At 46.5% G+C, this 57,671-nt stretch carries 57 protein-coding genes (1 of these 57 running past the window's edge); 37 read left to right on the plus strand and 20 right to left on the minus strand.

The window, feature by feature from the left end; genetic code table 11:
* Positions 1-326 precede the first annotated feature (326 nt).
* Positions 327-875: a gamma carbonic anhydrase family protein gene (locus DD616_RS04810; protein ID WP_013855523.1), complete on the plus strand. Its 549-nt coding sequence runs from the start codon at positions 327-329 to the stop codon at positions 873-875.
* Here DD616_RS04810 and DD616_RS04815 read toward each other — a convergent pair whose 3' ends face one another.
* The 4 genes from DD616_RS04815 to tsaC form a co-directional block, all read right to left on the minus strand.
* Positions 876-1,142 carry a DUF1488 family protein gene (locus DD616_RS04815; RefSeq protein ID WP_010319906.1) on the minus strand — a complete coding sequence of 89 codons (267 nt, stop codon included), beginning with the start codon at positions 1,140-1,142 and terminating at the stop codon, positions 876-878. It abuts the gene before it with no gap.
* A gap of 2 nt (positions 1,143-1,144) precedes the next feature.
* Complete coding sequence (gene aroE, locus DD616_RS04820; RefSeq protein ID WP_013855524.1) at positions 1,145-1,975, minus strand: shikimate dehydrogenase; 831 nt, start codon at positions 1,973-1,975, stop codon at positions 1,145-1,147.
* A 64-nt stretch (positions 1,976-2,039) separates the two neighbouring features.
* Complete coding sequence (gene hemF, locus DD616_RS04825; protein ID WP_010319908.1) at positions 2,040-2,954, minus strand: oxygen-dependent coproporphyrinogen oxidase; 915 nt, start codon at positions 2,952-2,954, stop codon at positions 2,040-2,042.
* A 20-nt stretch (positions 2,955-2,974) separates the two neighbouring features.
* The gene (tsaC, locus tag DD616_RS04830; RefSeq protein WP_017043689.1) at positions 2,975-3,532 is read right to left on the minus strand and encodes an L-threonylcarbamoyladenylate synthase type 1 TsaC; all 558 of its coding nucleotides are present in this window, start codon (positions 3,530-3,532) and stop codon (positions 2,975-2,977) included.
* Between the two features lie 200 nt (positions 3,533-3,732).
* Here tsaC and purE point away from each other — a divergent pair, with 200 nt between their 5' ends.
* Positions 3,733-4,218 carry a 5-(carboxyamino)imidazole ribonucleotide mutase gene (gene purE, locus DD616_RS04835; RefSeq protein ID WP_010319910.1) on the plus strand — a complete coding sequence of 162 codons (486 nt, stop codon included), beginning with the start codon at positions 3,733-3,735 and terminating at the stop codon, positions 4,216-4,218.
* A gap of 4 nt (positions 4,219-4,222) precedes the next feature.
* Entirely contained in the window at positions 4,223-5,362 is a 1,140-nt protein-coding gene (locus DD616_RS04840; protein ID WP_047688091.1) for a 5-(carboxyamino)imidazole ribonucleotide synthase, read from the plus strand.
* Positions 5,363-5,434: 72 nt separating this feature from the next.
* Here the strand turns inward: DD616_RS04840 and DD616_RS04845 are convergent, their stop codons facing one another.
* Genes DD616_RS04845 through DD616_RS04860 form a run of 4 tightly spaced genes read right to left on the minus strand, consistent with a single transcriptional unit; the run spans position 5,435 to position 8,753 of the window.
* Positions 5,435-6,007 (minus strand): DNA topoisomerase family protein, encoded by a 573-nt coding sequence (locus tag DD616_RS04845; RefSeq protein WP_208872014.1) that lies wholly within the window; start codon positions 6,005-6,007, stop codon positions 5,435-5,437.
* 27 nt (positions 6,008-6,034) lie between these two features.
* Positions 6,035-6,511, minus strand: coding sequence for a DUF494 family protein (locus DD616_RS04850; protein ID WP_013855530.1), 477 nt, complete (start codon positions 6,509-6,511; stop codon positions 6,035-6,037).
* 2 nt (positions 6,512-6,513) lie between these two features.
* On the minus strand, positions 6,514-7,623 hold the full coding sequence (gene dprA / locus DD616_RS04855) for a DNA-processing protein DprA (RefSeq protein WP_208872015.1): 1,110 nt from the start codon (positions 7,621-7,623) through the stop codon (positions 6,514-6,516).
* Positions 7,623-8,753, minus strand: a complete 1,131-nt coding sequence (locus DD616_RS04860; protein ID WP_013855533.1) for a LysM peptidoglycan-binding domain-containing protein — start codon at positions 8,751-8,753, stop codon at positions 7,623-7,625. The genes dprA and DD616_RS04860 overlap by 1 nt, the downstream gene beginning before the upstream one ends.
* 140 nt (positions 8,754-8,893) lie before the next feature.
* On the opposite strand from DD616_RS04860, the gene def reads away from it, so the two are divergent.
* The 6 genes from def to DD616_RS04890 all read left to right on the plus strand — a co-directional run bounded on the left by def (position 8,894) and on the right by DD616_RS04890 (position 15,163).
* Entirely contained in the window at positions 8,894-9,403 is a 510-nt protein-coding gene (gene def / locus DD616_RS04865) for a peptide deformylase (RefSeq protein ID WP_038148727.1), read from the plus strand.
* A gap of 16 nt (positions 9,404-9,419) precedes the next feature.
* On the plus strand, positions 9,420-10,367 hold the full coding sequence (gene fmt / locus DD616_RS04870) for a methionyl-tRNA formyltransferase (protein WP_208872016.1): 948 nt from the start codon (positions 9,420-9,422) through the stop codon (positions 10,365-10,367).
* A 59-nt stretch (positions 10,368-10,426) separates the two neighbouring features.
* On the plus strand, positions 10,427-11,707 hold the full coding sequence (gene rsmB, locus DD616_RS04875; RefSeq protein ID WP_047688083.1) for a 16S rRNA (cytosine(967)-C(5))-methyltransferase RsmB: 1,281 nt from the start codon (positions 10,427-10,429) through the stop codon (positions 11,705-11,707).
* A 74-nt stretch (positions 11,708-11,781) separates the two neighbouring features.
* Entirely contained in the window at positions 11,782-13,158 is a 1,377-nt protein-coding gene (gene trkA, locus DD616_RS04880; protein ID WP_026027554.1) for a Trk system potassium transporter TrkA, read from the plus strand.
* Positions 13,159-13,170: 12 nt separating this feature from the next.
* The gene (locus tag DD616_RS04885) at positions 13,171-14,616 is read left to right on the plus strand and encodes a TrkH family potassium uptake protein (protein ID WP_017043680.1); all 1,446 of its coding nucleotides are present in this window, start codon (positions 13,171-13,173) and stop codon (positions 14,614-14,616) included.
* Between the two features lies 1 nt (position 14,617).
* Positions 14,618-15,163 (plus strand): DUF3157 family protein, encoded by a 546-nt coding sequence (locus DD616_RS04890; protein WP_208872017.1) that lies wholly within the window; start codon positions 14,618-14,620, stop codon positions 15,161-15,163.
* On the opposite strand, the gene trhA is transcribed toward DD616_RS04890, so the two are convergent.
* Entirely contained in the window at positions 15,160-15,819 is a 660-nt protein-coding gene (trhA, locus tag DD616_RS04895) for a PAQR family membrane homeostasis protein TrhA (protein ID WP_413251486.1), read from the minus strand. The genes DD616_RS04890 and trhA overlap by 4 nt on opposite strands.
* A gap of 709 nt (positions 15,820-16,528) precedes the next feature.
* Between trhA and DD616_RS04900 the strand changes: the two genes are divergently transcribed.
* From DD616_RS04900 to DD616_RS04920, 5 genes are all read left to right on the plus strand, one after another.
* Positions 16,529-16,795, plus strand: coding sequence for a YihD family protein (locus DD616_RS04900; protein WP_029189868.1), 267 nt, complete (start codon positions 16,529-16,531; stop codon positions 16,793-16,795).
* Positions 16,796-17,064: 269 nt separating this feature from the next.
* Positions 17,065-18,483, plus strand: a complete 1,419-nt coding sequence (gene ccoG, locus DD616_RS04905; RefSeq protein ID WP_017049619.1) for a cytochrome c oxidase accessory protein CcoG — start codon at positions 17,065-17,067, stop codon at positions 18,481-18,483.
* Positions 18,484-18,529: 46 nt separating this feature from the next.
* Positions 18,530-19,516, plus strand: coding sequence for a serine/threonine protein kinase (locus DD616_RS04910; RefSeq protein ID WP_026028515.1), 987 nt, complete (start codon positions 18,530-18,532; stop codon positions 19,514-19,516).
* Between the two features lie 30 nt (positions 19,517-19,546).
* Positions 19,547-20,146 (plus strand): thiol:disulfide interchange protein DsbA/DsbL, encoded by a 600-nt coding sequence (locus tag DD616_RS04915; protein ID WP_026028316.1) that lies wholly within the window; start codon positions 19,547-19,549, stop codon positions 20,144-20,146.
* 234 nt (positions 20,147-20,380) lie between these two features.
* On the plus strand, positions 20,381-21,340 hold the full coding sequence (locus DD616_RS04920; protein ID WP_017048695.1) for a DUF2860 domain-containing protein: 960 nt from the start codon (positions 20,381-20,383) through the stop codon (positions 21,338-21,340).
* A gap of 5 nt (positions 21,341-21,345) precedes the next feature.
* Here DD616_RS04920 and DD616_RS04925 read toward each other — a convergent pair whose 3' ends face one another.
* Positions 21,346-22,869: a YifB family Mg chelatase-like AAA ATPase gene (locus DD616_RS04925; protein WP_094123863.1), complete on the minus strand. Its 1,524-nt coding sequence runs from the start codon at positions 22,867-22,869 to the stop codon at positions 21,346-21,348.
* Positions 22,870-23,346: 477 nt separating this feature from the next.
* Between DD616_RS04925 and ilvG the strand changes: the two genes are divergently transcribed.
* The 6 genes from ilvG to acuI all read left to right on the plus strand — a co-directional run bounded on the left by ilvG (position 23,347) and on the right by acuI (position 30,755).
* Positions 23,347-24,993, plus strand: coding sequence for an acetolactate synthase 2 catalytic subunit (gene ilvG, locus DD616_RS04930; protein ID WP_017044151.1), 1,647 nt, complete (start codon positions 23,347-23,349; stop codon positions 24,991-24,993).
* Positions 24,993-25,277, plus strand: coding sequence for an acetolactate synthase 2 small subunit (gene ilvM, locus DD616_RS04935; RefSeq protein ID WP_010319930.1), 285 nt, complete (start codon positions 24,993-24,995; stop codon positions 25,275-25,277). The genes ilvG and ilvM overlap by 1 nt, the downstream gene beginning before the upstream one ends.
* A gap of 12 nt (positions 25,278-25,289) precedes the next feature.
* Positions 25,290-26,228 carry a branched-chain-amino-acid transaminase gene (ilvE, locus tag DD616_RS04940; RefSeq protein WP_208872019.1) on the plus strand — a complete coding sequence of 313 codons (939 nt, stop codon included), beginning with the start codon at positions 25,290-25,292 and terminating at the stop codon, positions 26,226-26,228.
* Between the two features lie 16 nt (positions 26,229-26,244).
* Complete coding sequence (gene ilvD, locus DD616_RS04945) at positions 26,245-28,086, plus strand: dihydroxy-acid dehydratase (protein ID WP_208872020.1); 1,842 nt, start codon at positions 26,245-26,247, stop codon at positions 28,084-28,086.
* A gap of 3 nt (positions 28,087-28,089) precedes the next feature.
* Positions 28,090-29,628, plus strand: coding sequence for a threonine ammonia-lyase, biosynthetic (ilvA, locus tag DD616_RS04950; protein ID WP_208872021.1), 1,539 nt, complete (start codon positions 28,090-28,092; stop codon positions 29,626-29,628).
* A 146-nt stretch (positions 29,629-29,774) separates the two neighbouring features.
* The gene (acuI, locus tag DD616_RS04955) at positions 29,775-30,755 is read left to right on the plus strand and encodes an acrylyl-CoA reductase (NADPH) (RefSeq protein WP_208872022.1); all 981 of its coding nucleotides are present in this window, start codon (positions 29,775-29,777) and stop codon (positions 30,753-30,755) included.
* Between the two features lie 46 nt (positions 30,756-30,801).
* Here acuI and DD616_RS04960 read toward each other — a convergent pair whose 3' ends face one another.
* Both DD616_RS04960 and DD616_RS04965 read right to left on the minus strand, forming a co-directional pair.
* Complete coding sequence (locus tag DD616_RS04960; protein ID WP_088728511.1) at positions 30,802-31,746, minus strand: LysR family transcriptional regulator; 945 nt, start codon at positions 31,744-31,746, stop codon at positions 30,802-30,804.
* Positions 31,747-31,902: 156 nt separating this feature from the next.
* Positions 31,903-32,088, minus strand: coding sequence for a hypothetical protein (locus DD616_RS04965; protein WP_010319936.1), 186 nt, complete (start codon positions 32,086-32,088; stop codon positions 31,903-31,905).
* Positions 32,089-32,221: 133 nt separating this feature from the next.
* Here DD616_RS04965 and tusA point away from each other — a divergent pair, with 133 nt between their 5' ends.
* Complete coding sequence (gene tusA, locus DD616_RS04970) at positions 32,222-32,470, plus strand: sulfurtransferase TusA (RefSeq protein ID WP_020977692.1); 249 nt, start codon at positions 32,222-32,224, stop codon at positions 32,468-32,470.
* Between the two features lie 99 nt (positions 32,471-32,569).
* Here the strand turns inward: tusA and DD616_RS04975 are convergent, their stop codons facing one another.
* Both DD616_RS04975 and DD616_RS04980 read right to left on the minus strand, forming a co-directional pair.
* Positions 32,570-32,830, minus strand: coding sequence for a hypothetical protein (locus tag DD616_RS04975; RefSeq protein WP_010319938.1), 261 nt, complete (start codon positions 32,828-32,830; stop codon positions 32,570-32,572).
* 155 nt (positions 32,831-32,985) lie between these two features.
* Positions 32,986-33,540, minus strand: a complete 555-nt coding sequence (locus DD616_RS04980; protein ID WP_017046363.1) for a TMEM165/GDT1 family protein — start codon at positions 33,538-33,540, stop codon at positions 32,986-32,988.
* 414 nt (positions 33,541-33,954) lie between these two features.
* Between DD616_RS04980 and glyQ the strand changes: the two genes are divergently transcribed.
* The 3 genes from glyQ (at position 33,955) to DD616_RS04995 (ending at position 38,416) form a co-directional block, all read left to right on the plus strand.
* The gene (gene glyQ, locus DD616_RS04985; protein WP_013855568.1) at positions 33,955-34,872 is read left to right on the plus strand and encodes a glycine--tRNA ligase subunit alpha; all 918 of its coding nucleotides are present in this window, start codon (positions 33,955-33,957) and stop codon (positions 34,870-34,872) included.
* A gap of 1 nt (position 34,873) precedes the next feature.
* Positions 34,874-36,955 (plus strand): glycine--tRNA ligase subunit beta, encoded by a 2,082-nt coding sequence (gene glyS / locus DD616_RS04990; protein ID WP_208872023.1) that lies wholly within the window; start codon positions 34,874-34,876, stop codon positions 36,953-36,955.
* A 213-nt stretch (positions 36,956-37,168) separates the two neighbouring features.
* Positions 37,169-38,416 (plus strand): valine--pyruvate transaminase, encoded by a 1,248-nt coding sequence (locus DD616_RS04995; RefSeq protein WP_010319942.1) that lies wholly within the window; start codon positions 37,169-37,171, stop codon positions 38,414-38,416.
* A gap of 68 nt (positions 38,417-38,484) precedes the next feature.
* On the opposite strand, the gene DD616_RS05000 is transcribed toward DD616_RS04995, so the two are convergent.
* From DD616_RS05000 to dnaA, 6 genes are all read right to left on the minus strand, one after another.
* On the minus strand, positions 38,485-38,922 hold the full coding sequence (locus DD616_RS05000) for an Hsp20 family protein (protein ID WP_010319943.1): 438 nt from the start codon (positions 38,920-38,922) through the stop codon (positions 38,485-38,487).
* Positions 38,923-39,458: 536 nt separating this feature from the next.
* Positions 39,459-39,731, minus strand: a complete 273-nt coding sequence (locus DD616_RS05005; RefSeq protein ID WP_017046366.1) for a GreA/GreB family elongation factor — start codon at positions 39,729-39,731, stop codon at positions 39,459-39,461.
* Between the two features lie 506 nt (positions 39,732-40,237).
* Complete coding sequence (gene gyrB / locus DD616_RS05010) at positions 40,238-42,655, minus strand: DNA topoisomerase (ATP-hydrolyzing) subunit B (protein WP_013855574.1); 2,418 nt, start codon at positions 42,653-42,655, stop codon at positions 40,238-40,240.
* A 19-nt stretch (positions 42,656-42,674) separates the two neighbouring features.
* The gene (recF, locus tag DD616_RS05015) at positions 42,675-43,754 is read right to left on the minus strand and encodes a DNA replication/repair protein RecF (RefSeq protein ID WP_013855575.1); all 1,080 of its coding nucleotides are present in this window, start codon (positions 43,752-43,754) and stop codon (positions 42,675-42,677) included.
* Positions 43,755-43,763: 9 nt separating this feature from the next.
* Complete coding sequence (gene dnaN, locus DD616_RS05020) at positions 43,764-44,864, minus strand: DNA polymerase III subunit beta (RefSeq protein WP_017046368.1); 1,101 nt, start codon at positions 44,862-44,864, stop codon at positions 43,764-43,766.
* A 73-nt stretch (positions 44,865-44,937) separates the two neighbouring features.
* The gene (gene dnaA / locus DD616_RS05025) at positions 44,938-46,341 is read right to left on the minus strand and encodes a chromosomal replication initiator protein DnaA (protein WP_010319947.1); all 1,404 of its coding nucleotides are present in this window, start codon (positions 46,339-46,341) and stop codon (positions 44,938-44,940) included.
* A 309-nt stretch (positions 46,342-46,650) separates the two neighbouring features.
* On the opposite strand from dnaA, the gene DD616_RS05030 reads away from it, so the two are divergent.
* The 13 genes from DD616_RS05030 to DD616_RS05090 all read left to right on the plus strand — a co-directional run.
* Positions 46,651-47,400 (plus strand): amino acid ABC transporter substrate-binding protein, encoded by a 750-nt coding sequence (locus tag DD616_RS05030; protein WP_208872024.1) that lies wholly within the window; start codon positions 46,651-46,653, stop codon positions 47,398-47,400.
* A gap of 75 nt (positions 47,401-47,475) precedes the next feature.
* Positions 47,476-48,147, plus strand: coding sequence for an amino acid ABC transporter permease (locus DD616_RS05035; RefSeq protein ID WP_010319949.1), 672 nt, complete (start codon positions 47,476-47,478; stop codon positions 48,145-48,147).
* Positions 48,144-48,893 (plus strand): amino acid ABC transporter ATP-binding protein, encoded by a 750-nt coding sequence (locus DD616_RS05040; RefSeq protein ID WP_013855580.1) that lies wholly within the window; start codon positions 48,144-48,146, stop codon positions 48,891-48,893. The genes DD616_RS05035 and DD616_RS05040 overlap by 4 nt, the downstream gene beginning before the upstream one ends.
* A gap of 196 nt (positions 48,894-49,089) precedes the next feature.
* Complete coding sequence (rpmH, locus tag DD616_RS05045) at positions 49,090-49,227, plus strand: 50S ribosomal protein L34 (protein ID WP_010319951.1); 138 nt, start codon at positions 49,090-49,092, stop codon at positions 49,225-49,227.
* Between the two features lie 12 nt (positions 49,228-49,239).
* A complete protein-coding gene (gene rnpA / locus DD616_RS05050) occupies positions 49,240-49,596 on the plus strand; it encodes a ribonuclease P protein component (protein ID WP_026027667.1) in 357 nt (118 codons plus the stop codon).
* On the plus strand, positions 49,563-49,823 hold the full coding sequence (yidD, locus tag DD616_RS05055; RefSeq protein ID WP_017047818.1) for a membrane protein insertion efficiency factor YidD: 261 nt from the start codon (positions 49,563-49,565) through the stop codon (positions 49,821-49,823). The genes rnpA and yidD overlap by 34 nt, the downstream gene beginning before the upstream one ends.
* 2 nt (positions 49,824-49,825) lie before the next feature.
* Positions 49,826-51,448 carry a membrane protein insertase YidC gene (yidC, locus tag DD616_RS05060; RefSeq protein ID WP_017046370.1) on the plus strand — a complete coding sequence of 541 codons (1,623 nt, stop codon included), beginning with the start codon at positions 49,826-49,828 and terminating at the stop codon, positions 51,446-51,448.
* 112 nt (positions 51,449-51,560) lie between these two features.
* Positions 51,561-52,922 carry a tRNA uridine-5-carboxymethylaminomethyl(34) synthesis GTPase MnmE gene (mnmE, locus tag DD616_RS05065; RefSeq protein WP_029189865.1) on the plus strand — a complete coding sequence of 454 codons (1,362 nt, stop codon included), beginning with the start codon at positions 51,561-51,563 and terminating at the stop codon, positions 52,920-52,922.
* A gap of 43 nt (positions 52,923-52,965) precedes the next feature.
* The gene (gene mioC, locus DD616_RS05070; RefSeq protein WP_064626107.1) at positions 52,966-53,400 is read left to right on the plus strand and encodes an FMN-binding protein MioC; all 435 of its coding nucleotides are present in this window, start codon (positions 52,966-52,968) and stop codon (positions 53,398-53,400) included.
* 481 nt (positions 53,401-53,881) lie between these two features.
* Positions 53,882-55,780, plus strand: coding sequence for a tRNA uridine-5-carboxymethylaminomethyl(34) synthesis enzyme MnmG (gene mnmG / locus DD616_RS05075; RefSeq protein ID WP_094123439.1), 1,899 nt, complete (start codon positions 53,882-53,884; stop codon positions 55,778-55,780).
* On the plus strand, positions 55,777-56,409 hold the full coding sequence (gene rsmG / locus DD616_RS05080) for a 16S rRNA (guanine(527)-N(7))-methyltransferase RsmG (protein WP_208872025.1): 633 nt from the start codon (positions 55,777-55,779) through the stop codon (positions 56,407-56,409). Before mnmG ends, rsmG begins: the two co-directional genes overlap by 4 nt.
* 14 nt (positions 56,410-56,423) lie before the next feature.
* Positions 56,424-57,197, plus strand: a complete 774-nt coding sequence (locus DD616_RS05085; RefSeq protein WP_013855586.1) for a ParA family protein — start codon at positions 56,424-56,426, stop codon at positions 57,195-57,197.
* A 24-nt stretch (positions 57,198-57,221) separates the two neighbouring features.
* Positions 57,222-57,671: the 5' portion of a ParB/RepB/Spo0J family partition protein gene (locus tag DD616_RS05090; RefSeq protein WP_017044113.1), read on the plus strand. The gene runs 432 nt beyond the window's last position; the window shows 450 of its 882 coding nt (coding positions 1-450); its start codon is at positions 57,222-57,224; its stop codon lies beyond the right edge, outside the window.

Below are 57,671 nucleotides of genomic sequence, written 5' to 3' on the forward strand. Positions count from 1 at the left end.
TTAAAGAGCGTTCTTCTCTGGGTTGCCGAGGCTTCCTTTGAAGAGGCGGCCATTCTAGCGAGATAATGGAAAGTGTCAAACACTTTATTAAATTATTTCGTCTTACCGATTTGACCTACTGATTGGCTGCTGGTTGGGCTTGAACCCTTACTGGCTGTGCCGTGTCAGTGAGGCGGCATTATAGAGATCGCCGTCACGTTGGCAACCCCTTTTTGCTGTTTTTTTTGATTTTCTGTTCGTTGGGATAATTTTTATTCAAAAAGAGTTGTTTTGACGCTATTTCTGTTTAATTTATCTTATGGCGTCAGTTATTAAAGGAGACGAGCATGTCATCAATTCGTAGTTATAAAGGAATATCCCCACAAATCGGACAGCGCGTCTATATAGATAGTAGCTCGGTGTTGGTTGGCGATATTGTTTTAGGCGATGATTCCAGCATATGGCCATTGGTTGCAGCCAGAGGCGATGTAAACCATATTCACATTGGCCAACGTAGCAACATTCAAGATGGCAGCGTACTGCACGTGACTCATAAAAACACCGAAAACCCGGATGGTTTTCCACTTATTATTGGCGATGACGTCACAATTGGCCATAAAGTGATGCTGCATGGTTGCGTAATCCATGATCGAGTCTTAATTGGCATGGGAGCAATTGTGCTCGATGGCGTAGTCGTTGAGTCGGAGGTGATGGTTGGAGCTGGCAGTTTAGTGCCACCAAACAAGGTATTGGTTAGCGGCTATCTTTATGTAGGATCCCCAGTGAAACAGATCCGCCCGCTAACAGATAAAGAGCGAGCTTTTTTGCTTAAATCTTCCGACAACTATGTGCAGAACAAAAATGACTATCTTACGAGTGTCAAAGAAAGCCATTAACTAAGCTTTAATCTCTATTTGTCCATCTAAATTGAACGCTTCATCTTCAATCAAGCTTTCAGCAAGCTCTTCAAGGTCAAATCGCCATTGTTCAAAAACTTGAATAGCTTGCTCACCGTTAGTAATCATTTCACCAGACAGATGGCTCAGTACTGACTTGTGTACCGTACACTCGAGCAAAGCTCCCGCGTGTTGAGCAGGAAAAAGTACGCTTTGGCTTGCCGAGTGCCACGTTTGTCGGTCAGGAAATAAAATCGCTTGATTCATGATTAGCCTTCTAGATTTTTTCTCAGTTCTCTCAATATTTGTCGAGAACCCGGCCTGAGTCCGCGCCATAGCATAAAGCTCTCCGCAGCTTGCCCAACCAACATCCCCAAACCATCATAAGCATGAGCGCAATGATGACTTAATGCCCACTGATTGAATGTTGTTAATCCTTTGCCATACATCATGTCATAGGCAACACTGCTCTTACTGAAGATCGTCGGAGCGATATTTGGCAATTCACCATCTAAACTAGCCGAGGTCGAGTTAATGATGAGGTCAAAATGCTGATTAATCTCTTCCAGCGCGATTGCTTTTACCGCGCCAAAGGGACTAAAAAGCGTGGCGAGCTGCTCGGCTTTTGCAAAGGTGCGGTTGGTAATCACGATACTTGTAGGGTGCTGATCGAGTAAGGGCTTAATCACGCCGCGCGCCGCGCCGCCAGCACCAATCACTAAAATGGAAGCGTCTCGTAGTGGCACTTGGTACTGAAGCAGATCTTGAACCAGCCCTTCACCATCAGTGTTATCACCGATGATTTCGCCATCATCTAATTTTTTCAGTGTATTGACCGCGCCTGCAAGTTGAGCTCGCTCGGTTAATCGATCCGCAAACTGATACGCTTCTTCTTTAAAAGGCACGGTAATGTTGCACCCTCGGCCACCGGAGGCAAAAAAGGTTTCAGCCGCTTGTTTAAAGCCATCTAGAGCCGCGAGTTGAGCGGTATAGTGCATTTCCTGACTGGTTTGCCGTGCAAAAAGTGTGTGGATCATCGGCGACTTACTGTGCCCAATCGGATTACCAAATACTGCATATTGATCAATGTGCTGAGCCATATCCTTGCCTCTCGATAATTAACAGGGCCACCTCGGCGCCCCTATCATTGAAAATGTACCGCTGTCACCACTCCCTCGGCAGCAAGAAGGTGTTTAATTTCGCCTCTGCGCTGCCCTCTTCCGCTTGATAACGATATTGCCAACGAGCTAATGGCGGCATCGACATTAAAATCGATTCCGTTCGACCGCCACTTTGCAAACCAAACAATGTGCCGCGATCATACACTAAGTTGAACTCTACATAGCGACCACGGCGATAAAGTTGAAACTGGCGCTCTCTGTCACCGTACTCCATCGCTTGACGACGTTCAACAATCGGCAAATACGCAGCGGTGTATCCTTTACCGACAGCTTGCATATAAGCAAAACAGCGCTCAAATCCCCAAGCGTTTAAATCATCGAAAAATAGGCCACCAATACCGCGCGTTTCATTGCGATGAGGGAGGAAGAAATACTCATCGCACCACGATTTATGTTCGGCATACACTTTTTCACCAAAAGGAACACACAGTGCTTTCGCCGTGGCATGCCATGATTGAGCATCTTCTTCAAACGGATAGAAAGGCGTTAAGTCAAATCCTCCGCCAAACCACCAGATAGGATCTTCGCCTTCTTTTTCAGCGATGAAGAAACGAACATTGGCATGAGAAGTTGGAACATAGGGATTGTTTGGATGCATCACCAAAGAAACCCCCATCGCCTCAAAATGACGCCCAGCTAATTCAGGGCGATGCGCGGTCGCTGAAGCGGGCATTTGCTGCCCTTGCACATGTGAGAAATTCACGCCGCCTTGTTCAAAAACACGGCCTTCTTTCATCACTCGAGTTCGCCCACCGCCTCCCAAACGCTCACTCGGTTCGCGATGCCATGCATCTTCTTCAAACAGTGCTTGGCCATCCGCTTGTTCAAGTTGCTGGCAAATGGAATCTTGCAGCTCAAGCAAAAATTGTTTGACGGCTTGCTTATCAATGGTTGGCATCGCTTGCTTCCTTAGCAGGGTTAACCCTGTCTTAATACTTGTGAGGTTTTCGCGTCACGAATTTCACTGGGCTTATTTCGACCACCGGTTTGACCATCTAAAATCGCAACCAGTTGCTCACCCAGTTGCGATTCAACTTCTTCCGTTGTCAGGCAAGGTGCAAGACCACTTAAATTCGCACTGGTCGAGGTTAATGGTTTTCCAAACGCATTGCATAGCTTTTGCACTAAAGGATGATCTGTCACACGTACGGCTATTGAATCAAATTGCCCACTCACCCAAGTAGAGACTTTATCACTGGTCGGCATTATCCATGTCACAGGGCCAGGCCAGGTGGCATGTACTCGTGCAAGCTGCTCTGATGTCAACTGGCTCTCATCAATATAAGGAAGCAATTGTTCGTAAGAGGCCGCAATTAAAATCAACCCCTTTTCCACAGGACGCTGCTTGAGCGCTAAGAGCTTCTGAATGGCTTGCGGGTTATCTGGGTCACACCCAACCCCAAACACGCCTTCCGTTGGGTAGGCAATTACTTCACCGTCACGTAGAGCCTGCAAAGTGTGTTCAAAGTTATTCACAAAAACTGTCCATCGGTTTCTTTAATACAGTGCGGCTAAGTGTACAAACTTCGTTGAAAACTGGCTAAAGCTATTTGTTTATAAAATGTATCAATTGCACAATTAAGCTGACGCAAACGTTTTCCTAAGGAAAAAATACTCGTATAATGCGCGCAAATTATCCCGCTCACCCCATTTTTAGAAGTATTAAGGAGTTTGAGATGAAAGTCGGAATTATCATGGGTTCAAAATCCGATTGGCCCACAATGAAGCTAGCTGCTGACATGTTGGATCAATTTGGTGTGGCATACGAAACCAAAGTTGTCTCTGCTCACCGCACACCTCAACTTCTTGCCGATTACGCCACCAGCGCAAGAGAACGCGGCCTTAAAGTCATCATAGCTGGCGCAGGCGGAGCCGCACACCTGCCGGGCATGACGGCAGCGTTTACTAGCTTACCGGTACTTGGCGTTCCCGTTCAGTCAAAGGCACTCAAAGGGATGGACTCTTTACTCTCGATTGTGCAAATGCCAAAAGGGATTGCGGTGGGCACCTTAGCTATTGGAGAAGCAGGCGCGGCCAATGCTGGGTTGCTTGCCGCGCAAATCATCGGCACCAGTGATGAGGCCGTCATGGCAAAAGTGGAAGCATTTCGTTTAGCACAAACTGAAGCGGTGTTGAGCCACCCTAACCCTGCAGAGGATTGATACTATGCACGTTTTAGTCTTGGGCGCTGGGCAACTGGCACGCATGATGGCGCTGGCTGGCGCTCCTCTGAACATTCAAATCTCCGCTTTTGATGTGGGCAGCGGTAACATCGTCCATCCTTTGACATTACACATCACTGGTCATGGTTTAGACAATGCGATCAAACAAGCGGATGTCATTACCGCTGAATTTGAGCATATTCCCCATGAAATTCTCACCGTTTGTGAGCAAAGTGGTAAGTTTCTTCCTAGCGTCGAAGCCATTAAAGCCGGAGGCGATCGCCGTCTTGAAAAAGCGCTACTCGATGAAGCCAACGCAAAAAATGCCCAATACTTTGTGATTAATACTCGTGAAGATTTAGATACCGCGATAACCAGCGTCGGCCTGCCCATGGTTCTAAAAAGTGCACTGGGTGGCTATGACGGAAAGGGTCAATGGCGTTTAAAAGAAGCTTCACAAGCAGAGCTCATTTGGCCAGAAATGGAAGCCTGTATCCAAGTCACTCCGACTCAAGCGATAGTGGCAGAGCAGTTTGTCCCCTTTGATCGTGAAGTCTCGTTAGTCGGCGCGCGTGCCAAAGATGGCAGCATCGCGGTTTACCCGCTGGCAGAAAATGTGCACATTAACGGTGTACTGAGTTTATCAACAGCGATAGATGACCCAGCCTTGCAAGAGCAAGCACTGTCGATGTTTACCTCGGTTGCCGCTCGTCTCAATTATGTCGGTGTGCTAGCGCTCGAGTTTTTTGATGTGCAGGGAACATTGTTGGTGAATGAAATTGCACCACGAGTCCATAACTCTGGTCACTGGACACAGCAAGGCGCAGAAACCTGTCAATTTGAGAATCACCTTCGCGCAGTATGTGGCTTACCTTTAGGCAGCACGAAGTTACTTCGCCCAACCGCGATGATTAATATTTTGGGTGAGGACAATTTACCAGAAGCCGTGATGGCGATTGAAGGCTGCCACATTCATTGGTATGGCAAAGAGAAACGTGCTGGGCGCAAAATGGGCCATATTAATGTCAGTGCAGATTACAACGCGCAGTTGCAACGAACGCTCTGTCGCTTGGCTGAAGTACTTGATGCGACAACGTATCCAGCCTTGCACCATTTTGTTCAAGCGATCAAGCCGACGCTCTAAAACAAACCTAATTGACGATAAATACGGATAAAAAATGGCACGTTCAATGTGCCATTTTCATATGCCGTCACTTTACTCTGTGGCGGATTGAATATGACCACATTTTCGATCAGCACATTGCAGCTTAATACCACTGGCGAGTTTTTTCTCTATCAATAATCCGAACCCACATTTTTCGCATTTACCGGCAACAGGTTGCTGATTAACGGCAAACTTGCATTTAGGGTAATTATCGCAAGCATTAAAAGTTTTACCATGGCGCGTTTTTCGCTCCACTAAATGGCCTTTCAAACATTCAGGGCAAAGCTGTTTTGACTGAGAAACATTGTCTGCAGGGGAATCTGTATCTTGGATATGGTGGCAATGCGGATAATGGCTACACCCGATAAACATGCCATAACGACCTTGGCGTAACACTAATTCATGGCCACACTCTGGGCATGGCACACCCAACTCCTTAACGATATGACCATCATTTTGCTGCAGCGGTTTAATATAGTCACAATTGGGATAATGGTTACAGCCTAAAAACAGCCCATGCTTACCCTGGCGAAGCTGTAATTGGCCACCACATTGCGGACAAGGCTCATGCTGCAGCGCTTGTCCATGCGCAGAAAAAAGGGGGGACTCGGTTTTACGACTCATAATGCTCAACTAAACGAACGGCTGCAATCAATGCAAAATACCTTGATCTTTGGTGTATAGCAGCTCTTCCATAAGCGTGTAAGCATTTTCATTTCCCGGTACATTAAATAGCACCATCAAAATGATCCACTTTAAGTCATCCAATTCAAATTCATTGGTTTCTAAACCCATCACTCGATCAATCACCATTTCACGAATTTCAGGAGTTAATACTTTCACTTGTTCAAGGAACAATAAAAAACCTCGGCTTTCAAGATCCAGCCTGTCCATCTCTTGTGCTGTGTACATCCGCATCGAAGTCGCAGCACTGGTTGCCATCGCTGAATGAGCATCGGTTTGTTGCAATGCCGCAAGCTCTTCTAACCAATTCAGGGCCTTATAGATATCTTTCTGGTGAAAACCGGCTCGAAGCAATTCATCTTCAAGCTCATCTTGATCGACTTGCAAATCTACATCGCTATGGACGTAGGTTTCAAATAGATACATCAATATATCCATCATCATAGCTAACCCTTCCCCTTACGAATATAGCCGCCAGAAACGGCAACAACATGACCTGAAAGCTCAAGTTCTAAAAGCTGCATCATGACTTCATGGACAGGTATATGGGTCCTGCTCGCAAGAATATCAACAGGCGTAGCCTCTACTCCTACGTTAGCTAACAGTTCAGCAAATGGCAATTGCTGATCGCTCTGTACAGAAAATAAATCAGGTTGAGGCTGCTTTTGGCGCAATGACCAGTCTACTAAGGTGCCAATTTCAGATAATACTTGTTCACTGTTTTGCACCAAGCACGCCCCACAACGAATAAGTTGATTACTACCGTGGCAATTTGGGTTAGCAATGGAGCCCGGAATAACAAACACATCTCGCCCTTGCTCAGCCGCATAGCGCGCCGTGATCAACGAGCCACTTTTCTCCGCCGCCTCCACCACTAAAACACCAACCGCTAACCCACTGATAATGCGATTTCGCCGCGGAAAGTTATCTGGCCTTGGTTTGGCTTTGGGACGAAATTCCGAGACTAATGCTCCGCTTTCCATCACCCGTTGCGCTAATTTTTTATGTCGCGCTGGGTAAATAGATTCAAGGCCCGAACCGAGCACGGCTATCGTCTCACCACCCGCTTGCAACGCACCGTCATGAGCATGTCCATCAATACCTAATGCCAAACCACTGGTAACAAGCAAGCCCTGTTGCACAAATTCTCGCGCAAACTGATGAGCAACTCGTTGGCCATCAGGGCTCGCATTACGACTGCCGACGATCGCTATTTGCGGATCAGAGAGTGCTGTTATTCGTCCTTTGACAAATAAAACCGGAGGTGCGGTAGCAATTTCTTTTAGTAAAGAAGGATAACCATCGCAAAATGGAGTAAGGATATGATGAGACTCATTAGCTTGCTGCCAACTTAGGCACTCTTCAACTTCTTGAGGGGCCGTCTCGCGCAGATAACGGATTTGATCTTGAACTAGACCCAACGCGGCTAACTCCCGCTCGGAATAGTCAATTAAATGAGCAAGAGAAGCGACGCTAGCAAGACGAGAAAGTTTCTTGCCACCCAATTTTGGCACAAAGCTGAATGCTAGCCACGCCGCTAATTCGTTCTGCTCCATCAGCTTGCGGTATCATCCTTAACCACCGAGTCCGTATCGGCTTGTTCATTTGGCTCGATTGTTAGCTCTGGTTTGAGCGGCGAAACCGCGATTACACTTTTACCAATCGGCACGAGGCTATCGGTAATCAAAGCCAAACTAAAATGTTCATAAGGTCGAATGACCATCAAACTGCCCACCAAGCTGCTTGGTAATTGCAGGGTTTCATCAAGGTTCTGTTGGTGCTGTCCTTTCTTTCCAGACACTTTAGAACCGGCTTGAATCAAATCAAACATCGTCCCTTGACGCAGTTGATCTGCAAGGCCTTTATCGATCACAACTACCTGATTCTGCGCCGAATACTCACTACCCTCCAACGATCCGAGGATATGCGTTTCAGCTTGTAGTCGCGATGGCGATGGGAAAAAAGTGGTTGAAAGCGTTAAGGTTTCGACGCCCACTTCAGGTAGGGCAATATCATTGACTCTTATCTCTTGTTGCTGTGCGGTGATGGTTAGCCCGCTAAAAGCCTCATCGGCGGAGACCAATTCACCAGAAGCAATCAAACGCAAAGCAACCATAGTTTTATTTTTCGCGGCAGCATCATGACGAGAAAACTCAGCGATTTCACGATAAATACCCCATTTGGGATGAGTCTGTTGCCCGCTTATGTAGAGCGTATCTTGCGCCGTCAGGTATTGTTTACCGTCGCTGGCACCGAGCACACGCTGGCTTTCTTGTAATGTTTGCTTATCCAGTAAGCGATCCGTATACAGATACGGCAACACTAATCCCTCTTGCACCGTCGGAACCGCTTTTTTCTCAAGCACACGCACTTTCGGACTCAACTTGACCATAGGTTTTAAACTCAACACCGGCTGTCCGTTACGCCAGACTAAGGTCAGCTTATCGCCGGGATAAATCAAATGCGGGTTATCGATCTCTGGGTTAATTTGCCATAAACGTGGCCACAACCACGGGTTATCAAGATAGAGCGCAGAAATATCCCACAAGGTATCTCCTTTGACGACCGTGTATGTCTGCGGGGCATTTGCTTTGACGGTGAGCGCCATATCCTCCGCCGCCAACGCATTAACGACCAATGACAACGGTAAAAAAACACACACTAAATAACGAATAAATCGTGACATGACCTCTGTTCCTTGGCCGAAATAAGTAAGGATGAATCAGATTATTAACATTTGGATGCTGTCATTTGGGTCATAAAATGTCTAGAATTGAGCCAACAAGCTTTAAGCTGTTTCGGCACAGTTCAATATTTCGAGTGTATATGTCTGTATTACAAGTATTAACATTCCCAGATGATCGTCTTCGTACCGTTGCAAAACCGGTAGAGAAAGTAACACCTGAGATCCAAAAAATCGTCGATGACATGATTGAGACTATGTACGACGAGGACGGTATCGGCCTTGCCGCAACGCAAGTCGATATTCACCAACGCATCGTTGTGATCGATATTTCAGAGAGTCGCGACCAGCCAATGGTTCTGATTAACCCTGAAATTTTAGAGAAACGCGGTGAAGATGGCATTGAAGAAGGCTGTCTGTCGGTCCCGGGCTCACGCGCCCTTGTTCCTCGCGCAGCAGAAGTCACAGTCAAAGCGTTAGATCGTGATGGCAACGAATTCTCATTTGAAGCGGATGACCTTTTAGCCATTTGTGTTCAACACGAGCTTGATCACTTACAAGGCAAACTGTTTGTGGATTACCTTTCGCCATTAAAGCGTAAGCGTATTAGAGATAAGCTAGAGAAAATCAAACGCTATAACGAAAAAAACTAACTTAAGTGAGGTTACCTTGAGCCAATCATTACGCATTGTGTTTGCAGGTACTCCGGACTTCGCCGCCCGTCATTTGGCGGCGTTGTTGTCTTCGGAGCATAAGGTTATCGCGGTGTACACTAAACCAGATAGCCCGGCAGGGCGCGGTAAAAAACTGACCGCCAGCCCAGTGAAACAGATGGCCGTTGAGCACAATATTGCTGTGTATCAACCAGAGAACTTTAAGAGCGACGAAGCCAAGCAAGCGCTCGCCGATCTCAACGCGGATTTAATGGTAGTAGTCGCCTACGGATTACTGCTACCAAAGGCCGTACTTGATATGCCAAGGCTTGGCTGTATTAACGTACACGGTTCCATTCTGCCACGGTGGCGTGGTGCCGCACCGATCCAACGCTCGATCTGGGCGGGAGACAGTGAAACGGGTGTAACCATCATGCAAATGGATGTCGGCCTAGATACGGGCGATATGCTCAAAATTGCTAAGCTGCCGATTGAGACAACAGACACCAGCGCTTCTATGTATGACAAACTGGCCGAGTTAGGCCCACAAGCGTTGGTAGAATGCATCGCCGATATCGCCAGTGGCAAAGCGATTGCCACTCAACAAGATGATACATTGGCTAACTACGCACAAAAACTTAGCAAAGAAGAAGCCAAAATCGATTGGTCAGCGGATGCTGCTTTTATTGAACGCTGCGTGCGTGCTTTTAATCCATGGCCAATGAGCCATTTTGATGTGGCTGAGAACAGCATTAAAGTGTGGCAAAGTCGCGTTGAAGCACAAACCAGCGACCACCCTGCAGGCACGATTGTTCAAGCCGATAAATCGGGTATTTATGTGGCAACCGGCAACGGCTTACTGGTGCTTGAGCAGTTGCAAGTGCCGGGCAAAAAAGCGATGTCAGTGCAAGACATTCTCAATTCGCGCGCAAGCTGGTTTGAAGTCGGCACACAGCTTAGCTAAACCTTAACGAGGGCAGAGATGCCCTCATTGATTTTCATTTATTTAAAATCGGTACTTCTATGAATGTTCGCGCAGCTGCGGCTAACGTGTTGTTTCAAGTGGTTGATAAAGGCCACTCACTTTCTCACGCACTTCCTGCGGCGCAAAAAACCATCCGCCCAAGAGACCACGCTCTGTTGCAAGAGATCTGCTATGGGGCTTTGCGTTATTTGCCTCGTTTGGAATCAATTGCCAATGAGCTAATGGACAACCCACTGAAAGGGAAAAAGCGGGTTTTTCACCATCTTATTTTAGTTGGTATCTACCAATTGAGCTTTATGCGCATTCCCGCTCACGCCGCAGTAGCCGAGACGGTTGAAGGCACCAAAACATTGCGCGGTGAAAATTTAGGTGGGCTAATCAACGCCGTATTGCGCAGCTACTTGCGCGATCAAGAAGCACTGGACGCTATCGCCGTTAGCCACAACGCAGGCAAATATGGCCACCCAAGTTGGCTACTTAAACTGTTACAACAAGCGTACCCAGAACAGTGGGAAACGGTTGTGCAAGCCAACAATCAAAAAGCGCCAATGTGGTTGCGCGTCAACCGTCAGCACCACACTCGTGATGAATATCTTGCACTATTAGCTAGCGAAAATATCGAGTGCAGCGTGCACTCTCACGCCGCCGACGCAATAAAACTCGCTGCACCTTGCGATGTAACGCTTTTACCCGGTTTTGACCGTGGTTGGGTATCGGTGCAAGATGCCGCTGCGCAGCTAGCGATTGACTACCTTCAACCTAAAGCAGGCGAGCTGATTTTAGATTGCTGCGCCGCCCCAGGGGGTAAAACCGCGCACATCCTGGAACACACACACGATACTGAAGTGGTTGCGATTGACAGCGATGCAACCCGCCTTGAACGCGTCTATGACAACTTAGAACGCCTGCAACTTCGCGCTGATGTGATCTGCGGTGATGCTCGTTATCCTGAAGAATGGTGGCATGGCGAACAATTTGACCGAATTTTATTAGATGCACCTTGCTCTGCCACTGGGGTTATTCGCCGTCATCCAGACATCAAATGGCTACGTCGTGGTAGCGATATTGAGGCATTGGCTCAATTACAAAGCGAAATACTGGACGCAATGTGGAAGCAATTAAAAGTCGGTGGCACTATGGTTTACGCAACCTGCTCGATCACTCCACAAGAAAACAGCTTGCAGGTCAAAGCCTTCTTAGAACGAACTCATAACGCTCAATTAGTGGGTTCCGATCGTGAGCAGCCGGGGCGTCAGATACTCCCCGGAGAAGAAGATATGGACGGTTTTTACTACGCAGTATTAACCAAACAAGCGTAAATTCGACGCACATTGGCAGCATTATTGCTGCCTTTTCAGTGGCCGATATTCGGCAGGTAGAAAGAGAACAGAGTATGAAAATCATTATTCTTGGTGCAGGTCAGGTCGGTGGCACACTGGCCGAAAACTTGGTCGGCGAGAACAATGACATCACCATTGTCGACAAAAATAGTGACCGCTTGCGCGAGCTGCAAGACAAGTACGATTTGCGGGTGATTCATGGCCACGCCAGCCACCCTGATGTACTGCGTGAAGCGGGCGCACAGGACGCGGACATGCTGGTTGCGGTCACTAATACCGACGAAACCAACATGGCGGCATGCCAGGTGGCGTTCTCTTTGTTTAATACGCCCAACCGAATTGCGCGTATTCGTTCTCCTGAATATCTGCTTGAAAAAGAGACTTTGTTTCAGTCAGGCGCGATCCCGGTGGATCACCTCATCGCTCCTGAAGAGCTAGTGACGAGCTATATTGAACGGTTGATCCAATACCCCGGCGCACTGCAAGTAGTGAGTTTTGCCGAAGAGAAAGTGAGCCTAGTGGCTGTGAAAGCTTACTACGGCGGGCCATTGGTGGGTAATGCTCTTTCAGCGCTACGTGAACACATGCCGCACATTGATACCCGCGTCGCGGCAATTTTCCGCCAAGGTCGGCCGATTCGCCCGCAAGGCACCACCATTATTGAAGCTGACGATGAAGTGTTCTTCGTGGCCGCCAGTAATCATATTCGCTCGGTCATGAGTGAGTTACAGCGGCTGGAAAAAACCTATCGTCGTATCATGATTGTTGGCGGGGGTAACATTGGGGCAAGCTTAGCCAAACGTTTAGAGCACAGCTACAGCGTTAAACTGATTGAGCGTAATTACCCACGTGCAGAGCAGTTATCGGAAGAGTTAGAAAACACCATAGTATTTTGTGGTGATGCGGCGGACCAAGAGCTGCTAGCCGAAGAGAACATCGACCAAGTTGATGTATTTATTGCGCTCACCAACGAAGATGAAACCAACATCATGTCCGCCATGCTCGCCAAGCGTATGGGTGCGAAAAAAGTGATGGTGCTTATCCAGCGTGGCGCGTATGTCGACCTCGTACAAGGCGGCGTGATTGATGTCGCGATTTCACCCCAACAAGCCACCATTTCCGCACTGCTGACTCACGTACGTCGTGCCGATATCGTTAACGTCTCTTCGCTACGCCGTGGCGCGGCAGAAGCGATTGAAGCAATTGCACATGGCGACCAAAACACCTCTAAAGTGGTGGGACGCGCAGTGGGTGATATTAAACTGCCACCGGGCACAACCATTGGCGCGATTGTGCGTGGTGAAGAAGTGTTAATCGCCCATGACCGCACTATTATCGAGCAAGATGATCACGTGGTGATGTTCTTAGTGGATAAAAAATACGTGCCCGATGTGGAAGCCTTGTTCCAACCTAGCCCATTTTTCCTATAGGTCATTGGCGTCATGCTGAATTTACGCCCCATTTCATTCGTTATAGGACTCGTGCTGTCTAAGCTCGCCCTATTTATGTATGTGCCGACACTGGTCGCTTTTTTTACCGGTACGGGTGGCTTCCTTGATTTTGCTCAAGCGGTCATCATCACTCATATTGTCGCCTTTATCTGCTTAAGCTTGGGGCGTACCGCACACTTTAAGCTCAGCGTGCGCGATATGTTTCTCATCACCAGCTTAGTGTGGACGGTTGCCAGCGCTTTCGCGGCGCTCCCTTTCGTCTTTATCAACCACATCAGCTTTACCGACGCCTATTTTGAAACCATGTCAGGGTTAACCACTACAGGTTCAACCGTGCTCAGTGGCCTTGATAATATGCCGCCCAGCATCTTGTTGTGGCGTTCTATTCTGCAATGGCTTGGTGGGGTTGGGTTTATCGTAATGGCGGTAGCGGTATTACCAATGCTCAATGTGGGTGGGATGAAATTGTTCCAAACCGAATCGTCTGATTGGTCCGATAAAAGTAGCCCACGCGCCAAAACTGTCGCGAAAAATATTGTGCTGGTCTATTTGGTACTGACCTTACTGTGCTTGATTGGCTATATCCTCACTGGCATGACGCTTTTTGAAGCGATCAACCACTCATTCACCACCTTGTCGACTGGTGGATATTCCACCTCCGACGGTTCGATGAACCACTTCTCAAACGGTGCACATTGGGTAGCAACGCTGTTTATGTTTTTGGGGGGCTTGCCCTTTCTACTGTTTGTCGCTGCGGCCCGAAAACAAAATATCAAAGTGATCATAAAAGACGCACAAGTTCGCGGATTTGCTTATCTTTTCCTAATTGCCAGTCTCATCATTGCGTTGTGGCTGAATCTCAAACTAGGCTACTACTGGTTGGACGCCCTGCGAGTGGCGATGTTTAATATCGTTTCAGTGGTCACGACTACTGGTTTTGGTTTGGAAGATTTCACCGCCTGGGGCGCACTGCCAAGCACACTGTTTATCTTCTTAATGGCAGCAGGAGCTTGTTCCGGCTCAACCTCTGGTGGGATTAAAGTGTTCCGCTTCCAAATTGCGATGACGCTGCTCAATAAACAAATTATGAAGTTGGTCCATCCATCAGGCATCTTCGTACAGCGCTATAATCATCGTCCAGTTAATGATGATATTGTCCGCTCAGTCGTCGCTTTTGGTTTGACCTTTTTTATCACTGTCATTGCTATCGCAGGCGCGCTCAGTGCTATGGGCCTTGACCCTGTCACCAGCATTTCAGGTTCCATCACAGCAGTGGCCAACGTTGGTCCCGGAATGGGCTCGGTGATTGGTCCAACGGGCAACTTCGCACCACTGCCTGACGCAGCAAAGTGGGTTCTGAGCTTAGGGATGTTGATGGGGCGTTTAGAAATTTTGACGATTATCGTTCTGTTTTTCCCTGCATTTTGGCGACGTTAAGATGAAGACAATACCTGTGATAATGATACTGTTAAGCATGACAGCAAGCGCCGTATCTTGCGCGCAAGTTCTGACCTTAGAAGATGGCCGCCAGGTGAAACTCAATGATGATTTCACATGGCAATATGTTGAACCGCAATCAATGTCGCCGGAAACCGTCATTCACGCGGCCCCTATTGCTCAAAAAGCCCGAGCAACCACCTTTGAGATGGAGAGTGGAAAACCGATTTTACAACTGTCAGATTCTGGAGTGGAAGTGGTACTCGGCGCGGCTTACTACCAAGGAGATACACTCGTTATCCCAACAGCCATCACCAATCAAAGCTCGCAATCTGTCATTGCGGTAGTGCTCAGCATCATTCTTTATAACGAGCAAGGTCAACCACTGCTCACTCAGCAGTTACCCATTTGGCAATCCATTAAACGGATGGCTGATAGCTATTTACGCCCACAAACTCAAGCGCAAGGAAAGCCGATTACCCTTCAGGTTGATCGCCAGCAAGGCTATCAAATTTCGGCCAACATTGAGCGGGTCGAAATGCGTTAAGCACTTACTGGGTGAACAAAAAGGTAAACCGCAAAAAAGTGACAAGCACTGCCACCTAGCACGAATAAATGCCAAATCGCATGGTTATAGGGAATGCGTTTCGCTACATAAAAAATCACCCCGAGCGAATAGACCAAACCACCAACAGCAAGTAGCACCAAACCACCGACCTCGATATTGATGGCCAGTTGGTAGATCACAACCAAGGATAACCACCCCATCGCCAAATAAGTCACCAGTGAGAACTTTTTAAAACGGTAGACAAAGGCAATTTTCATGATGATACCGAGCAGCGCCAGCAGCCAGATCACCACCATAAGACCTATCGCCAAAGGAGTGCGAAGGCTAACCAACAAAAAGGGGGTGTAACTTCCGGCAATCAGTAGATAAATGGCACAGTGGTCGAACGTTTTTAGCCAGCGTTTGGCTTTCGGTGTCGCAACGGAGTGATACAGCGTTGAAGCAAGGAATAACGCTATCATGCTGCCACCATAGAGACTCATGCTGATATAAGTCAATGCATCGGCCTGCGCACTTGTTGCCTTGATCAGCAGCAAGACTAAACCAACAAAACTAAGCAATAGCCCCAAACCATGACTCAGTGCATTCGCCCGTTCTTCACCAGCACCATAGCCGTCATTGTCAACAGCAGACATAAACACCATACCAAAAGCAACAAAATGTGGGCTTAGTATTGCACACCTCAGCTTACAGTTGTAAGCCTAAATACAAATTTCGTAACGAAACGGGTATCAAGGAGAGCGATAAATCGCGAGTTTTTTGTAAACGACATAGGTACCTCCTATTTAACAAAACGCGATGTAATGCCGATCAGATGACAAACTCAACCAAGCATCTCACACAATTTTAAGCTTTATTTACAAGAATATTCATCTCAACAATCGTTCAACTATCGATCAATTCAAAACTTGGTGCTAATCTAACTACGATATGAAAGCATATCGTTATTCCTGAATCATTATTTGGATTGGCGAGAGCCAGAAGAGCCACCCTTCAATTATGAAGCTCAACTCATGGTGATTCAGGCCATTAGATTGGCAATGGATGTGCCTGACCGTTAGGTTAATGAATGCGCCCAACAGCTGTCAGGTTTTCGCACACAAACCGTAGTGCAATGCGTCGTCGTAGTGGTTTTGCTGCTGCTCCGACTGCAAAAAAAGTCGCTCCAGCAATGACTTTAGTTGAAAAAAATGCCCTTACTGCATCGAGCACAACTAATGTTGTTCAGGCAGCATAATTAAAAAGCGCAGCTAAACCCTGCGCTTTTTCTTTGCGCTCAATTGGACTTCAATCCGCAATTTGATACCTTTACTCAAAATACTTATAAAAATTGGGGAAAAGAGAATGCAATGTCATCGAATTGAAGAGCTAATTGAACTACTTGCGCCTGAATGGCAAAAAGATCAGCAGCTCAACTTAATGCAATTCATCACCAAACTGGCTCAAGAAGCGGGTTATAAAGGACCTTTAGAAGCACTCACGGATGATGTATTGATCTACCATCTAAAAATGCGCAACAGCGCCAAAGACGAAATGATTCCTGGCCTGAAGAAAGATCAGGAAGATGATTTTAAAACAGCCATTTTACGCGCGCGTGGCATCATAAAATGATGTAGCCCCTGTGATAATGATCAAGATAGCGGCCTTATTAGGTCGCTTTTTTATTATTAGCGATAAGCCTCACGAGTTGAGGCTTTATTGTTAAAGGTTGATAGTGTTAAAGAAATAAAATTGTTATTGGCGTTATACTTGCCGCTTAATAAGTAAAGATTGAACAATGATAATTTCTCATCTTGGTATTGCACCCAAAGAGAAAACAGCAATGTCGCAGAGTGTGAACTAAAAGAAATCACACCTTACAGCCCAACAAGGATCATTTCATGAGTCAGGACAAAATCGATATAAAGGATGTGACTCCTAAAATATTCAACCCCAAAACTCACAAAGGCAACGGTGACCGTTTTAACCCCAGCAACCGTATTTATGTGCGCGAAAGTAAAGGTACTTATCAACAACTCCGCCGCTATGGTGGCTGGTTTTTACTGCTGCTTTTTACTTTAGTACCGTGGATCTCTTATGGTGATCGCCAAGCGATTTTGCTCGATATCGGCCATCAGCAATTTAACTTTTTCGGCACCACACTTTACCCACAAGACCTAACTCTACTGGCCCTGTTGTTTATGATTGCGGCATTCGGCCTGTTTTTTATTACCACTTTTCTTGGCCGTATCTGGTGTGGCTATCTGTGCCCGCAAACTGTGTGGACATTTATCTACATTTGGTTTGAAGAAAAACTCGAAGGCGCCGCCAATAAACGCCGCAAGCAGGACTCAGGAAAACTCACAGCTAATCTTGCTATAAGAAAAGCCATCAAACACATTGCTTGGCTGGCGATTGCACTCGGTACTGGTTTTACTTTTGTCGGCTATTTCGTCCCGGTACGCGAACTCGTGGTGAACTTTTTCACACTCGATGAAAGCTTCTGGCCCGTCTTCTGGGTACTCTTTTTCACCCTTTGTACTTACGGAAATGCAGGCTGGATGCGTTCGATCGTCTGCATCCATATGTGTCCTTATGCTCGCTTTCAGTCTGCGATGTTTGATAAAGATACCTTTATTGTTGGCTATGACAGCAAACGCGGTGAAACTCGCGGGCCACGCGCTCGTAAAGCCGATCACAAAGCACTCGGTTTAGGTGACTGCATTGATTGTGATTTGTGCGTACAAGTGTGTCCGACTGGCATCGATATTCGTGATGGCTTGCAGTACGAATGCATTAACTGCGGCGCTTGTATTGATGCGTGCGATACCACGATGGAACGTATGGGCTATGAAAAAGGGCTCATCAGCTATACCACGGAGCACCGCCTCTCCGGCCACCACACCAAAATACTCAGGCCTAAATTGCTCGGTTATGGCACGGTACTGCTGGTGATGTTTGGCTTATTCATCGCTCAAGTGGCCAGCGTTGATCCGGTCGGCTTAAGTGTATTGCGTGATAGAAACCAGCTATTTAAAACCAACAGCAATGGTGAAATTGAGAACACTTACACCTTGAAAGTCATCAACAAAACTCAGCAAACGCAAGAGTATAAGCTTGACGTGAAAGGGCTATCGGACGTCTCTTGGTATGGTAAACAAACCATCCAAGTCAAACCAGGAGAGGTATTGAACCTACCAACCAGCCTTGGCGTCGCTCCTGACAAACTCAGCTCTCCTATAGCGACGATTCAGTTTATACTCACGGACAGTAACCAATTCACGATAGAAGTTGAGAGCCGGTTTATTAATAAACTCTAACTTCGTAACGAATGGAAAAGGGCTCAGTAATGGGCCCTTTTTAATCATGACCAAAGCTTCTTTCCATTTTGATGCACTCACCCCTGATACCATGTGGTATGCCTTAGAAAGCATCGGCATTCGTGCTGAATCAGGATTTCTGGCACTCAACAGTTACGAAAACCGCGTTTATCAATTCATCGATGAAGAACGCCAACGCTATGTGGTGAAATTCTATCGACCTCAGCGCTGGAGTGTTGAGCAAATTCAAGAGGAGCACGATTTCACACGCGAGCTGTACGCGGCGGAAATTCCGATTGCTGAGCCATTACTCATCAACGGTGCAACCTTACATCACTATCAGGGCTATCATTTCGCGCTGTTTAACAGTGTGGGTGGGCGGCAGTTTGAAGTGGACAATATGGACCAATTAGAAGGCGTGGGCCGATTTCTTGGACGCATTCATCACATCAGTGCCACTCGTACATTTGTTCATCGCCCGACCATCAGCTTAGATGAGTATCTTTATCAACCCAAACAGCTATTGGAAAATGCGTCCTTTATACCTCAGCACTTGCAAAATACCTTTTTCAGTGACTTATCGTTATTGATCAACAAAATTGAACAGCAATGGCCAGCAAAATCCGCGGCCATCCGCTTGCATGGTGATTGCCATCCAGGCAATATTTTGTGGCGAGATGGGCCTATGTTTGTCGATTTAGACGATGCTCGCAATGGACCAGCAGTACAGGATTTGTGGATGCTACTCAATGGCGAATTGCAAGATAAGCGAATGCAGTTGGACATTATCTTAGAGTCGTATCAAGAGTTTCACGATTTTAATCCAGCCGAATTGAAACTAATTGAACCGTTACGCGGTCTACGAATGGTGCATTACATGGCATGGTTGGCCAAACGATGGCAGGACCCTGCTTTTCCACTCGCCTTCCCTTGGTTTAATGACCCTAAATATTGGGAAAGCCAAGTGCTTGCGTTTAAAGAACAAATAGCAGCATTAGACGAGCCTACACTCTCACTAATGCCACAATGGTAAGTCACCTTGAAGCAATAAATGGAGTATACAATGAAGAAGCTTTTTGCACTGGTTGCAACCTTACTGCTGAGCTTATCGGCTCATGCAGCCCAATTTAAAGAAGGTGAGCATTACAAAGTGCTTGATCTTGAACCCTCTAAAAATCCAACCGTGACGGAGTTTTTCTCCTTTTACTGCCCACACTGCAATACCTTTGAGCCGATCATCGCCCAACTGAAAAAGCAGCTCCCACAAGGGGTTACCCTGCAGAAAAACCATGTTTCTTTTATGGGTGGCTCTATGGGTAAATCAATGAGTAAAGCTTACGCCACCATGCTTGCCCTCAAAGTTGAAGACAAAATGGTGCCCGTGATGTTTAACCGCATCCACACGATGCGTAAACCACCAAGAGATGATGCGGATCTACGCCAAATCTTCCTAGACGAAGGTATTGATGCAGCAAAATTTGATGCCGCCTTTAATGGTTTTGCCGTCGATTCAATGGTGCGCCGCTTTGATAAACAGTTCCAAGAAAGCGGCCTTTCAGGTGTGCCTGCTGTCGTGGTTAACAATCATTATTTGGTGCAGGGACAAGGTGTTAAATCGACCAATGAATACTTCGAACTGGTCAATTACCTACTGACCAAGTAATCATTCCCAAATGAGGAGCACAACGGCTCCTCATTTTTACTTAATCAAGTTCAACCTTGCAGCGCTTTCTCATACAACCAATCTTGAAACACAAGCCATCGCAGCACAAAACTGTGTATGCCTAAGACAAAGCTCACCCTTCATTCATAAAACGGTCAGATTAGTTTTATCGTGTCGTCATCCAAGTTTATTCATATACTTAACCACTATTGAATCAAAGTATGGAAACTCCTAATGAATAAATACCTGTCCATGACGCTTGTTAGCGCTCTGGCTTTTCATGTATCTGCCGAACTGGCTCCAGAAACAGGTTTAAGTGGTGAGATTGCCATTAATACTATTTTTGCATCTTCCCAATCATCGTTTGATACGGGTGGAGATGAGCGTATTACATCACTCGAAACAAAGAGTAGCCGGCAGTCAAACTTTGCCGTTGGGCCTTTGGGTAACCTTGCTTACACCTTCGGGGACAAACGTCAACAACAGGTTTATCTAGGCACCTCACGTGATGATATTGCCGTCGGCACTTTAGCGCTTCAGCTGGGGTATCAATATGAGATGGAGACAGGTACCGTGGTTGATGTGGCTTTTTTACCGACCGTGATGTCTGGAAAAACCTGGGCTAACCCTTACCAACTAAACAGTCAGCGCCAAGAAACCGATGAGTCAGGAAATGCCTACCGATTAACATTCAATAGTATTCAAGGCAGCCCATGGACTATCGATGTCGCTTACGCGACCAAAGAGATCGACAACGATCAGTTTCCAAGCCCTGAACTGGCTCGTGATGGTAAAAGTTACTACCTAAAAGGCCAATACCGTTACTCTCTGAGCCCAACCAGTTTGTTACAGCCCTCCATCACTTATATCAACCACCAAGCGGATGGCGACGCCAATACTCATCACTCTTACGCCGCCGATCTCTCCTACTTCACGTTTATCAATCGCCATAAACTGGCGCTGACCGCTGGTTATACCAAGCGCGACTATCAAGGTGGAAATTCACTGTTTAATCACACTGTGCGTAATGACGATGAACTGAGCCTATTCTTCGCGTACGAATACAGCCAATTTATGGATTGGGATGATTGGTCATTAATCGCTTTAGCCGGTTATAACCAATCGAGCTCAAACCTCTCGTTTTACGACGAATCGTCTCTCTTTACAGCGCTAGGGTTAAATTACCAATTTTAAGTTCATTACACCGCTTGTGCGGTCAGTTGTTTCAACAAGCGGTCCATCGCTCGATAGCCGAGTGCTTCCGCTAGATGGGGCTTAGCAATCTGCTCGGCCCCTTCTAAATCAGCAATCGTACGCGCCACTTTGATAATGCGATGATACGCGCGGATGGAGAGCCCTAGGCGGTGCAGTGCATTTTCCAAAAATTCGGCGTCAGCCTTAGTTAAAGGGCAATACTGTTCAATTTCTCGGCTCCCCAACAAAGCATTAACCTTGCCATTACGAATCACCATCCGTTCACGAGCAATCAACACTCTTTCTTTAACCACAGCCGTTGCTTCACCTCTTTCGCCGCCATTTGCCAGCATTCCTTTGGGAAGCGAGGGGATTTCTATCGACATGTCAAAGCGATCAAGCAGTGGCCCCGATAAGCGTCCCAAATAGCGCAAAATACTCTGCGGGTTGGCTCTGGCTTGCGTGCCTTCGTAATAACCGGTTGGGCTGGGGTTCAACGCACCCACTAATTGAAAGCGAGCTGGAAAACGCGTTTTGCCTTGCGCTCTTGAAATAATAATTTCACCTGACTCTAATGGCTCACGCAATGAGTCGAGCACTTTTCGTTCAAATTCCGGCATTTCATCAAGAAACAATAACCCATTGTGTGCCAAAGAAATTTCCCCCGGCCTCGGAATAGAACCGCCACCGACCAGCGCCGCCATTGAACTGGAATGATGAGGCGAGCGAAATGGCCTTTGCTTCCAGTTGTGCTGGTTAATGTCTTGTGGAGTCAGAGAAGCAACCGAAGCGGTTTCCATCGCTTCATCCTCATTCATTTCTGGTAATAAATCACACAACCGAGAGGCAAGCATGGTTTTACCCGTTCCGGGTGGACCGAGAAAAAGCAGGTTATGGTTGCCCGCGGCTGCGATTTCTAACGCTCGCTTTCCTTGCTGTTGACCAATGATATCTTGCAGATCGCGAGTACTTTTCGCTTGGCACGGTTTAGGTTCGGTTTGAAAAAGAGAGAGGGTTTGCTGGCCACACAAATCAGCACACACCTCAAGCAGCGTTTGCGCCGATTTATGCTGATCCTTTGCCACTAACGCGGCTTGATCACCATTACCATGAGGCACCACCAAACAGCGCTTGGCTCGATTCGCAGCTAAAGCGGCGGGTAATACACCTTTAACAGGACGCAACTCACCAGATAAGGCTAATTCACCAATAAACTCATACCCATCTAACTTCGTTAGCGCTATCTGCTGTGAGGCCGCCAAAATACCCAACGCGATCGGTAAATCAAATCGACCACCCTCTTTGGGGAGATCCGCAGGGGCTAGATTGACCGTAATACGCTTGGCGGGAAACTCAAAACGGGAATTAATGATAGCGCTGCGCACGCGATCACGAGACTCTTTGACCGTCGTTTCTGGCAAGCCGACCAACGTAAAACCGGGCATACCATTGCTAATATGTACTTCAACTGTCACTGTCGGTGCTTGCACGCCAACACTGGCTCGGCTGTGAATAATTGCGAGTCCCATTTCATTCCTTTGTGGTTGTTTAAAAAGTGTTCGTTCTGTTTCTGCGCCCTTATTTGCACACGAGAGATTGTTATATAGCTTGTTGTGATGCTGAAAGAATGTGAAAAAAGAATGAGTTTTTGCTTGTCATTTAACGGAATTGTGTGTTACCACTAGAGACGCAAACAATTTCGTAAGATATTACGCCAACTATTTTAAGAATTAAGTGATGAATTTGAACGCTCACATTAACCTACTGCTAAGCCTGATTATCGTGGTCATTATTGATTCCGCGCGGGGGCTAGTGGGCGCAAAATAACCACCAGATTCAAAAGACCCCCGCACTGAAAAGTCCGGGGGTTTTTTTACAACTATTAAACTAAAAAGTTCATACTGGTTGGCGATTATCCAACCCGATATGACAGGAAGAATGGGAGCGCACATGAAGTGCAAACACAACATGGTTTACTGTGCCATACACAGTTTGGGAGGGTTACGATGACAGGAGCACAACTGGTTGTAGCCGCATTAAAGCAGCAGGGAATCAAAACCGTTTTTGGTTATCCCGGCGGCGCTATTATGCCAATCTATGATGCATTATACGATGGCGGTGTAGAACACATTCTCTGTCGCCACGAACAAGGTGCAGCCATGGCGGCGATTGGCATGGCGCGCTCGACACAAGATGTCGCGGTGTGCATGGCCACCTCAGGACCCGGAGCGACCAATTTGGTCACCGGTCTTGCCGATGCATTTCTTGACTCAATCCCCCTTGTCGCCATCACCGGCCAAGTCGCAAGCTCGCACATTGGTACCGATGCTTTTCAAGAGATGGACGTGATTGGTATGTCACTCTCTTGCACCAAACACAGCTACCTCGTTACCGATATCCACGATCTCGCACCCACCCTTGCCGAAGCCTTTGAGGTAGCGAAAGCGGGTCGCCCCGGCCCGGTGATTGTGGATATCGCTAAAGATGTACAACTGGCAAAAACCCCCGTGACTGAGCTACCTGCGTTCACTGCGCCAGCCATGCCAGTTGCCAGCCAAGAGCAGCTTCACGCAGCGCAACAACTGCTTTCACAAAGCTCTCGTCCTGTATTGTATGTTGGCGGTGGCGTTCAACTGGCCAAAGCGACCGATTCCGTACGCGAGTTTTTACGCCTCAATCCGATGCCATCAGTAAGTACCTTAAAAGGCTTGGGCACGATTGAGCGCCATGACCCGCACTACCTTGGCATGCTTGGTATGCATGGGACTAAGGCGGCAAACTTGGTCGTTCAAGAGTGTGATTTGTTGATTGTGGTTGGAGCGCGCTTTGATGACCGAGTAACGGGAAAACTGGATACTTTTGCACCACACGCCAAAGTGATTCATATCGATATCGATGCGGCCGAGTTTAATAAACTCCGTATCGCCAATGCGTCACTACGTGGTGACATCAATCTCATTCTTCCACAACTGGAACTGACGCGTGATATCGCACCGTGGGTTCACCACAGTGAAAGTTTGCGCAGTGGCTTTAAGTGGCGCTATGACCACCCGGGCGATCTCATTTTTGCACCATTGTTACTCAAACAACTGTCCGACATGATGCCCGATTCAGCCATCGTCTCAACCGACGTTGGCCAACATCAAATGTGGGCCGCGCAGCACATTCAGCCGCGTGCTCCACAGAACTTCATCACCTCAGCTGGCCTTGGAACTATGGGCTTTGGGTTGCCCGCCTCAATGGGCGCTGCCGTTGCTCGCCCAGATGATCAATCCATTCTCATTTCTGGGGATGGCTCGTTCATGATGAATGTTCAAGAACTTGGTACGCTCAAGCGCCGCCAAATCCCGGTCAAGATGGTACTACTGAACAACCACCGTTTGGGTATGGTGCGCCAATGGCAATCGCTGTTCTTTGATGGCCGCCATAGTGAAACGATTTTGGATGACAACCCAGATTTCGTGATGCTAGCTAAGGCGTTCGATATTCCTGGCAAAACCATCACCAAAAAAGAAGAAGTTGAACCAGCACTTAAAGAAATGCTGGCCAGCAAAACAGCTTATCTGCTTCACGTTTTGATTGATGAAGAAGAAAACGTATGGCCGCTTGTACCACCGGGCGCCTCAAATAGTGATATGTTGGAGAACACCTAATGGATAGATACCTATTAGACATCAAAGCCGATGATAAACCGGTGCTATTAGAGCGTGTTCTGCGCGTGATTCGCCATCGTGGATTTGTGATAAAACAAGTGGCCGCAACGCAAAACCACGCCAGCAAAGTCGCCAGTGTTGAAATCATTGTTGATAGTGATCGCCCCATCAGCACACTGATCAATCAAATTGAAAAATTATGGGATATTCGCAGTGTCGATGTCACCCCAATAAAAAATAACGAACTACCGAATAACAATTTACAACAAAAGATTTGTGCATAAGGAAGGCAATAAATGGCAACAAAAACTGCAGATTACATTTGGTTCAACGGTGAAATGGTTCCGTGGGCAAATGCAAACGTTCATGTACTGACACACGCAATGCACTACGGCACTTCGGTGTTTGAAGGTGTGCGTTGTTATAACACTCCTAAAGGTCCAATCGTCTTCCGTCATAAAGAGCACGCTCAACGCCTAAAAGATTCAGCAAAAATTTACCGTTTCCCTATCCCCTATACGATAGAAGAGATCATGGAAGCGACACGTGAAACATTGCGCGTCAATAAACTGGATTCAGCCTACATTCGCCCACTTGGCTTTGTTGGCAACGTTGGCCTTGGCGTTTGCCCACCAGTGAATACTGAAATGGAGTTAATCATTGCCGCCTTCCCTTGGGGTGCTTACTTAGGTGATGAAGCGCTAGAAAATGGTGTGGATGCGATGGTTTCTAGCTGGCATCGCGCTGCGCCAAACACCACTCCAACCGCAGCCAAAGCGGGTGGTAACTATTTATCGTCTCTGCTTGTCGGTGGTGAAGCTCGTCGTCATGGCTATGCCGAAGGTATCGCCTTAAGCGTGGATGGTTATTTATCTGAAGGTGCAGGCGAAAACATTTTCGTCATCAAAAACGGTGTGCTGCTCACGCCACCAACCACCAGCTCCATCTTGCCGGGCATCACGCGTGATTCGATCATGACGCTGGCTAAAGAAATGGGCTACGAAGTGCGTGAAGTGAACATTGCGCGTGAAGCACTCTACCTTGCTGACGAAATTTTTATGACTGGCACCGCCGCCGAAATCGTCCCTGTACGGAGCGTAGACCAAATTACGGTTGGAGAGGGCAAACGTGGGCCAATCACGAAAGTGATGCAAGAAGCTTACTTTGGCCTATTTAACGGCACCACTGAAGACAAGTGGGGCTGGTTGGATTACGTGTACCCACAACCGAAGTAATAGAGGACGATAGACAATGCCAAAGTATAGATCCGCAACAACGACACACGGACGTAATATGGCTGGAGCGCGCGCATTATGGCGCGCCACTGGCGTCAAAGATGAAGATTTCGGTAAGCCGATTATTGCGGTGGTTAACTCGTTCACTCAATTCGTACCGGGCCACGTGCACCTCAAAGATATGGGGCAATTGGTTGCGGGTGAAATCGAAAAAGCCGGCGGCATCGCCAAAGAATTTAATACCATCGCGGTAGATGATGGTATCGCCATGGGGCATGGCGGCATGCTGTACTCACTGCCCTCACGCGAGTTGATCGCAGACTCTGTCGAGTACATGGTTAATGCGCACTGCGCTGATGCGATGGTCTGCATTTCCAACTGCGACAAAATCACCCCTGGGATGATGATGGCGGCACTGCGCATTAATATTCCCGTCATCTTTGTTTCTGGCGGGCCAATGGAAGCGGGTAAAACCAAGCTTTCTGATCAAATCATCAAACTCGATTTAGTCGATGCGATGATCCAAGGCGCTGACCCTAAAGTCTCCGACGCACAAAGTGAACAAATTGAACGCTCGGCCTGCCCAACCTGTGGTTCTTGTTCTGGCATGTTTACCGCCAACTCGATGAACTGTCTCACCGAAGCGTTGGGGCTTTCTCAACCGGGTAATGGTTCAATGTTGGCCACGCATGCCGATCGTGAGGCGCTCTTCATCAACGCAGGTAAACGCATTGTTGAATTAACCAAGCGTTACTACGAACAAGATGATGCATCCGCCTTACCGCGTAATATTGCCAACAAAGCCGCATTCGAAAATGCGATGGCGCTCGATATTGCCATGGGCGGCTCAACCAACACCGTATTGCACCTATTAGCAGGCGCTCAAGAAGGTGAAATCGATTTTGATATGGGTGATATCGACCGCATGTCACGCCGCGTACCTCATCTGTGTAAAGTGGCCCCATCGACTCAAAAATATCACATGGAAGATGTGCACCGCGCGGGTGGCGTGATGGCGATTCTTGGTGAATTGGATCGCGCCGGTCTCATCAACAATCAAACTCGCACCGTGTTGGGTTTATCGATGAAAGAGCAGTTGGCTCAATACGACATCATGCAAACGGACGACGAAGACGTCTTAACCTTTTTCCGTGCCGGTCCTGCGGGCATTCGTACCACTAAAGCCTTCTCACAACAGTGTCGCTGGGATCACCTCGATGACGATCGCAAAGAAGGCTGCATTCGTACCAAAGAACATGCTTTTAGCCAAGATGGTGGCCTAGCCGTGCTATCAGGCAACATTGCCGTTGATGGCTGTATTGTAAAAACAGCAGGGGTTGATGAGGGTAGCCTGAAATTTGCAGGCCCAGCCGTGGTCTTTGAAAGCCAAGAAAGTGCCGTTGAAGGTATTTTAGGCGGTAAAGTGAAGGCCGGTGATGTTGTCGTCATCCGCTATGAAGGCCCGAAAGGCGGCCCGGGTATGCAAGAAATGCTTTACCCAACCACGTACCTCAAATCAATGGGGCTAGGCAAAGAGTGCGCGCTACTGACTGACGGTCGTTTCTCTGGGGGCACTTCCGGTTTATCAATTGGTCACGTTTCTCCAGAAGCTGCGAACGGCGGAACGATAGGTTTGGTGAATTCTGGGGATATTATCGCCATCGATATTCCGAACCGCTCCATTACGCTCAACGTTTCAGAAGCTGAACTGGCTGAGCGCCGCGTAAAACAAGACCAGCTCGGTTGGAAACCTGTCAATCGCCAGCGTGAAGTCTCTTTGGCATTGAAAGCCTACGCCAGTATGGCCACCAGCGCTGATAAAGGGGCTGTTCGAGACAAATCTAAGCTAGAGGGCTAGCGGATGAGCGACTCAGGTAACGCAACTCAAACTGGCGCAGATTATCTGCGCCAGATCCTGCGCGCCCCCGTGTATGACGTCGCAACGGTGACGCCACTGCAGGATATGCCCCGCTTATCGGCGCGCATCAAAAATCGCGTTCAGCTCAAGCGTGAAGATCGCCAGCCTGTGCACTCTTTTAAATTACGCGGCGCTTATAATATGGTGTCGAGTTTATCTGAGGTGCAAAAACAAGCTGGGGTGATTGCCGCGTCAGCAGGCAACCACGCGCAGGGAATGGCTCTATCGGGAACAAAATTAGGCATTAAAACCACCATTGTGATGCCTAAAACTACCCCTGATATCAAAGTCGAAGCGGTGCGCGGTTTTGGCGGTTTGGTGATTTTGCATGGCAACAACTTTGATGAAGCCAAAGCCGAAGCGGAATGCTTGGCTCACGAGCAAGGTTATACGTTTGTCCCACCGTTCGATCACCCACTGGTCATTGCAGGGCAAGGCACGATTGGCATGGAAATGCTGCAACAAAATGGCCACCTTGATTACATTTTTGTACCGGTCGGCGGTGGCGGTTTAGCCGCTGGGGTCGCGGTGCTCATCAAACAGCTGATGCCAGAAATCAAAGTCATTGCGGTTGAACCTGAAGATTCTGCTTGTTTAAAAGCAGCACTCGAGGCAGGTAAACCCGTGGTGCTTGACCAAGTCAGCATGTTTGCCGACGGTGTCGCGGTAAAACGTATTGGTGATGAAACCTTCCGTTTGTGTCAGCAATACATTGATGGCCACATCACGGTATCAAGCGATGAAATCTGCTCGGCGGTTAAAGATATCTTCGAAGACACGCGTGCGATTGCCGAACCTTCTGGAGCGCTTGCTCTGGCTGGTCTGAAGAAATTCGCGGAAAAACATAAGCTGGTGGATAAACAGTTAGGCACCGTACTTTCAGGGGCTAACACCAATTTCCACGGCTTGCGTTACGTGTCGGAGCGATGTGAGCTAGGCGAAAAACGTGAAGGGCTTTTGGCGGTGACCATACCTGAACGTCAAGGCGCGTTTTTTGAGTTTTGCAATATCATTGGCGGCCGTGCGGTCACCGAGTTCAACTATCGCTATAACGATGACAAGCTGGCCAACATTTTCGTCGGTGTACGCCTGTTAAGTGGGCAAGAAGAGCTCGACAACATCATTCACGATTTACGCCAAGGTGGCTACCCTGTGGTGGATCTATCGGATGATGAAATGGCCAAACTGCATGTCCGTTATATGATTGGAGGCAAACCCTCTAAGCCGCTAAAAGAACGATTATACAGCTTCGAATTTCCGGAATATCCGGGCGCTCTGCTGAAATTTCTCAGCACGCTTGGCACACACTGGAACATTAGCTTGTTTAATTACCGCAATCATGGCGCCGATTATGGCCGCGTATTGTGTGGTTTTGAACTCGAAGAGAGCGATTTAAACCGCTTCTCCGCTCACCTTAGAGAATTGGGTTACCAATGCAAAGATGAGACGGACAATCCTTCATACCAGTTCTTCTTATCCTAAAGCTCAATGCCAGTCCCACGACTGGCATTTTTATGAGTGATGCATAATACGCATAGAACCAATGCTAAAGTTTCATTTTAGTCATAGTTAATTCAGTACTACACTTAGCGACATCTTATGCTTGCTGTGCCAATCTGGAGATCCGAATGTTTAAAGCGTTAATCCTTAATCAACAAGAAAAAAACACAGTTGCCACCATTGAACAAATCGACGAATCACAATTACCGCAAGGTGAAGTTTTAGTCGCGGTCGATTACTCATCATTGAATTACAAAGATGGTTTAGCCATTACAGGTAAAGGCAAAATCATTCGCAATTTCCCTATGGTACCGGGCATTGATCTTGCGGGAACCGTACTTGAATCCCAAGATACTCGCTACCAAACCGGTGATAAAGTTGTACTAACCGGTTGGGGAGTGGGTGAAAACCATTGGGGTGGTATGGCGCAAAAAGCACGCTTGAAAGCCGATTGGTTAGTACCACTCGCGCACGGTCTTGATAGCAAAAAAGCGATGATGATTGGCACTGCTGGCTTTACTGCCATGCTTTGCGTGCAAGCCATTTTAGATGCGGGTATTCAACCGGAAAAGGGTGAAATATTGGTGACGGGTGCCAGTGGCGGCGTGGGTTCAGTTGCTGTAACACTATTAGCTAAGCTAGGTTATACAGTTGCTGCGGTAACTGGTCGTGTTGAACAAAATGGTCCACTGCTAGAAAAACTAGGAGCAAGCCGCGTTATTGATCGCAGCGAATTTGAAGAGCCAGATCGTCCGCTGGAAAAACAGATTTGGGCTGGCGCGGTCGATACAGTAGGCAGCAAAATGTTAGCCAAAGTGTTAGCCCAAATGGACTACAACAGCACAGTTGCCGCGTGTGGTTTAGCGGGTGGTTTTGATTTACCCACCACCGTCATGCCGTTCATTTTGCGCAATGTACGCCTGCAAGGTGTCGACTCCGTCTCTTGCCCGCTAGAAAAACGCATGGCAGCATGGGAAAGCTTAGCGAAACTGCTACCTGCAAGCTACTTTGAGCAAGCGTGTGAGGAAATCACCCTCGAACAAACAGCGCAGTACGCTGAAACGATCACCAATGGTCAAGTGACTGGTCGCGTGGTGATTAAGCTTTAAACTATTCATTCATCAAGCTTTGGTCTTACTCAAAGCTTGATGATTTTTACCCCTCTAACTGCATCTCTTCAATACGTTTAGCAATCAACCGGCTGCACTCTTGTTTGACGATCTGCCTTAACCATTCTTGGGCAGGAGAATGCTCACATCGCGAGTGCCAAATCATAGAGTAGTCAAACGGCGTAAACTGAAACGGTAACGGCTTCACCACCAATGCGTAACGCTCTGCCACTAAATAGGCCAGATCCGCAGGCACCGTAATAATCAATGGCATGGTATCAACAATCGCTAGCGCAGCTTCTAAATGATAGGCTCTGAGCACCATTTTCCGTTTAGGCTGCCCACTTAATGCTTGTTCAATTAAGGCATTAACACCATCACTGATCGCAATCATCGCATGAGGGTATGTCAGGTAATCCGCTAAAGAGATCTGCCGATTCGCCAACGGATGGTGTTGGGAGAGCAAACAAAGCACACCGACTCGCCCAAGCACCTCACTCATCAATGGTGCTACTGGCGACGTTGGGCGACAAATCGCTAAATCAGCCCCTTCATAAGTCAGTTGATCGGCCAACCTATCATGCTGCAAAGGTAAAAACTCAAACGACACGTTTGGTGCCTCTTGATATATCCTTGGTAAAGCAAACGGTAAGATGGTCTGCATTGCGTAATCTGTCGTGGCAATGGTGAAGGTTTGTTCACATTGCTGGGGGTCAAATTCAATAGGTGAAAGGATTTGACGTAGAGACTCCAATGGCTCGCCTAAGGCGCGATTAAGCTCCAGCGCTTTTTCAGTCGGAATGAGATGCTGACCTTGACGCGTAAAAAGAGGATCATTGAGCAGATCACGTAACCGGCCTAATACACGGCTCATGGCTGACTGGCTAAGATTTAAACGCTGGGCCGCTTTACTGACACTGCTCTCTTCTATCAACACTCTCAGTGCAATCAATAAATTCAGATCGCGACGATAGATATCTTCCAACTCCATGCAATAACCCCACTTTTGTCATTGGTAAATAGGCTCAGTGTACGCGTTAGGCAAAAAAAATCCCGCCTTTCAGCGGGGAAGCCCAAGAAAATGGGGATAGTGTCGGAATGTGTTACGTGTCGTATTAGTGCAATGCGTTGATCAATATGTGATGGATTAGTGATTCTGCTCTTCTGAGATGCCTTTCCAAAGATGCATCTCAAGCCAGATCCCAACCAGTGACGCACTGACACCAAAAAGTGGCATCCATGACGTTTCTGCAGGCGTTCGCATCACTAAGGCACAAAATGAGATAAAGCAGAGAACCGAATAAATGGTTAACCTATCAAGCGCTGTTAACATAAGTGCCTCACCAAATTGTTATCAACTTGTTAAGTAAGTTAAAACAAAAAGATCACTTTGCCAAGTGGTTATTGAATATTTTTTCCTCGCCAGTATTATCTACGCCTTGCGATAACATCGATTAGGTTTGAATATGACATTTGATCCGGCACTTGCCACACAAATACTCGAAGCCGAAGGATTGCGCTGTCCCGAGCCTGTAATGATGGTCAGAAAAACCATTCGAACCATGCAAGATGGCGAAATTTTACTAGTGAAAGCCGATGACCCGTCAACCACTCGAGACATTCCCAGTTTTTGCCGCTTTATGGATCATCAGTTAATTGCGGAGAAAGTGGACACATTGCCCTATCTCTATTTGATTAAGAAAGGATTGAGTTAAGCCTCGATCTAAGTAATGCGTACGCAAAAGAAAAGGCGACCTCAAAAAGGCCGCCTTTTGCTATTGATTCATTGATTCATTGATTCATTGCGCTGCACACTACTCATTAAACTCGATGGTGCGGATCTCTGATTGCAGTTTTGTTATCTGCTTTTGCAGGGTTCGAATTTCATCGTGCATCGGGATAATGTGCGCGACTCGGATCCAAGATTCCACCATTAAGCCACACAATATGATTGCGCCGGCCACCATGGGTAGCCACATTTCCGTCAACGCCATACCCAACAACGTCAGCACAAAACCGAACGTAAACAAGTAACTTTGGCTCTTGGCGGTCATTCCCATATAACGTGTCAGCATATGCATTCCCTCTTAGACTTGCATCATCTAGCACTACAGTAACATGACCAGTATGGCATAAATTTGTCACTCATCACGCAACCGTAGACGTTGGGCGACAAGTTGAGTAATAAATTGTGTCACGCTCACTCGCCCAATCATCTAATCGATTGGAATTACCAAATCGCCGCGCCGATCGCTAATATCAAAAAGAGTACCGCCGTGATTTTACGAATAAGTCCTAGCGGCATTTTATCGGCGGATAATTTACCAATCAGCACCACAGGTACGTTAGCCAGCAACATACCAATTGTCGTTCCGAGCACCACCCACAGTAGAGCATCCGCATATTGCGCACCAAGAATAGACGTTGCTATTTGGGTTTTATCGCCAATTTCAGCGACAAAAAAGGCGATGAAGCTAGCGACAAAAGGGCCTCGATTGGTAATTTTTTCATCACCGTCGAGTTTGTCTGGAATTAACACCCAACCCGCCATGGCAAGGAAGCTAGCGACCAACACCCATTTAAGGATTTCTGGTGACAGGTAGTCGGCAACGACCACGCCCAACCAAGCAGCAAGTGCATGGTTAACCATCGTTGCGACAAAAATGGCGGCAATAATAGGCAAAGGTTTACGATAACGACTGGCTAGCAGCAGAGAAAGCAGTTGGGTTTTATCGCCAATTTCAGCTAAGGCGACGGTAGTAATTGAAATAGCTAATACGCTCACGACAGGCTCAATGGGGCAGGATAATTATAATAACCATAGACAAACGCCACTCCCCGCCCCGGTTTGTGATGTTTGTCTAAGGTCTTGCTAAGCTAAAATGACTTTAGCCTCGAACGCCACGGTGATTTGGCACCAATTATGTTGACGAACGAACCGTTAAGATAAGAAATCTCACTGGTAAGCTACTCCCCAAAGACGGCGCAATTCTAATCAGGCCGAGTGAAAATCTCAAGTTAGAAATAAGTCAAAATCGTTCATGTGCAGGAATTTGGCACAATCGATGCGATAAATTCGACCAAAACGGATTTTCGACCATTAATTAAGCAAGATTACCCCTACTCGCTGAGCGAATATCTGGGTATACTTGTTCGTTATTTTCATCCATTCAGACAGAAGAATCGCGCGAACCTGACTATGCAAAAATACGATATCAAAACCTTTCAGGGTATGATCCTCGCGCTGCAGGATTATTGGGCCCAACAAGGCTGTACCATTGTTCAACCATTAGACATGGAAGTTGGTGCAGGAACCTCTCACCCAATGACATGCCTGCGAGCTTTAGGCCCAGAGCCCATTGCAACGGCGTATGTTCAACCCTCTCGTCGTCCAACGGACGGTCGTTATGGTGAAAACCCAAACCGCCTGCAACACTATTACCAATTCCAAGTCATCATCAAACCTTCACCAGACAACATTCAAGAGTTGTATTTAGGGTCTTTAGAGGTGCTCGGTGTTGACCCACTAGTACACGATATTCGTTTCGTGGAAGATAACTGGGAAAACCCAACCTTAGGTGCTTGGGGTCTTGGCTGGGAAGTGTGGCTAAACGGCATGGAAGTAACTCAATTTACTTACTTCCAACAAGTCGGCGGCCTTGAGTGCAAGCCTGTCACCGGCGAAATCACTTACGGTATTGAACGTCTCGCCATGTATATTCAAGGCGTGGATTCAGTGTATGACTTAGTCTGGACAGATGGCCCATTAGGTAAAGTCACCTATGGTGACATTTACCATCAAAATGAAGTCGAACAATCCACTTACAACTTCGAACACGCGGATGTCGATTTTCTTTTCACTTTCTTCGACCAGTGCGAAAAAGAGTGTAAGCATCTACTTGAGCTAGAAAAACCGCTGCCACTTCCTGCCTATGAGCGTATTTTGAAAGCGGGCCATGCCTTTAACCTATTGGACGCGCGTAAAGCGATTTCGGTGACAGAACGTCAACGTTACATCCTACGCATCCGTAACCTGACCAAAGCGGTTGCAGAAGCGTACTACGCATCTCGTGAAGCACTTGGCTTCCCTATGTGTAAAAAGGGTGAGGACAAATAAGATGGCAAAAGAATTTCTAATTGAATTAGGCACAGAAGAGCTACCACCAAAACAACTTCGCACTTTGGCTGAAGCGTTTGCGGCTAACTTTGCCGCAGAATTGAAAACCGCTGAACTGGCACACGAAGGCATCAAATGGTTTGCAACCCCTCGCCGTTTAGCACTGAAAGTGACCAACTTGGCCCAAGGTCAAGCGGATAAAGTGGTCGAAAAACGTGGCCCCGCTATTTCTGTTGCTTTTGATGCCGATGGCAATCCAACCAAAGCAGCACAAGGCTGGGCGCGTGGTAACGGCATTACTGTTGAGCAAGCGGATCGCCTAACAACAGAACAAGGTGAATGGCTACTGTTCAAACAGGAAGTCAAAGGCCAAGATGCCAAAGCTATTGTGGTTGAACTTGCCGCCAAAGCGTTAGCAAACTTGCCTATCGCCAAACCCATGCGCTGGGGTGATAAAGAAACACAATTTATCCGCCCAGTAAAAACTCTGACTATTTTGATGGGTGATGAACTGATCGAAGGTGAGATCTTAGGCGTAGCTTCTGCGCGCACCATTCGTGGCCACCGCTTTATGGGCGAAAAAGAGTTCACCATCGATTCAGCAGAGCAATACCCAGCGATTTTAGAACAGCGCGGTAAAGTAATCGCCGATTACGATGCACGTAAAGCAATAATTATTGCGGATGCACAAAAAGCAGCGCTACAGGTTGGCGGTGTTGCCGATCTTGACGATGACTTGGTTGAAGAAGTGACCTCACTGGTTGAATGGCCAGTGGTGCTGACGGCGAAATTTGAAGAAAAATTCCTTAAAGTACCGTCAGAAGCTTTGGTTTACACCATGAAAGGTGACCAAAAATACTTCCCGGTTTATTCTCATCAGATGAGCGATGCGAATAAGCAATTGCTGCCTAACTTTATTTTCGTCTCTAACATCGAGTCGAAAGAGCCTCGCCATGTTATCGAAGGCAACGAGAAAGTCGTTCGTCCACGCTTAGCGGACGCGGAATTCTTCTTTAATACCGATCTCAAAAGCAAATTAGTCGATCGTCTACCACGACTAGAAACCGCGATTTTCCAGCAGCAGTTAGGTACGATTAAAGATAAAACTGACCGTATTACTGAACTGGCTGGTTACATTGCAGAACAGATTGGCGCGGATGTAGAAAAATCAAAACGTGCGGGCTTACTGGCTAAATGCGATTTGATGACCTCAATGGTGTTTGAATTTACCGACACGCAAGGCGTGATGGGTATGCATTATGCTCGCCATGACGGAGAAGCAGAAGAAGTCGCCGTTGCACTAAACGAACAGTACATGCCACGCTTTGCTGGCGATGCTCTGCCAACCAATGGCGTTTCCGCCGCTGTGGCAATCGCAGACAAGCTAGACACCATAGTCGGCATCTTCGGTATTGGCCAAGCACCAAAAGGCTCGGATCCCTTTGCTCTGCGTCGCGCATCACTGGGTGTACTGCGCATCATCGTTGAATACGGCTATAACTTGGACTTAGTTGACCTCGTAGCAAAAGCGAAATCGCTGTTTGGTGATCGCCTTACCAACGACAACGTTGAGCACGATGTAATTGAGTTTATGCTTGGCCGTTTCCGTGCTTGGTATCAAGATGAAGGTTTTAGCGTCGACATCATCCAAGCGGTACTTGCTCGTCGTCCAACCAAACCCGCTGATTTTGACAAACGTGTTAAAGCGGTTTCCCACTTCCGTGAACTGGAAGCGGCTGAAGCCCTAGCGGCGGCAAACAAGCGTGTCGGTAACATTTTAGCGAAATTTGACGGTGAACTGGCTGCAGAAATCAACCTAACACTTCTTCAAGAAGTGGCCGAAAAAGCCTTAGCGGAAGAAGTGGAAGTGATGACCGAAGCACTAGAACCTGCTTTCGCTACCGGTGATTACCAACAAGCACTGAGCAAGCTGGCAGCACTACGTGAACCTGTTGATGCTTTCTTTGATAATGTCATGGTGATGGCAGACGATGAAGCATTAAAACAAAACCGTTTAACGCTGCTCAACAACTTGCGTAATCTGTTCCTACAAATTGCTGATATTTCACTGCTGCAAAAGTAGTCGCTGATATTTCGGCACACAAATTAATCTATCAAAGCCCAGCGGCCATCCGCTGGGCTTTTTGTTTTATCTGACCGCAGTGTGTTATTTGGCGAAAAATAGTGCTTTGACTCGCAAAAACATTGGGGTATGTTCAAGGATTACTCGATGGGCATGGCATCGTTTCATGCCCCTTTATGCAAGCAAATACAAGAATGAATTAGGCAGTCAGCAATGCAGTTTTCGAAATTTGGTGAAAAATTTAATCAGTATTCCGGTATTACCCAGTTAATGGACGATCTCAATGATGGCCTGCGCACTCCCGGAGCCATTATGCTCGGCGGTGGTAACCCAGCTGCCATTCCCGCCATGATTGACTACTTTCATCAAACCAGTGCTGACATGCTTAGCAGTGGTGAACTGATCGCTGCCCTCGCCAACTATGATGGCCCACAAGGTAAAGATCTGTTCGTTAAATCTCTCGCAAAACTGCTCAAAGAAACCTATGGCTGGGAAATCAGTGAAAAGAACATTAGCTTAACCAATGGCAGCCAGAGTGGATTTTTCTATCTATTTAATCTATTTGCTGGCCAGCAAGCTGATGGTTCACATAAGAAAATTTTACTGCCATTAGCGCCTGAATATATTGGTTATGGTGATGCCGGGATAGATGAAGATATTTTTGTCTCCTATCGCCCAGAAATAGAACTACTCGACAATGGCTTATTCAAATACCACGTGGATTTCGAAACCTTGAGCGTGGATTCGTCGGTAGCCGCCATTTGTGCTTCCCGTCCAACCAATCCGACGGGAAATGTGCTCACAGAACAAGAGATCCACAAGCTCGATAAGCTGGCTAGAGAGAACAATATCCCACTGATTATCGACAATGCATACGGCGTTCCATTTCCCAACATCATTTTTGAAGAGATTGAACCCTTTTGGAATGACAACACCATTTTATGCATGAGCCTTTCGAAACTGGGTTTACCCGGTGTGCGCTGCGGTATCGTCATTGCCAACGAAACCATTACCCAAGCATTAACCAACATGAATGGCATCATTAGCTTAGCGCCAGGCAGCATCGGCCCAGCCATTGCTCATCATATGATTGAAAAAGGCGATCTATTAAGGCTCAGTCGCGATGTGATCAAGCCCTTCTACCAGCAGAAATCACAAAGAGCAGTCGAGTTACTCAAGCAAGCCATTAGCGACCCGCGCTTTCGTATCCATAAACCAGAAGGGGCGATCTTTTTATGGCTCTGGTTTGATGAGCTCCCTATAACCACCATGGAACTTTACCAACGTCTAAAAGCCAGAGGAGTATTGATTGTACCGGGTGAATATTTCTTTATTGGTCAACAAGACGATTGGCAACACGCGCATCAGTGTCTGCGCATGAACTACGTGCAAGATGATGAAGCCATGCAAAAGGGCATTCAAATTATTGCTCAAGAAGTGGCATTAGCTTATCAACAGTAATTCATCCTTTCTGCCATGAAAAAGAGCGCCAAAAGGCGCTCTTTCACTACTTTAATGTGGCCAGTAACTTAATTGTTCTCAATTAAGTTTTTACCATTAATCGCAATTTTACGTGGTTGCATCGCTTCAGGTGTTTCACGTTCAAGATCCACGTGTAGCAAGCCATTTTCCATTGTGGCTCCGAGCACTTTGACATAGTCGGCCAATTGGAATTTACGTTCAAAATCGCGCTCAGCAATACCTTGGTAGACGTAGTTTTTATTCTCTTCGGGTTTACGTTCGCCACGCACAATCAGCGTATTTTCTTGTTGAGTAATCTCAATCTGCTCTTCAGAAAAACCAGCTACCGCCATCGTGATGCGATATTTATTGTCGTCTTGCTGTTCAATATTGTACGGAGGGTAACCCGCAGAGCTATTCTTCGCTGAACTGGATTCCATCATGTTTAATAGACGGTCAAAACCAATTGCGTTGCGGTATAAAGGAGTGAAATCTACTGTTCTCATCATACTATCCTCATCATAAGCAATAGCCTTAGCGCATAGGCGCTAAGCCGTTAGCAGCCATTCTTTCAACATGGAGCTAACAACACATTTAATGATCACAACACAAGGCTCCTCTTAAGAGAGCAAACCTGTGTCGCCATTCCAGAGGTCCTTACGGCATCCTCTTCATTGATAGATATAGGGGCACTAAAATTCTTTTCAAGGATTTTTTGAAAAATTTTTTAGTCCTCGCTAAAGCGAGCAGAAACTAGAAAGAGGACATCAAATCAAACTGATACTTCGTAGGGTTACAAAGCCTTCATTAGCAGGATATAGAGTCAATACAGAGACATAAAAAAGCCTAACGATATCATTAGGCTTTATTTTGCACTTTAACCGATGAAAACTTATTTTATTTTCCGCGTTTTTTCCTTTCTTTAATTACACTGCTTTCTTCCATTTTTTCTTGCTTTAATTTCCGCTTTTCTTTTAGGCTAAGTTGCGCTTTTTTCATATCTTTCTTACTCATAGTAATCTCCTTATTTTAACGAAGAAATTTAATTTACACACGTTAGTGACTTTTCAGGAAGAATATTAACCACTTTATATTCTCGCTCTTTTCCTAAAATATATAATTTAAAACACTCTTGCTCACGTAATCCAAAAATAGAAGCGCCTAAATAAGAGTAAAGTGATACGAGACCATCATTAGGGTTGTTCCGCTCACCAAGCACTATAATAATTTGATAAGGTTGACACTTTTCTGTATCAACAAAACTGACCCTATCTCCAACGTTGACTCGGCGCTCTGCCGTAGAATATCTGGCCAATGATTCTGCTTCTATTCTCTCGAAAAGAGTCAGTAAAATCAGTGGAGACTGATAGGTAACAAATAAGCTTGTTATTATTTTACTTTTAAAAAAAACAAGCCAACGCTTAAATAAATTGATATTTATTACTCCTTACAATAATTCCAAAAATAGATTAGATAATATCCGAAAGTTAGACCTTCGGATTTATTACTGTAAGATAAATAACAAACCCACATCTCCTAAAAAGTAATTAATGAATACTATATCGGCCAAAAAATATAATTCAAGCTCATAAAAACCTCTAAAAACATGGAATAAAATAAAATAGTAGATACTTTTTTTTATTGAGAGAAAATCCCAATAAAAAAACGTTTATGACCTTTTATCCTTGAAGACAACCTAAGATAAGTAGAAAGTGTTGATGCTAAAAATGGTTGCTCCCACGTTGGGTGACTTTGTATTGACCATAAAAAAACACCGCTCTTGCGAAACGGTGTTTTTGGGATTTGCTTTATAGCAACGACTTAGACATCGAGGTTGGCAACTTTTAAGGCGTTCTCTTCGATGAATGCGCGACGCGGCTCAACTTGATCACCCATCAAGGTGGTAAACAGTTCATCAGCACCAACAGCATCTTCAATCGTGACTTGCAGCATACGGCGAGATTCAGGATCCATCGTCGTTTCCCACAGCTGATCTGGGTTCATTTCACCTAGACCTTTGTAGCGTTGTAGGCTTAGGCCACGACGAGACTCTTTAATTAACCAGTTCAACGCATCAACAAAGTTATCGACAGGTTGAATACGCTCACCACGTTGAATGTAAGCCCCTTCTTCAACTAAGCCATAAAGTGCTTCAGAAAGGTCCGCCAGCTTGCTGTACTCTTTCGAATTGAGCAAATCAGCACTTAATAGATGTTGATGCGTTACACCATGAGTGCGCACTACAATCTTAGGCTGATAAATACCAAGCTCTGCATTGTGCTCAGTTTCAATGCTGTATTGGCTTGCGCCAACTTCTTTCGCATTTAACTGCTCCACCAGCTGTTTGCCCCACGCTTCTACTACTGCAGAATCAGCGCATTGATCAACAATGATACGCGGCATATAGATGAATTCATGGATCAAGGCGTAAGGGTAGCGGCGGCTCATGCGCTCCACCAGCTTAATGGCGACATTGTATTGCTTAACCAAGGTTTCTAACGCTTCGCCTGCTAATGCTGGCGCTTGAGGGTTAACATGCAGTGAGGCACCATCCAATGCCAAAGCAACTTGGTATTGGTTCATCGCATCTTCATCTTTGATGTACTGCTCTTGCTTGCCTTTTTTCACTTTATACAAAGGCGGTTGAGCAATGTAGATGTAGCCACGCTCAATCAGCTCAGGCATTTGACGATAAAAGAAGGTCAGCAGTAGCGTACGAATGTGCGAACCGTCGACGTCCGCATCGGTCATGATGATGATGTTGTGATAACGCAGTTTGTCTGGGTTATATTCATCACGGCCAATGCCACAGCCTAATGCGGTGATAAGCGTTGCGACTTCTTGCGAAGAAAGCATTTTGTCGAAACGAGCTTTTTCAACGTTAAGAATTTTACCTTTCAGCGGCAAAATCGCTTGGTTTTTACGGTTACGTCCCTGCTTGGCAGAACCGCCAGCAGAGTCCCCTTCCACTATGTACAGTTCAGATAGTGCAGGATCTTTTTCTTGGCAATCGGCGAGTTTACCCGGCAAACCGGCAAGATCTAACGCACCTTTACGACGTGTCATTTCACGCGCTTTACGCGCCGCTTCACGAGCACGAGCCGCATCAATGATTTTTGAACAGACCATTTTGGCTTCACTTGGGTTTTCAGCCAAAAACTCCGCCAATTTCTCACCCATTGCTGACTCAACCGCAGATTTCACCTCGGATGAAACCAATTTATCTTTAGTTTGGCTAGAGAACTTAGGATCCGGCACTTTCACTGAAACCACCGCGGTTAAGCCTTCACGAGCATCATCACCCGAGGTCGCCGCTTGCGCTTTTTTCGAGAAGCCTTCTTTATCCATGAAGGTGTTTAGGGTACGAGTTAACGCCCCACGGAAACCCGCTAAGTGGGCACCACCATCACGTTGAGGAATGTTGTTGGTAAAGCAGTAAATGTTTTCTTGGAAACCATCGTTCCACTGCATCGCCACTTCCACGGTAATCCCATCGTCACGCTCAGAGCTGAAATGGAATACTTTTTCATGGATCGGCGTTTTATTGCGGTTTAAATGGCCAACAAACGCTTTAATACCACCTTCATATCTGAAGTGGTCTTTTTTGTCTTCTTCGCGTTCATCAAACAGTTTGATGGATACACCAGAGTTTAGGAAAGAGAGCTCACGCAGACGCTTAGCTAAAATATCGTAATGGAATTCAATGTTGGTAAAGGTTTCAGCACTTGGCCAAAAACGCAGGGTTGTCCCGGTTTTATCGGTTTCACCCACCACAGCCAACGGTGCTTGTGGCACACCGTGACAATAAGTTTGTGTGTGAATAGCGCCGTTACGATAGATAGTCAGTAGCACTTTTTCAGACAGCGCGTTGACGACGGACACACCGACACCATGCAGACCACCCGAAACCTTGTATGAGTTGTCATCAAATTTACCGCCCGCATGCAGAACCGTCATAATAACTTCCGCGGCAGAAACTTGTTCTTCTTCGTGAAGGTCGGTAGGAATACCACGGCCATCATCGCTAACTGAAACTGAATTGTCTTCGTGAATAGTCACTACGATGTCTTTACAGTGACCTGCCAACGCTTCATCAATTGAGTTATCCACCACCTCAAAAACCATGTGGTGCAGACCGGTGCCATCATCCGTGTCGCCGATGTACATTCCTGGACGTTTACGAACCGCGTCCAGACCCTTCAGTACCTTAATACTCGATGAATCGTAATTATTCGACATGAGTTACTCTCTCACTATTTTATCCGTGCTCTATTGTGCCATGTTCCACATGAAACATCTTGCTGTTTGACTCAATCATGTCTGCAACTTGGCCTTGCGTAATAGAACTTACAAAAACTTGTGCCCCCGTCGATTTTAAGCAATCCGCTAAACGCTTACGACGATGGCTATCTAATTCGGAAGCAAAGTCATCAATTAAATAGATGCATTGCTTACCTGTCAGCTCGGTTAAGTGTTGTCCTTGTGCGACGCGCAGTGCACACACCATTAATTTAAGCTGACCGCGTGATAGAACATCTTCAACCGGTGTTCCATTGACCTTTATTTTTAAATCCGCTTTATTCGGGCCACTGAATGTGTAGCCTAGCGATTGATCGCGTTCGAAGTTTTTCTCGAGGATTTGTTGATAGGGCGTCTCTTTTTCCCAACCACGATAATACTTCATTTGCACATCAAATTCTGGCAAAAAACTGCGACACAACGCCTCGGCAACACACTTCATTTGCGTCACATAATGTGTGCGCCATGCATCGATTTGTTCAGCCAAGCGCGCCATCTCCTGATCCCAGTAACTGAGTTCACGATAATGGGTTGCCGTTTTTAACAACGCATTGCGCTGCTTATTGAGGCGCTTAAAACGCCCCCATGCATCATAAAAGGCAGGTTCACTATGAAATACCCCCCAATCAATAAATGCACGTCGTTGTTTTGGTCCATCGGTGAGCAGATCAAACCCTTCCGGATGAATCAATTGCAAAGGTAAAACTTGTGCCAGTTGCGCCAGTTTTTGCCCAGATTGACCGCCTATTTTAACCTCTGTTGAACCGTCACGCTGCTTATTAATGCCAATCGGTAGCTCAAATTGATCCGAGGTCAAAAAACGCCCATGCACAAACAGCTCCTGACACTCATTTTGTATGACGCGTCCGGTTAAGGCGCTTTTGAACGAGCGACCATGACCCAGCAGGTAAATCGCTTCCAATACACTGGTTTTGCCGCTGCCATTAGGGCCAATAAGAAAGTTAAAGCCTGATGATAATGGGATATCACAGGCTTTAATATTGCGAAATTGTTGGACGATTAAACGAGTCAGCGGCATTGCGCAAACTTAAAGTCGGATCGGCATGACGACATACATCGCGCTGTCGTCATCGCGATTTTCAATCAGCGCGCTGGCGTTGGCGTCAGACATCGATACACGAACCTGTTCACAACGTAATGTATTCAGTACATCGAGCACATAGCTGACGTTAAAACCGATTTCGATAGCGTCGCCTTCAAAGGTGACATCCAACAACTCTTCCGCTTCTTCTTGCTCTGGGTTGTTGGCGGTAATGCGCATTTCATTATCCGCAAGATTAACCCGTACCCCGCGAAACTTTTCATTTGAGAGAATCGCGGCACGAGAAAATGCCTGACGTAACTCATCACAGCCCGTTTCTAAGGTTTTGGTCGTTTGCTGCGGCATAACGCGGCGATAATCAGGGAAGCGGCCATCAACCAGCTTAGAAGTGAAGATGAAATTATTCACTTGGGCGCGCAAATTTGAGCTACCAATTTGCAGCACAACCGGCTGTTCTGGCGCATCAAGTAACTTGACCAGTTCCTGTACCCCTTTACGCGGCACGATGATCTGTTTATTGGCAAAATCCGCGCTGAGTGCCGTTTGCGAAACCGCCATACGGTGTCCATCGGTTGCCACAGAGCGCAAGGTTGAACCGTCGATTTCAAATAGCATACCGTTCAGGTAATAACGCACATCTTGGTTAGCCATCGAAAACTGGGTTTTCTCAATTAAACTGCGCAGTTCTGCCTGAGTGAGCGACACTTCCACTTCACTTTGCCAATCTTCAATATTAGGAAAGTCACTGGCAGGTAAGGTTGCCAGAGAGAAACGGCTACGGCCAGAACGCATCTGAATGCGATCGCCTTCCAATACCACAGTGATCACGGCGCTATCGGGCAAGCCGCGACAAATATCTAAAAATTTACGCGCAGGGACAGTGATGCTTCCTGCTTCGCACTCACCTTCAAGTGTCACGCGGCTAATCAGTTCGACTTCAAGATCGGTCGCCGTCATCGACAGCTCGTTCTCTTCCACTTTGAGCAACAAATTACCAAGAATTGGCAAAGTCGCACGTCCGCCTAATGTTCCAGATACTTGCTGAAGTGGCTTAATGAAGTGGCTACGTTCAATAGTAAATTTCATAGTTAGCTCTTACGATGTTATCGGGCAACCCTAAATGTGAGGGTTAAAATAGCTGATATAAGAAGGTTGTGCATCAAGAAGACAGGGTACGAATTAAATTCGAATAGTCTTCTTTGATGTCGTGGCTCTCTTCACGTAACTGCTGGATTTTACGGCAAGCGTGCAGCACTGTCGTATGATCTCGGCCACCAAACGCATCACCAATTTCAGGCAAGCTGTGGTTAGTCAGCTCTTTAGCCAGTGCCATCGCCAACTGGCGTGGACGAGCAACCGAGCGAGAGCGACGTTTAGAAAGCAAATCCGCCACTTTAATTTTGTAGTATTCCGCCACGGTCTTTTGAATGTTATCAATGGTGACCAATTTTTCTTGCAAAGCTAATAAGTCACGCAGCGCTTCACGCACAAAATCGATGGTGATCGGACGGCCGGTAAAGTTAGCGTTGGCGATAACACGGTTTAGTGCACCTTCCAATTCACGCACGTTGGAACGTAAGCGTTTGGCAATAAAAAAGGCAACTTCATCGGCAAGATGAATTTGGTGATCTTCTGCCTTCTTCATTAAAATCGCGACACGCGTTTCAAGCTCTGGTGGCTCAATCGCGACCGTCAAACCCCAACCAAAACGAGATTTCAGGCGATCTTCCACCCCATTGATCTCTTTAGGGTAGCGGTCGGAAGTCAAAATGATTTGTTGGTTACCTTCAAGCAATGCGTTAAAGGTATGAAAGAACTCTTCTTGCGAACGCTCTTTATTGGCAAAGAATTGAATATCATCGATCAAGAGTGCATCGACACTGCGGTAATAGCGTTTGAACTCTTCAATCGCATTATTTTGCAGCGCTTTCACCATATCTTGCACGAAACGCTCTGAGTGCATGTAAATCACTTTCGCATTAGGGTTGTTATCAACAATCGCATTACCAACGGCGTGCAATAAGTGTGTTTTACCTAGCCCTGTACCACCGTATAAGAAGAGTGGGTTATAGGCCGCGCCGGGGTTATCGGAAACTTGACGCGCTGCAGCCAAACCAAGTTGGTTCGATTTACCTTCAACGAAGTTATTGAACTTATGTTTAGGGTTAACGTTTGATCTGTGATTAATGTCTGCCACAACCGTGTCGTTTTCCCACGTACGATGTACTGGTTTACGCGCTTGTAACTGTGCAGGAGCTGAAGATTCAGCCGCGACATCCGCTTGAGTACGAACGGGAGCAGCTTTAGGCGCGCTGACCCGGCGACTACCCACTTCAAAACGCAGGTTCGGGGTATCGTGGCCACAATGCTCTTGCAGTAGTCGGTTGATGCTGTTGATGTATTTATCGCGCACCCAATCAAGCACAAATCGGTTTGGGGCGAATAAAGTGAGAGTATTGTCATTGAGCTCCGCTTGTAACGGACGTACCCACATGCTGAATTCCGCTGCTGGTAACTCTTCTTGAAGCTGTTGCAAACATTGCAACCAAAGCGAAGATGACACGGTTGCCCTCACCTTAAGTAAATGATCGAAAAGACTGGCGATTTTACCTGTTGATAACCAAGATCGCCAGCGATTGATCCGTGATCCAGTGAATAAGATCGAAGTTATTCACACAATTTGCGCTTGATTTTTGTCGATCTTCACAATTAGCACCACTTTACCCACACGATGATCCACATATACAAGGATCCTCTATACTTATCCCCAATTGTGTCACTATGTTCGGTTATGGTTAATAACTACTGGTTATTTATTCTATTGAGTGCTTTACCAGTAACATCCCTCTCTATAAATATAAGGAGTTTCAAGATGAAAAACTGGGTTAAAGTCGCCATTACTGCAATTGCACTATCCGCTGCAAGCGTACACGCGGCAACGGAAATAAAAGTCGGCATGTCAGGGCGCTATTTTCCATTCACTTTTGTCAAACAAGACAAGCTGCAAGGCTTTGAAGTGGATGTTTGGGATGAGATAGGTAAACGCAATGATTACGATGTAAAATATGTTACTGCTAATTTCTCCGGTCTCTTTGGCCTGCTTGAAACTGGCCGAATTGATACCATTTCAAACCAAATCACCGTCACAGAAGCACGTAAAGCGAAATACTTATTTGCTGACCCGTATGTCATCGACGGTGCACAAATTACCGTTCGCAAAGGTAATGACAGCATTAAAGGGATTGACGATCTTGCCGGCAAAACGGTCGCGGTCAATTTAGGCTCAAACTTCGAGCAGCTACTGCGCAGCTTTGACAAAGACAATAAAATCATAATCAAAACTTACGATACTAGCATTGAACATGACGTTGCTCTTGGTCGTGCCGATGCGTTTGTGATGGATCGCCTTTCGGCTCTGGAATTGATTAAAACAACGGGCTTACCGTTGCAATTGGCTGGTCACCCTTTTGAAACCATTGAAAACGCTTGGCCGTTTGTTAACAACGAGCAAGGCCAAAAACTGCAAGCTGAAGTGAATCAAGCGTTAGCCTCGATGCGCGCTGATGGCACACTGAGTGCGATTTCTGAAAAATGGTTTGCTGCCGATATCACCAATAAGTAAATTCCCCTATTATCAAAAGATAGGATTGAGGTGGAACCACACATTCCACCTTTTTTGTTTTAAAAAGGTAAGCCGATGGGATTTGATTTTCACTATATGCTTGAGCTGATGCCAATACTGCTCAGGTATTTAGGCACCACCATGGAGATGGCGACTTGGGGCTTAGTGTTTGCTTTGATCCTGTCGGTCATTTTAGCCAATATTCGTGTGTTCAAAGTGCCCATTTTGGATCCGCTAAGCCAGCTGTACATCAGCTTTTTCCGCGGTACTCCCCTGCTGGTACAACTATTTCTACTCTACTATGGTCTGCCGCAAGTGTTACCGTGGATGGTCGGTTTAAATGCATTTAGCGCCGCGGTGATCGGGCTAACTCTTCACTTCGCCGCTTATATGGCAGAAAGTATTCGCGCCGCCATTTTGGGTATTGATCGCAGCCAAATGGAAGCGAGTTTGTCTGTGGGTATGACCACAAGCCAAGCAATGCGCCGCATTATTTTGCCGCAAGCTACTCGTATCGCGTTGCCATCATTAATGAATTACTTCATTGATATGATCAAATCGACCTCATTAGCTTTTACATTAGGAGTCGCTGAGATCATGGCTAGAGCGCAGATGGAAGCTTCGTCAAGCTTTCGCTTCTTTGAAGCTTTCCTCGCCGTTGCATTAATTTACTGGGCCGTAGTGGTGGTACTGACTCGGGTACAAATTTGGGCTGAAGAGAGACTCAATAAGGCGTATGTACGATGATTAAACTCGATAATATTCATAAGCGCTTTGGCGATACTGAAGTGCTCAAAGGCATCAGCTTAGCAATAGAAAAAGGTGAAATCATCGTCATTATTGGCTCAAGCGGTACAGGTAAATCGACCTTACTGCGCTGCGTCAACTTCCTAGAACGCGCAGACCAAGGCTCCATTACTATTGATGATGTCACCGTCGACACCCAGCAACAGACCAAAGCAGATGTATTAGCACTGCGCAGAAAAACAGGCTTTGTTTTTCAAAACTACGCGCTGTTTGCTCATATGACGGCGAGGCAAAATGTCGCCGAAGGGCTCATTACGGTGCACGGTTGGAAAAAAGATCTCGCCCTGACCCGCGCACAGCAGATTTTGGATGACATCGGTCTTGGGGATAAAGGAGAGAGTTATCCCGCAGCGCTTTCAGGTGGCCAGCAGCAGCGCGTTGGGATCGGTCGTGCGATGGCGCTACAACCAGAATTGCTGCTATTTGATGAACCTACGTCAGCACTCGATCCTGAATGGGTTGGCGAAGTGCTTGCTTTAATGAAGAAATTAGCCACTCATCACCAAACAATGCTGGTGGTTACCCATGAGATGCAGTTTGCAAAGGAGGTAGCCGATCGCGTGATCTTCATGGCCGATGGGCAAATTGTAGAGCAAGGCTCTCCACAGGATATCTTTGGTAATCCACAGGATCCTAAGCTCAAGAAATTTTTAAATCAGGTGGGGATCGACGAAGGATCCTTGTGATTTAAAGGAGACTGCGTATAATCCCCCGACCGGAATTTTAGTGAACCCAATCGTTGACACTTATTGTGACAGTGATTACAATTCCGCCTCTTTGTTGAGAGGCGTCGGATTCCTTTCTTTCTATTAAAGAAGCGAAAATATGCCCACGCCGGGTTTATTTGAACCTAAAAACTACTGATCAGTAAGGTAATTACACATGTCTAAACGCACTTTTCAACCTACCGTTCTAAAGCGCAAGCGTACTCACGGTTTCCGTGCACGCATGGCAACTAAGAATGGCCGTAAGGTTATTAATGCACGTCGTGCTAAAGGCCGCGCGCGCCTGTCAAAATAATTCGCGATTATTTTGAATACGTACGCGTTCAATCGGGAGTTACGTTTGTTAACTCCCGAACATTATAAAAAAGTCTTCCAGCAAGCGCACAGCGCAGGCTCCCCCCATTTCACTATCATTGCTCGCGAAAACGCTCTTACCCACCCAAGGTTAGGGTTGGCCGTCCCCAAAAAACAGATCAAAACTGCTGTTGGCCGTAATCGCTTCAAACGCCTCGCTCGCGAAAGCTTCCGTAATAAACAGCATCAACTTCCTAACAAAGATTTTGTTGTGATTGCGAAAAAGAGCGCGCAAGATTTAAGCAATGAAGAAATGTTCAAACTATTTGAAAAATTATGGCATCGCCTGTCTCGCCCTTCGCGTGGTTAGCAATCGGATTAGTCCGTCTTTACCAAGGAATCATCAGTCCTCTGCTTGGACCACGCTGTCGTTTTACTCCAACCTGTTCAAACTATGCGATAGAAGCGTTGAAAGCTCACGGTTTTGTAAAAGGGTGTTGGTTATCAGGCAAACGTCTATTAAAATGCCACCCTTTGAACGAAGGGGGTTTTGACCCCGTTCCGCCACCAGTCCAAAAACAAGACAGAGATAATTAACGATGGATTCTCAACGTAATATCCTGTTAATCGCCTTGGCACTCGTTTCTTTTTTACTTTTCCAGCAATGGCAAGTAGCAAAGAACCCAGCACCTCAAGCGGTTGAGCAGGCACAAAATAGCAGCACTCTAACTGCACCATCTATGGCTGATGAGTTAGACCCAGCACCAGCAGTAACCAATGCGTCTGCAAAAACCATCACCGTCAAGACTGATGTACTGACTCTGTCAATTGACACGGTAGGTGGTGATGTAGTGAAGGCCGAGCTGAATAAGTACGATGCTGAACTCAATTCAGAAGACCCATTTGTGCTACTTAAAGACATTCCTGGTCACCAGTTTATCGCGCAAAGTGGTTTAGTGGGACCGCAAGGGATCGATTTAAGCAGCAACAATCGTCCAAACTATACTGTTAGCGCCGACACCTTTGCTCTAGCGGATGGTCAAGACGAACTGCGCATTCCCATGACTTATCAAGCCAATGGCCTTGAATACACCAAAACCTTCATCCTTAAACGTGGCAGCTACGCCTTGGATGTTGAATTTGATGTAGTCAACCAATCTGGTAATAACGCGACACTGGGTATGTATGCACACCTACGCCAAAATTTATTGGACGCTGGTGGCAGCTTGGCTATGCCAACTTACCGTGGCGGTGCTTACTCAACACAAGATACACGTTATAAGAAATACAGTTTCGATGATATGCAAGATCGTAACTTGTCACTGCCTTTGGTTAACGGTGAAGGTTGGGCGGCGATGATCCAACACTACTTTGCCAGCGCGTGGATCCCACGTGATGCAGCAGGGTCAAACTTATACACTCGCGTGATTGGCAACTTAGGTGATATTGGTGTTCGCATGCCAAATAAAACCATCGCCAACGGTGAAAAAGCAACATTCTTAGCCACACTTTGGGTCGGTCCAAAACTGCAAGATGAGATGGCTGCTGTTGCGCCAAATCTTGATCTAGTTGTCGACTACGGCTGGTTATGGTTTATTGCAAAACCACTACACATGTTGCTTTCATTCATTCAAAGCTTCGTTAGCAACTGGGGTGTAGCAATCATCTGCTTAACCTTCATTGTTCGCGGTGCTATGTACCCACTGACCAAAGCACAATACACCTCAATGGCAAAAATGCGCATGCTGCAACCAAAGCTGCAAGCAATGCGTGAGCGCATCGGCGATGACCGCCAACGCATGAGCCAAGAAATGATGGAGCTGTATAAGAAAGAGAAAGTAAACCCACTCGGTGGTTGTTTACCTATCTTCCTGCAAATGCCTATCTTCATTGCGCTTTACTGGTCATTAATGGAATCGGTTGAACTGCGTCATTCACCTTTCTTTGGTTGGATTCATGACCTTTCAGCACAAGACCCATACTACATCTTGCCACTGCTGATGGGTGTGAGTATGTTTATGATCCAGAAAATGAGCCCGACGACAGTCACTGATCCGATGCAACAGAAGATCATGACCTTTATGCCGGTTATGTTTACGTTCTTCTTCTTGTTCTTCCCATCAGGTTTAGTGATTTACTGGTTGGTATCGAACATCGTTACCTTGATCCAGCAAACCTTGATTTACAAAGCGCTGGAGAAAAAAGGCTTACACTCTAAGTAGCCACTTCAGCAAGAAGTCACACTGACAAGTGAAACAAAGGCGACCTTTTGGTCGCCTTTTTGTTTTTGGCTGATTACAATTGCGCTCATACACCCCTATGTTAGGTACCCTTATGTCTACAGACACCATTGTTGCTCAAGCAACCGCTCCAGGCCGAGGTGGCGTGGGGATTATTCGCGTCTCAGGCCCGAAAGCCGCTCAAGTCGCGCTTGAAGTAACCGGGAAAACACTGAAACCTCGTTATGCGGAATACTTGCCTTTTAAGCATCAAGATGGCACCGAACTTGACCAAGGCATCGCGATCTATTTTCCTAACCCTCACTCCTTTACCGGCGAAGATGTGCTCGAACTACAAGGACACGGCGGTCCGGTCGTCATGGATATGCTGATCAAACGCATTTTGGCTATCAGTGGCTTGCGCGCAGCGCGCCCGGGTGAATTTTCTGAGCGTGCGTTTTTAAACGACAAAATGGATTTAACCCAAGCGGAAGCGATTGCCGATTTGATTGATGCCAGCTCTGAAGAAGCGGCCAAATCCGCTCTGCATTCATTGCAAGGTCAATTTTCCAAACGCATTCACACCTTGGTCGATTCCCTAATCCACCTGCGAATTTACGTTGAAGCAGCGATTGATTTTCCTGAAGAGGAGATCGATTTTCTTGCCGATGGTAAAGTTGCCGCAGATCTGCAAAATATCATCGACAACTTAGACGCCGTGCGCAAAGAGGCGAATCAAGGGGCCATTTTACGCGAAGGGATGAAAGTGGTGATAGCAGGGCGTCCTAACGCGGGTAAATCGAGTCTATTGAATGCGCTTTCAGGCAAAGATTCCGCCATCGTTACAGACATAGCAGGAACCACGCGTGACGTACTGAGAGAGCACATCCACATCGATGGCATGCCACTGCATATCATCGATACCGCTGGCCTACGTGATGCCAATGACGAAGTCGAAAGAATAGGTATTGAGCGTGCTTGGGATGAAATAGCAAAAGCAGATCGTGTGCTCTTTATGGTTGATGGCACCACCACCGATGCCACCGATCCGAAAGAAATCTGGCCAGATTTTGTCGATCGATTGCCTGAAAACATCGGCATGACGGTGATCCGCAACAAAGTCGATCAAACCAAAGAATCGCTCGGTATCTGTCATGTTAATTCTCCAACCTTAATCCGTCTGTCGGCAAAAACTGGAGAGGGAGTTGATGCTCTGCGTACTCATCTCAAAGAGTGCATGGGCTTTGCTGGGGGCAATGAAGGCGGCTTTATGGCCAGACGACGCCATTTGGACGCGCTAGAGCGCGCCGCACAGCACCTCATGATTGGTCAGCAGCAGCTCGAAGGCTACATGGCCGGTGAAATCTTAGCGGAAGAACTGCGTTTATCGCAGCAACATCTAAACGAGATAACGGGCGAATTTAGCTCCGATGACTTGTTAGGGCGCATCTTTTCGTCGTTCTGTATCGGCAAATGATCGCAGTGAGAAGCTTGATCACTCTTAATTATAGGAATATCTCATGATCCATATCATCACTGGCAGCACCTTAGGAGGCGCTGAATATGTCGCCGATCATCTCAACGATCTACTGCAAGAGCAAGGTTATACTACGACTATCCACAACCAACCCAACTTAAGTGATATACCCTCACAAGGGACTTGGCTCATTGTCACCTCCACGCATGGAGCGGGTGACTACCCAGACAATATCCAACCTTTTATCGCTTCTTTGCAGTCAACACCACCGAATACGAGCGAGTTAAAATATGCCGTGGTAGCACTTGGCGATTCAAGCTATGACACGTTTTGCGCAGCAGGTAAGCATGCATATCAACTGCTTGAGGATATAGGTGCAACGCCAATTAGCGACTGTTTCAGCATAGATATATTAGAATACTCCGTTCCTGAAGATGCCGCTGAAGTATGGCTCAAACAGCACATCGAACAATTCTAGCGAATGGCATAAAGTCACCAAGCGGCCTGTGAGCCGCTTTTTTTGTACCCTTAAGCTCTGTGTATAACTGTCTCAATACTCACCATAGAAAAGTTAAGTCCATTTTAAATATTTTAATGTGTATAACTATGCTGTTATTCGGTGATTAACCTATAGTTATCCAATTAATAACTTATGCATTTTACGACCCTGTGCATAACTAGCCTTTTTGATCCCAGCTAATACACGATTAGATCATGTCAGGATCACAGCTTGTGATCCTCTTAAAAACCATGATCTTGTTGATCATTTATCGGTTATCCACAGATATGCTCGATCCTAATAATAGATCTAATAAAAGATCTCTATATAGATCTTATATATTATTAACTTACCAAGCTCAGATTAAAAAAGCAGAAAAGCGATTTTCTAGCCAGTGGAAAGCAGGTAGAATACGCCTCTTTTGTCAGTCCATGCTTCATTGAATACCTGAGGTCGGTTCATGCTTTATCACGAAAAATTTGACGTCATTGTGGTCGGTGGTGGCCATGCTGGAACGGAAGCCGCTCTCGCTGCAGCTCGTACTGGTCAAAGTACGCTATTGCTTACCCATAACATTGAGACTCTAGGACAGATGTCGTGCAATCCTGCTATTGGCGGAATTGGTAAAGGACATCTGGTTAAAGAAGTCGATGCCATGGGCGGTCTAATGGCACAAGCGATTGATCATGCAGGTATTCAATTTAGAACACTCAATGCCTCAAAAGGGCCAGCGGTTCGAGCGACTCGAGCCCAAGCAGATCGTGCGCTTTACAAATCGTATGTGCGTGATGTGCTTGAAAACACGCCAAACTTAACTTTGTTCCAACAAGCGGTCGATGATCTTATCGTTGAAAATGATCGTGTAATGGGCGTTGTGACTCAAATGGGCCTCAAATTCCACGCCAAAGCGGTGGTATTGACAGTAGGTACCTTCCTTGGTGGAAAGATCCACATTGGTCTTGAAAACTTCTCAGGAGGCCGCGCAGGAGATCCTCCATCGATCGCATTAGCGCAACGTTTACGTGAACTGCCGTTTCGAGTCGATCGTTTAAAAACGGGTACGCCACCAAGGATCGATGCGCGTAGCGTGGACTTCTCAGTGTTAGAAACACAACACGGTGATAACCCAACGCCTGTTTTTTCCTTCATGGGACAACGTGAACAGCATCCACGTCAAATACCATGCTACATCACGCATACCAACGATAAAACGCATGATGTGATCCGTGCCAATCTTGATCGTAGTCCGATGTACGCAGGTGTCATCGAAGGTATCGGCCCACGCTACTGCCCATCGATCGAAGACAAAGTCATGCGTTTTGCCGACAAAAATAGCCATCAAATTTTTATCGAGCCTGAAGGTTTGACCACGACAGAACTCTACCCTAACGGTATTTCCACCAGCTTACCGTTTGATGTACAAGTGCAGATCGTTCGCTCAATGAAAGGGTTTGAAAACGCACATATTGTTCGTCCGGGTTACGCCATCGAGTACGATTTTTTCAATCCACAAGATTTAAAACAAACCTATGAAACCAAATTCATCAGTGGTTTGTTCTTTGCTGGTCAAATCAACGGCACCACCGGATACGAAGAAGCGGCAGCGCAAGGGTTAATGGCTGGTTTGAATGCAAGCTTATTTAGCCAAGAAAAAGAAGGCTGGAGTCCACGCCGTGATCAAGCTTACATGGGCGTGTTGATCGATGATCTTTCCACTATGGGTACCAAAGAACCTTATCGCATGTTTACCTCTCGCGCTGAATATCGCTTACTGCTACGCGAAGATAACGCCGATTTGCGTTTAACCGAAAAAGCCAGAGAGTTAGGTTTAGTCAATGATGCGCGCTGGGCGCGTTTTAATCAAAAAATGGAAAACATGGAAATTGAGCGTCAACGTTTGAAACAAACGTGGATGAACCCGAACTCCGTTGGTGTTGATGCACTGAATGCGTTGCTCAAAACACCGATGTCTCGTGAAGCAAGTGGTGAAGATCTACTACGTCGACCTGAAATCACCTATCAACAGCTCACGTCGCTTGAGTCATTTGCACCAGCATTGAACGATAGTGAAGCGGCTGAGCAAGTTGAAATTCAAATCAAATACGATGGTTATATTCAGCGTCAGCAAGATGAGATCGACAAATCATTGCGCCATGAGCACACTAAATTGCCGCTGGATCTTGACTATAAACAGGTCAAAGGCTTGTCCAACGAAGTGATCCTTAAGCTTAACAATGCCAAGCCTGAAACAGTTGGTATTGCCTCTCGTATTTCTGGTATTACACCAGCTGCTATTTCTATCTTATTGGTTTATTTGAAAAAGCAAGGTGTACTGAAGAAAGGGGAAGACGCCGCATGAGCGAGTTAAGAACGCGTCTCGATGATTTAATTGGTCAAACCGATCTCGAGGTCAATGAGCAGCAACGTAGCCAATTAGTCGGTTACGTGGAACTGCTGAATAAATGGAACAAAGCCTACAATCTCACCTCAGTGCGCGATCCTATGGATATGTTGGTGAAACATATTTTAGATAGTATAGTGGTAAGTCCTCACTTACAGGGTGAGCGTTTTATCGACGTTGGTACTGGGCCTGGTTTACCTGGTATACCTCTCGCTATCATGAATCCTGATAAAACCTTTTACTTACTCGATAGTTTGGGTAAGCGCATTCGTTTTATTAAACAAGTTCTGCATGAGCTTGGTATTAAAAATGTGACTACGATTCAAAGTCGAGTCGAAGAGTTTCAGCCTGAAGTAAAATTTGATGGCGTACTGAGCCGTGCGTTTGCTTCAATGCTCGATATGGTGGAATGGTGTCACCATTTACCAAAAAAAACATCGGGCCGATTTTTAGCCCTGAAAGGACAACGGCCAGATGAGGAAATAGCCACACTACCTGAGTGGTGTTCTGTGACTGATGTCAAAGCTTTGAAAGTTCCTGAGTTGGAAGGTGACCGTCATCTTGTAATCTTATCTCGCAAGGGATAACAGCGAGGCATACCGTGGGCAAAATCGTAGCAATCGCCAACCAGAAAGGTGGCGTAGGAAAAACAACAACGTGCATTAACTTAGCGGCCTCTATGGCGGCGACTAAGCGTAAAGTTTTAGTGATCGATCTCGACCCACAAGGCAATGCAACGATGGCCAGTGGTGTTGATAAGTATCAAGTAGATGCAACCGCGTACGAATTGTTGGTCGAAGACACCCCTTTTGATGAAGTCGTGTGTCGCAAAACAACGGGACACTACGATTTGATTGCGGCGAACGGAGACGTGACAGCCGCTGAAATCAAATTAATGGAAGTCTTTGCTCGCGAAGTGCGTTTGAAAAATGCCCTCGCGCCAGTTCGTGATAACTATGATTTCATCTTTATTGATTGTCCTCCTTCTTTAAATCTTCTTACAATCAACGCCATGGCCGCAGCGGATTCTGTGTTAGTGCCAATGCAATGTGAGTATTTTGCATTAGAAGGTTTAACGGCGTTAATGGATACCATCAGCAAGTTAGCCGCGGTAGTCAACGAAAACCTGAAAATCGAAGGGTTACTTCGAACGATGTACGATCCGCGTAATCGCCTAGCCAATGAAGTATCCGATCAACTGAAAAAGCACTTTGGAAACAAAGTCTATCGCACCGTTATTCCTCGTAATGTCCGTCTTGCTGAAGCGCCAAGTTATGGCAAGCCAGCAATGTACTACGACAAGTATTCAGCTGGGGCAAAAGCGTATCTCGCCTTAGCTGGCGAAATGCTTCGTCGAGAAGAAATACCCGCATAATCTCAACTAAAGGAATTCGTCTACATGACTAAACGTGGTTTAGGAAAAGGATTGGATGCATTGCTCGCAACCAGTTCTCTTGCTCGTGAAAAGGAGCAAGCCGCCTCACATAGCCAAGCACTCTCTTCTGATGGCGAATTAATGGATATCGCGGTATCAAATTTGAAACCTGGCATGTATCAACCACGTAAAGATATGTCGGCAGAAGCGTTGGAAGAGCTATCTGCGTCTATCCAATCGCAAGGTATTATCCAGCCGATCGTGGTAAGACGTTTAGAGCTTGGCGGCTATGAAATTATTGCAGGTGAACGCCGTTGGCGCGCTGCAAAACAAGCAGGTTTAAAGCAAGTGCCCTGTTTGATCAAAAATGTCCAAGATCGCGCTGCGATTGCGATGGCACTGATAGAAAATATTCAACGCGAAGATTTGAATGCGATTGAAGAAGCACAAGCTTTAGAGCGGTTGCAAGACGAA

This window comes from Vibrio anguillarum, assembly GCF_003390515.1.
GTDB classification, from domain to species: domain Bacteria; phylum Pseudomonadota; class Gammaproteobacteria; order Enterobacterales; family Vibrionaceae; genus Vibrio; species Vibrio anguillarum.

What these genes read in the sequence shown, in the direction of transcription:
- DD616_RS04960 (WP_088728511.1), bottom strand. Translation starts at nt 31,746, where the DNA reads ATGGAGTTGGAAGATATCTATCGTCGCGATCTGAATTTATTGATTGCA.
- DD616_RS04840 (WP_047688091.1), top strand. Translation starts at nt 4,223, where the DNA reads ATGCACGTTTTAGTCTTGGGCGCTGGGCAACTGGCACGCATGATGGCG.
- acuI (WP_208872022.1), top strand. Translation starts at nt 29,775, where the DNA reads ATGTTTAAAGCGTTAATCCTTAATCAACAAGAAAAAAACACAGTTGCC.
- DD616_RS05000 (WP_010319943.1), bottom strand. Translation starts at nt 38,922, where the DNA reads ATGAGAACAGTAGATTTCACTCCTTTATACCGCAACGCAATTGGTTTT.
- aroE (WP_013855524.1), bottom strand. Translation starts at nt 1,975, where the DNA reads ATGGCTCAGCACATTGATCAATATGCAGTATTTGGTAATCCGATTGGG.
- DD616_RS04900 (WP_029189868.1), top strand. Translation starts at nt 16,529, where the DNA reads ATGCAATGTCATCGAATTGAAGAGCTAATTGAACTACTTGCGCCTGAA.
- DD616_RS04810 (WP_013855523.1), top strand. Translation starts at nt 327, where the DNA reads ATGTCATCAATTCGTAGTTATAAAGGAATATCCCCACAAATCGGACAG.
- mnmE (WP_029189865.1), top strand. Translation starts at nt 51,561, where the DNA reads ATGTCTACAGACACCATTGTTGCTCAAGCAACCGCTCCAGGCCGAGGT.
- dprA (WP_208872015.1), bottom strand. Translation starts at nt 7,623, where the DNA reads ATGGAGCAGAACGAATTAGCGGCGTGGCTAGCATTCAGCTTTGTGCCA.
- DD616_RS04915 (WP_026028316.1), top strand. Translation starts at nt 19,547, where the DNA reads ATGAAGAAGCTTTTTGCACTGGTTGCAACCTTACTGCTGAGCTTATCG.
- DD616_RS04975 (WP_010319938.1), bottom strand. Translation starts at nt 32,830, where the DNA reads ATGCTGACACGTTATATGGGAATGACCGCCAAGAGCCAAAGTTACTTG.
- DD616_RS04890 (WP_208872017.1), top strand. Translation starts at nt 14,618, where the DNA reads ATGAAGACAATACCTGTGATAATGATACTGTTAAGCATGACAGCAAGC.
- glyS (WP_208872023.1), top strand. Translation starts at nt 34,874, where the DNA reads ATGGCAAAAGAATTTCTAATTGAATTAGGCACAGAAGAGCTACCACCA.
- ilvM (WP_010319930.1), top strand. Translation starts at nt 24,993, where the DNA reads ATGGATAGATACCTATTAGACATCAAAGCCGATGATAAACCGGTGCTA.
- mioC (WP_064626107.1), top strand. Translation starts at nt 52,966, where the DNA reads ATGATCCATATCATCACTGGCAGCACCTTAGGAGGCGCTGAATATGTC.
- trkA (WP_026027554.1), top strand. Translation starts at nt 11,782, where the DNA reads ATGAAAATCATTATTCTTGGTGCAGGTCAGGTCGGTGGCACACTGGCC.
- yidD (WP_017047818.1), top strand. Translation starts at nt 49,563, where the DNA reads ATGGCATCGCCTGTCTCGCCCTTCGCGTGGTTAGCAATCGGATTAGTC.
- trhA (WP_413251486.1), bottom strand. Translation starts at nt 15,819, where the DNA reads ATGTCTGCTGTTGACAATGACGGCTATGGTGCTGGTGAAGAACGGGCG.
- ccoG (WP_017049619.1), top strand. Translation starts at nt 17,065, where the DNA reads ATGAGTCAGGACAAAATCGATATAAAGGATGTGACTCCTAAAATATTC.
- hemF (WP_010319908.1), bottom strand. Translation starts at nt 2,954, where the DNA reads ATGCCAACCATTGATAAGCAAGCCGTCAAACAATTTTTGCTTGAGCTG.
- DD616_RS04965 (WP_010319936.1), bottom strand. Translation starts at nt 32,088, where the DNA reads ATGTTAACAGCGCTTGATAGGTTAACCATTTATTCGGTTCTCTGCTTT.
- rsmG (WP_208872025.1), top strand. Translation starts at nt 55,777, where the DNA reads ATGAGCGAGTTAAGAACGCGTCTCGATGATTTAATTGGTCAAACCGAT.
- ilvG (WP_017044151.1), top strand. Translation starts at nt 23,347, where the DNA reads ATGACAGGAGCACAACTGGTTGTAGCCGCATTAAAGCAGCAGGGAATC.
- DD616_RS04920 (WP_017048695.1), top strand. Translation starts at nt 20,381, where the DNA reads ATGAATAAATACCTGTCCATGACGCTTGTTAGCGCTCTGGCTTTTCAT.
- recF (WP_013855575.1), bottom strand. Translation starts at nt 43,754, where the DNA reads ATGCCGCTGACTCGTTTAATCGTCCAACAATTTCGCAATATTAAAGCC.
- yidC (WP_017046370.1), top strand. Translation starts at nt 49,826, where the DNA reads ATGGATTCTCAACGTAATATCCTGTTAATCGCCTTGGCACTCGTTTCT.
- gyrB (WP_013855574.1), bottom strand. Translation starts at nt 42,655, where the DNA reads ATGTCGAATAATTACGATTCATCGAGTATTAAGGTACTGAAGGGTCTG.
- DD616_RS04910 (WP_026028515.1), top strand. Translation starts at nt 18,530, where the DNA reads ATGACCAAAGCTTCTTTCCATTTTGATGCACTCACCCCTGATACCATG.
- tusA (WP_020977692.1), top strand. Translation starts at nt 32,222, where the DNA reads ATGACATTTGATCCGGCACTTGCCACACAAATACTCGAAGCCGAAGGA.
- DD616_RS05030 (WP_208872024.1), top strand. Translation starts at nt 46,651, where the DNA reads ATGAAAAACTGGGTTAAAGTCGCCATTACTGCAATTGCACTATCCGCT.
- DD616_RS04815 (WP_010319906.1), bottom strand. Translation starts at nt 1,142, where the DNA reads ATGAATCAAGCGATTTTATTTCCTGACCGACAAACGTGGCACTCGGCA.
- mnmG (WP_094123439.1), top strand. Translation starts at nt 53,882, where the DNA reads ATGCTTTATCACGAAAAATTTGACGTCATTGTGGTCGGTGGTGGCCAT.
- purE (WP_010319910.1), top strand. Translation starts at nt 3,733, where the DNA reads ATGAAAGTCGGAATTATCATGGGTTCAAAATCCGATTGGCCCACAATG.
- dnaN (WP_017046368.1), bottom strand. Translation starts at nt 44,864, where the DNA reads ATGAAATTTACTATTGAACGTAGCCACTTCATTAAGCCACTTCAGCAA.
- ilvE (WP_208872019.1), top strand. Translation starts at nt 25,290, where the DNA reads ATGGCAACAAAAACTGCAGATTACATTTGGTTCAACGGTGAAATGGTT.
- DD616_RS04850 (WP_013855530.1), bottom strand. Translation starts at nt 6,511, where the DNA reads ATGATGATGGATATATTGATGTATCTATTTGAAACCTACGTCCATAGC.
- DD616_RS05040 (WP_013855580.1), top strand. Translation starts at nt 48,144, where the DNA reads ATGATTAAACTCGATAATATTCATAAGCGCTTTGGCGATACTGAAGTG.
- ilvD (WP_208872020.1), top strand. Translation starts at nt 26,245, where the DNA reads ATGCCAAAGTATAGATCCGCAACAACGACACACGGACGTAATATGGCT.
- DD616_RS04995 (WP_010319942.1), top strand. Translation starts at nt 37,169, where the DNA reads ATGCAGTTTTCGAAATTTGGTGAAAAATTTAATCAGTATTCCGGTATT.
- rsmB (WP_047688083.1), top strand. Translation starts at nt 10,427, where the DNA reads ATGAATGTTCGCGCAGCTGCGGCTAACGTGTTGTTTCAAGTGGTTGAT.
- DD616_RS04845 (WP_208872014.1), bottom strand. Translation starts at nt 6,007, where the DNA reads ATGAGTCGTAAAACCGAGTCCCCCCTTTTTTCTGCGCATGGACAAGCG.
- rpmH (WP_010319951.1), top strand. Translation starts at nt 49,090, where the DNA reads ATGTCTAAACGCACTTTTCAACCTACCGTTCTAAAGCGCAAGCGTACT.
- DD616_RS04885 (WP_017043680.1), top strand. Translation starts at nt 13,171, where the DNA reads ATGCTGAATTTACGCCCCATTTCATTCGTTATAGGACTCGTGCTGTCT.
- DD616_RS05035 (WP_010319949.1), top strand. Translation starts at nt 47,476, where the DNA reads ATGGGATTTGATTTTCACTATATGCTTGAGCTGATGCCAATACTGCTC.
- glyQ (WP_013855568.1), top strand. Translation starts at nt 33,955, where the DNA reads ATGCAAAAATACGATATCAAAACCTTTCAGGGTATGATCCTCGCGCTG.
- DD616_RS04925 (WP_094123863.1), bottom strand. Translation starts at nt 22,869, where the DNA reads ATGGGACTCGCAATTATTCACAGCCGAGCCAGTGTTGGCGTGCAAGCA.
- DD616_RS04860 (WP_013855533.1), bottom strand. Translation starts at nt 8,753, where the DNA reads ATGTCACGATTTATTCGTTATTTAGTGTGTGTTTTTTTACCGTTGTCA.
- def (WP_038148727.1), top strand. Translation starts at nt 8,894, where the DNA reads ATGTCTGTATTACAAGTATTAACATTCCCAGATGATCGTCTTCGTACC.
- ilvA (WP_208872021.1), top strand. Translation starts at nt 28,090, where the DNA reads ATGAGCGACTCAGGTAACGCAACTCAAACTGGCGCAGATTATCTGCGC.